Below are 56,915 nucleotides of genomic sequence, written 5' to 3'. Positions count from 1 at the left end.
CCTCCACATAGCCCGTTTGTGGGAGCTGCGCGGCCGGGTACGTGTTGCCCGCGCCGTCGAAGTCGCCGTCGTTCATCTGGAACTCGTTGGTGAGGCCGTCATTGTTGAGCACGGCCGCGAGGTCGACCGTGAGGGTCGGTTGGTTCGGGAGAGCGGGCAGTCCCCATGGCTTGGCCGGAGTGCTGATCGGCACGGGCCCAATGGCCAGGTCGGGTGTCCGGCCCTTTTCGTGGACAAGAACCTCGTGATCGAACTCGATCACCAGGGTGCCGTCCGCTTCACGATGCCACTTCCGCGCACCACGGACGTCGGGATTCTGAATGCCGGTCCTGAGCTTCAGGGGTTGCCCGGCGAGGCCGCGTATCTTGACGAACTCGGTTCTGCCATCCTTTTTGGACGCCGTAACCAAGAAGGCACCCTCGGCCAGAAAGTCCTGCAATGCCACATCACGCCAAGTGCCCGGCACTGCGGGGAAGATCCGGATCACCCCGCCCCAGCTCTGGCACAGCATGTCGTGCAACGACTGCGCGCCGGACAGCGGTGTCTCGATGACCGGACCGGCTTCGAAGTACATCGTGTTGGCTTGGGCGAACCGGGCGACGAACTCCCTGAGGTACTTCAGCGCGTCGTCACCGTGACCGAGGCCCGCGCAGATCGAGGACGCGCCGGTGAAGCTGTACCCGCGCAACGCGCCTTCGAAGCTGATCCAGTGGTTGAGCGACTTCTCAATCAACTCGCGATGTCCAGATTCCGCACTGACCAAGTACAACGGGTATACCGCGAGCATGTGCGAGTAATGCCGGTGCGACTTGGCGAACGGCACACCGGTGCCGACCATGAACCCCTTGGCGTCAACCGGATAGTCGACAAGTTCGCTCAGCACCTCACGCCATTTGGGCGCGAGCGGATCATCCGGCTTGATCGCCAGAAGCGTCTGGCAACTCCACCGAATCAACGCGAGGTCGAAGTTGCAATCCGGCGCGCTGCCGTATTCCGGCGAGAAGGTCGGCGCGAGATGCAGCCTGCCATCCATCCCCGTGGACAGGAAATGCAGGTAGTAGTTCATCGCGCGGCGCAGCGTCGGGAACAGGATGTCCAGGACCTTGGGGTCCATGCTGTGCCGGTAGTGCAGCCACACGTTGTGCAGGATCCACGGCAGGTTCCCGATTTCCGGGTCCGCGGAAAACCCTGGGGCGCCGACAAACCCGGCGTCGTCGAACTGCGCGTCGGTGCTACGCCTTACGCCCATCGAATCACCGCGGAACTGCGGCCGCAGCGCGTCGATCAGGATCCTCTGGGTGGCCTTGATGGTGCGTGGGATCGGGTCGAGTTCGAGATGGTTGGAGCCGTACGCCAGCCAGTATTCGAGCTGGACGTTGAGGTTGTTCCAGAGCGACGGCCACGGGGTCGGCTCGATCCACGGTCCGGTCGTCGCCATGATCGGACCACTGTGCCGGGAGGCCGAAGCAAGCTTGTAGAGCTGGATCCAGTAGAAGCTCTGCAGCAGTTCGTCCGGAATGGACAGAAAGCTCTTCTGGTAGAAGGCGTGCCACCAGCTCTGATGCTGCTGCCTGAGCAAGCGCTCGGGCGGGGCGTACCGGACGATGTCCCTGACTTGCTTCTCGGCTGTCGTGTTGGGATACGAATGCTTGACCGACAGCAGCAAAGTGTTGCCGCGCTTGCGGTACGCGGTGGCCGTCTGCCCACCGGCGATCATCGGCTGGACGACGACTGTGAGGTCACGTTCGGCCTTCGTCACCGGCTTCGGGTTGCGCGGGAAGTTCGCGGGCGGCGGTTCGCGGATGGTCCTCGGGCTCAGCGCTTCGGCCGGTTCGAAGACGAGCGTGTGGTCGCCGTCGACCTCCAGGCTGAGGATGTCGGTTTCGGCGTGCACGAACAGCCGGATCTTGAGGTCACCCCTGTCGGTGTTGATGGTGCCGACGAGCTCGGCATTCCACAGGTCAAGCCGCATGTCGACGCCAGTGATCGCGCCTTTGGGCGTGAGCAGAAGCTTGCCGACAGGCAGGCGCGCGACTCCCCACTCGTTGCCGAACTGCGGCCGATGGTCCTGGACCTGACTGTGGTCAACCGTGATGCGGACAGCGTTCGCCCCAGGCTCCCGATAGACCGCCGCAGCCAGAAACCCATTGCCCAGAAACGGCCCCTCGTACCAAGCACGCGGTATGCGCTGCCACACCATGTCGCAGGTGCTGAGGAAACTCAGCCAGTCGATCCCCGGCTGCTGCTGGGCGTGAGCCGCGGGCAATGCCCCAAGCATCGTCCCAGCGATCGCGCCGCCAAGAAGCCCCCGACGAGAGATATCCATCCGCACTCCACACTGAGTTGACCCAAAAGATCGGATGTATAGCCAAAGCCGACTGTATGGAAACCTTTTCAGTCAGTCAACATGCAGGGGTTCAGATGGAGGAAGCGCGAGGTAGTGGGGAAATTGGAGAGAAGAGGGATCGGAAAGAGGTCGGATGTAAGGAGGGGAGAGCGAGGAGATGGCGGGGTGGACACGAGATCCCGGAGCGGGTCGACAAGGGCTGCCGGAACGGTCGACACGGTGTGCAGGAATGGCGGACACGGTGTTCCGGAACGGTGGACACGGTGTGCCGGAACGGTCGACACGGTGTGCAGGAATGGCGGACACGGTGTTCCGGAACGGTGGACACGGTGTGCCGCAACGGTCAACTCGGTGTGCCGCAACGGTGGACGCGGGCTTGAGGGATGGCCGCGGGGGTGGGTTGGGGCGTGGGTTTGGGTTAGACGCGGCCGAGGCGGGAGAGGAGTACGGCTGAGGGCACTGGGTGGGCGCCGCGGCGACGGACTGAATCAGCCACGGCGCGGTCCGAGGTTACGACGACCACCGGGCGGCCTTCGGGCTCGGCGGCGACCAACGCGCGGATGACGTCGTCGGCCAGAACTCCGGGGTCGCTGAAGAGCACACGAACCCCGCGAGGTGCGGCCGCGGGAACGGCGACAACACCAGCGCCATCGAACACGAGCGTCACCTCGGCTGAGGTTCGTGCCGCGAGGGCTGACAGTTGGTGGGTCAGGCGCTCGCGTTGGTCAGCTAGGGGCAGGTCCGGGTAGCCCGTCTTCGTGACGTTGTAACCGTCCACCACCAGGTGCACGGAAGGCAACGCGAGCAGGCGGTCCAATGCAGCCGGGTCCTCGACGCGGCCGACGGTTCCCTGCGCGGCTGTGGCGCCGCGGACGAGGTCGGCGGGGCGGGGACCGCCGCCGCCGAGGGCGAGTTCGCGGCGGAGGCCGGTGACTGCTCCGTCCAATGTGTCCACTAGAAGGGCCAGGCGGACTTCGTCGGCTTGGCGGGCTTCGCGGGCTGATTGGCGGGCTACTTCGGCGTCAGCTTCCGCTCGGCGGGCCTTCTTTCGATCTGTTTCCGCGCGTTCGCGTTCTCTGTCCCGCTGGCTTGTCAGGTCGGCTATTTGGGCCGCTACTTCTTGGCGGAGGCGTTCCATCTCGTCCATCGCCGCCGCTGCCGCGTCTTTCGCTTCCCGCAGCTTCACGCCTTGCTCGCGCAAACGCTTGCGGAGGCGGTCGAGCTCTATTTCCGCGTCGGCTCTGATCAGGTCGGCCGCGCCTTGGACGACCTCCAGCTCTCCCCTGGTTTGCTTGAGTTCGTTCTCCAGGCGGTCGGCTCTGGTCAGGGCGGCGTCACGTTCGGCGCGCAGGACGGCGTCGCCCGCGCGACGGGAGACCAGCTCGATGTAGTGCACGGCCGTCTCGTCGCCCAACAGCACTGCGGCCGCGGCGGCTGAGACGGGTTCGGCGCCGCTTACTTCGAGCGCGCCGGGGCGGTGCTCGCGGCACCATTCGACCACCGCGGTACGGAAGCTGTTCGAGTTGCGCAGGGCCGCCATGATTGAGGCGCCGCCCAAGCGGGCACGCTTGGCCGGCGCGAACTTCGCCACCGCTCTGAGCTGCTGGGGGATGTCCACGCGGTTGAGGCCGCTGATCGCTTCGGCACCTATTTCGGCAAGACGGGACCGCACGGCATCGGGGATGCCGTCCCAGTCAAGCTCGGACGTCTCGGCGAGCTCGTCCATCGGCTCGTCGGTCTCGTCCTCTTCGCGCGGCGCCATCTCTCCAGGTTAGTTGGCTCAGGCAAAATTGACGCGATGGGTTCCGGTTTGCCCACATGGTGTCGCGCGCGGCCAAAAGCGCCGGTCAACCCGCCGCCATCCAAAACTGTCGGTGGGCGGCTCTAGTCTCCCGCGCGATGACTACGCAGCTGTCGTTCGACGAACTCGGCACGCCGTTGCGGACCACCACGTTCGTGGTCTTCGACCTGGAGACCACCGGTGGCAGCGCGGAGCAGGACTCGGTCACGGAGATCGGCGCGGTCAAGATCCGCGGCGGCGAGGTGATCGGCGAGTTCGCCACGCTTGTCGACCCTGGCCGGGGTATCCCGCAGGAGATCGTGGCGCTTACCGGCATCACCAACGCGATGGTCTACCAGGCGCCGCCGCTGATCGAGGTGCTGCCCGCCTTCCTCGAATTCGCCGCCGGGGCTGTGCTGGTCGCGCACAACTCGGGCTTCGACGTCAGCTTCCTGAAGGCCGCGTGCCGACGGTACGGCTACCACTGGCCGCGCCCCGCAGTCGTGTGCACGGCGCGTCTCGCGAGGCGTGTGCTGAGCCGGGAAGAGGCGCCGAGTTGCCGTCTGTCCGCCTTGGCCCAATTGTTCCGCGCGAGTACGACGCCTATTCACCGCGCGCTGGCTGACGCACGAGCGACCGTTGACGTGCTGCACGCATTGCTCGAACGCCTCGGGTCCGTCGGCGTGCAGTCGCTGGAAGAGCTGCTCGACTACATACCCGAGGTCACACCCGAGCAGCGCCGCAAACGCACACTCGCCGCGGACCTGCCGAGCGAGCCAGGCGTGTACATGTTCAGGGGACCGCGTGACGAGGTGTTGTATGTCGGCACCGCGTCCAACCTGCGCCGCCGCGTCCGTCAGTACTTCACGGCCAGTGAGACGCGTCGTCGCCTGCGTGAGATGGTCGGCCTCGCGGTCCGCGTCGACTCCGTGACCTGTTCGCACGCCCTCGAGGCAGAGGTCCGGGAGTTACGTCTGCTCGCTGCGCACAAGCCGACCTACAACCGGCGCTCTCGCAACAAGCACCAAGCGTGGTGGCTCACCCTGACAGACGAGGCGTTCCCGAGGCTGTCGGTTGTCCGCACACCCCGTGACGGCTCGCTAGGGCCGTTCCGGTCGCACCGCTCTGCCGAAGGCGCAGCGACCGCGTTGCAGGAGGGCACGGGCATACGGCCGTGCACCCAGCGCATCCCTGCACGGTCCCCGAAGGGCACGCCGTGTCTGTTGGCAGAGATTGGCCGCTGCGGGGCGCCGTGCGCTGGGCACCAGAGCGTCCACGAGTACCAGCCGTATGTGGAGGCAGTGCGCGGTTTGGTCGCGGGACACCGTGTGGACGCTTTGTGGCGTGCGGCCGCGCGGTTGATGCAGTTGTCGGAAGCGCAGCGTTTCGAACAGGCCGCCGAGGGGCGCGACCGGCTGGCTGTGCTCGTGCGCACGCTTGACCGCAGTCAACGCCTCGCGGCGCTCGCCTCGATCAGCGAGCTCGTCGCGGCACGACCAGACGGCACCGGAGGCTGGGACTTCGCTGTGGTCCGGCACGGCAGGCTCGCGTCGGCAGGCAACGCTCCACGCGGCGTATCGCCCATGCCGGTCGTCGAGATGCTTGTGTCGTCCGCAGAGACCGTCATCCCGTCAGACGGCCCGCTGTACGGCGCGCCGCACGAAGAGGTCGGGGCAGTCCTGCGTTGGCTTGAGAAGCCCGGCACGCGGATGGTCCAGTCCACATCTCCTTGGACGGTCCCGGCGGCTTCGGCGGCGAGCTGGCAGCAATGGCTGAAGCGCGCGGAATCAGCTTGGGGCGGACCGCAGCTGGAATGAACTCGATAGCCTGCGATCACCAACAAAATATGAGGGGGTTTCAGTGCGCATCATCGCGCGCGCTTTCGCGCTGGCCGCTGGGGGTTTGTTGACATTCGGGGCAGCTTCGGCCGCAGCACAGGACTCGGTGGGTGCCTTCACCTTCAGCACCGAACAAGGTGCGTTTCCCACGTACATCCAGCCCGACACCTGGTACAACGTGAACGTCTTCCAGTACGACGGGCTGCTCAACCTCGACGGCGAAAGCGCCGACGGCTTCGAGTGGATGCGGGTCGAGCTCAGCCCCGGCGACCAACTGACGACCGGGAGATACGAGAACGTCCGCTCGATCGGCGAGAACCCGACCGGTGTCGGTATCAGGGTGATCGCCGGAGGCCGCTCCGGGGCTCTCTCCTGCGGAGACGACTACGCCACCGTCGACATCCAGGAACTTGAGCGCACCGCGGACGGCAACGTGACCCGCTTCGCCGCCGATATCGATCACCACTGCGGCTCGCCGACCGCACCGGCGCTGCGCGTCCTGGTGAAGTACGACGAGCGCTAGACCGGGCCGAACCTGCGGCGGTACGCGGAGGGAGTCAACCCCGTGTGCCGCCGCAGTTGTATCCGCAGGTTGGCGGATGTGCCGAACCCGCTTTCCCTGGCTACCAGCTCCAACCGCAGCTCGCCGCGCTCAATCAGCCGGCAGGCCAACGAAATGCGTTCACTGGTCAGCCATGCCAACGGTGTTGTGCCGAGTTCGGTACGGAACCGGCGATGCAAGGTCGCCTGGCTGGTAGCCGCGTGGGACGCCAGGTCAGCCACGGTCAACGGCTGATCCAGCTGCGAGCGCGCCCATTCCAGGACAGGCGCCAGTGACGTGTCCGGGACCTCCGGAACCGGGCGCTCGACGAACTGCCGCTGGCCACCGTCCCGGCGGCCGGTGAACACGAGCCTGCGGCTCACCGCGTTGGCAACCTCCGCCCCATGATCGCGGTGGATCAGGTGCAAACCGAGGTCCAAAGCGGCCGCGCTGCCTGCCGCGGTCAGAACATTGCCGTCATCGATGAAAAGCACGTCGGGTTCAAGATGGACAGACGGGTACCGTGCCACGAATTCGTCCGCCCACTGCCAATGTGTGGTCGCGCGGCGTCCATCCAGGACACCCGCGGCGGCCAATGCGAAAGTCCCCGTGCAGAAGCTGACCAACCGGGCGCCACGGTCCGCCGCGCGAGAGATCGCCGACAGGACCGCGGGACCGGGCTTGTCCAACGGATCTGGGCGGTTCGGGACGATCACGGTGTCCGCCTCGTCCACCGCCTCAAGGCCCGCGATGCCGGTCATCGTGAACATTCCAAGATGCATCGGCACGCTGGGGTCCGCCGCGCAGAGCGTGAACGTGTACCAGTCCCGGTCCAGTTCTGGCCGCCTGAGGCCGAACAGTTCGGTGGCGACGCCGAGTTCGAACGGGTTCGAGCCCTCGTCGACGATCACCACGACCCGGTGCGAGGATTCTTTCGGCATATGCGATTCCTAGCACTCACGGCGGCAAAACACCAGGTAGCAGGATCGTGGGCATGAATCCGATCGACCTGACCACCGCACTGGAGAGCTTCGAGACGCCTTGGAGCCCGCGGATCATCGCGTACATCAACAACTACGACGTGCGGATCGCCAAGTTCGCTGGCGAGCACGTCTGGCACGTGCACGAAGACACCGACGAGTTCTTCCTGGTCCTGGCCGGTGAGATCGAAATCGGGCTGCGCGAGGACGCCGGAGAACGGACCGTAACGCTGCGCCAGGGGCAGGTATTCGTCGTTCCGCGCGGCACGTTCCACAAGCCGTCGGCCAAGCTTGGCGCGTCGGTCCTGCTGGTCGAGCCGACCGGGACGTTGTCCGTGGGTGATCAACACGACGACGTGCCAGGGCACATCGACGTCACCACTGGTCACGTCGCGGTCTAGTCTCTGTGCCAGGCACAGCAGATCCAGGGAGGACACCCGTGATCAAGGCGATCGTGATGATCCAGGTGAATGCGGACAGCATTCCCGAGACCGCGCAGGCAATCGCCGACGTCCCCGGCGTCACCGAGGTGTACTCGTGCGCCGGTGACGTCGACCTGATCGCGATCATGGGCGTGCCGAAGCACGAGGACCTCGCAGAGCTGATTCCCGGCCGGATCAGCAAGATCCCCGGTGTGGTCGCGACCGACACGCACATCGCGTTCCGGTCCTACTCCAGCCAGGACACCGAAGCCGCCTTCTCGATCGGCTCAGAAGACGCGGACTAGTTGTTGGGCGCCTTGATTTCCTCGGGAGGGTCCGGGGTGAGCAAGGCGCCTTTCACCGGCCGGCCCGCCGCGCCGAGTTTGTTCATTTTCTTCGGCACGGCCGCGCCTTGATACGTCAGCGGACGGTCGCTGAGCGGCTGGTGCACCTCGATGAACTCGCCGTGCGGCAACCGTTTGATGATGCCGGTCTCGATACCGTGTTCCAGGACGTCACGGTCGGAGTGCTGCAAACCAAGGCAGATCCGGTAGGTGATGAAGTACACCAAGGGCGGCAACACAAGCAGGCCGATCCGGCCCATCCACATCGTGGCGTTCAACGAGATGTGGAACTTGACCGCGATGACATCGTTCGCCCCGGCCAACAGCATCACCATGAAGTACGTGATCGCCATCATGCCAAGCGAAGTGCGGACCGGCACGTCCCGTGGACGCTGCAACAGGTTGTGGTGCGCGTCGTCTTTGGTGAACCTTCGCTCGATCCACGGCCAGAACGAAGCGACGCCGGTGAGCAGCGGCAGGCCGAGAATGAACGGCCAGAACGCCGCCGGGATCATGTAGTCACCGAGGTAGATCTCCCACGCGGGCCACAGCCGCACCAGGCCGTCCGTCCACGCCATGTACCAGTCCGGCGCGATGCCCGCGGAGATGTGCGCGGTGTTGAACGGCCCGAAGTTCCAGATCGGGTTGATCTGGAACAGGCCACCGAGCAACGCGCACACCGCGACCACGATCACGAAGAACGCCCCGGCTTTCAGCGCGAAGTACGGCATGATCCGCACACCGACCACATTGGACTCTTTGCGCCGCACGCCTGGGAACTGGGTGTGTTTCTGGTACCAGACAAGCGCCAGGTGCACGGTGATCAGCCCGAGCAGAAGCGCGGGGACGATCAGGATGTGCGCGGAGTAGATGAACGGGATGAACTCGTCGCCAGGGAATTCGCCACGGAACAGCAAGGCGTTCACCCAGGTCCCGATGACCGGAATGGACAAGATCAGCCCGGACGTGACCCTGATGCCCGCGCCGGAGAGCAGGTCGTCGGGCAGGGAGTAGCCGGTGAGGCCTTCGATCACGGCGAGCATGAGGATGACCATGCCGATCACCCAGTTCGCCTCACGCGGCCGCCGGAACCCACCGGTGAAGAAAACCCGGAACGTGTGCAGCACGGTCGATGCCACGAAAAGCAGCGCGGCCCAGTGGTGAATCTGGCGGACGAACAAGCCGCCGCGCACGTCGAAGGAGATGTTCAACGCTGACTCGTACGCCCGGGACATCCCGACGCCACGCAGGTTCGTGAACGCACCCTGGTACTCCACGTGCTGCATCGACGGATCGAAGAACAACGCCAGATAGGTTCCGGACAACAGCAGCACGATGAAGCTGTACAACGCCACTTCACCGAGCAGGAACGACCAGTGCGTCGGGAAGACCTTGTTCATCTGCAGCCGCAGCCAACTCGCGCCGTGCAACCGGTCGTCCGCCCAGTTGCCCATTTTCGCCAGTCGGCTCTGTGGCTTCGCTGGCGTCGTCACTCCACCCACAGGCCCGATTCTGTCCACGGTGGACACCGGCACCTAGGGACCTAGGTCCCACACCTGACCTGGGGAAATGCGTGGTGGTCCAGCCCTGAGGCGGGAACATCGGAAGCGATCGCGGGCCAATGGCGTGCCCAGGTTCTGTCGTGAGTGGTTATCAGTGTTAGAACACGCATAACCACTCACGAGGGTGGACCAGGGGATTGTCAGGGTTCGCGGTCGGTCGCGCGGGCCGCTTCGAGGGCCTTGGTCTCCTCAATGGGATCTGGGGCCAGCAATGTTCCCGCCACGGGCCGTCCCGCTGAGCCGAGCTTGTTCATCTTCTTCGGCACAGCCGTGCCTTGATAGGCCAAGGGGCGGTCGCTGAGCGGCTGGTGCACCTCGATGAACTCGCCGTGCGGCAACCGTTTGATGATCCCGGTCTCCACACCGTGCGCCAGCACCTCACGATCCGAATGCTGCAAGCCGAGACAGATCCGGTAGGTGATGAAATACGCCAACGGCGGCAACACAAGCAGCCCGATCCGGCCCATCCACGTGGTCGCGTTCAGGGAGATGTCGAATTTCTCCGCGAACACGTCGTTCGCCGCGGACAGCAGCATCACCATGAAGTACGTGATCGCCATGGCGCCCAACGAAGTCCGGACCGGCACGTCCCTCGGTCGCTGCAACAGGTTGTGGTGCGCGTAATCCTTGGTGAACTTCCGCTCGATCCACGGATAGACCGCGGCCAGCCCGACAAGCAACGGCAGCCCGAGGACGAACGGGAAGAACGCGGCCGGGATCGTGTAGTCCCAGAACGAGATCTCCCACGCTGGCCACAGCCGGACCAATCCGTCCGTCCACGCCATGTACCAGTCGGGCACGATCCCTGCCGAAATGTGCGCGGTGTTGAACGGCCCGAAGTTCCAGATCGGGTTGATCTGGAACAAGCCACCCAACAACGCGATCACGCCGACCACGATCGCGAAGAAACCGCCGCCCTTCAACGAGAAGTACGGCATGATCCGCACACCGACCACATTGGACTCCTTGCGCAGGTGCCCTGGGAACTGGGTGTGCTTCTGGTACCAGACCAGGCCGACGTGCACCGCGATCAACGCGAGCAGGATGCCGGGAATGATCAGGATGTGGGCCGTGTAGATGAACGGGATGAACTCCTCGCCAGGGAATTCGCCACGGAACAGCAGCCAGTTCAGCCAGGTGCCGATCACCGGGATCGACATGATCAGCCCGGACGTCACCCGGATTCCCGCGCCGGACAGCAGATCGTCCGGCAGCGAGTACCCCGTCAGGCCTTCGACCGTGCCGATCGCGAAGATCAGGATCCCGATCACCCAGTTCGCCTCACGCGGCCGCCGGAACGCGCCGGTGAAGAACGTCCGGAACATGTGCAGTACCAGGGCAGCCATGAACAGCAACGCGGCCCAGTGGTGCACCTGGCGGACGAACAAGCCGCCGCGTACCTCGAAGGAAATGTTCAACGCGGACTCGTACGCCCGGGACATCCCGACGCCACGCAGGTTCGCGAAGGCCCCTTGGTACTCCACGTGCTGCATCGACGGATCGAAGAACAGAGCCAGGTAGGTCCCGGAAAGCAGGAGCACGATGAAGCTGTACAACGCCACTTCACCGAGCAGGAACGACCAGTGCGTCGGAAACACCTTGTTCAACTGGCGTCGCAGACCACCGGCAGCGTGCAGCCGGTCGTCGGCCCAGTTGCCTGCCGCGGCCGCGCCTTTCGCGGCCCGGTTTGTTCCCTTTGTCGGTGTGGTCAGTCCGCTCACGGCGCCTCCCCTGGTCCCCGGTTTCCATTCTGTTCACCGCGAATACCTGGGCCACAGGGACGTAGGTCCCGATTAAGACAGGACTTCTCCCGGGAATCACCCCTGGTCAGACCTCGTGAGTGGTTAGCAGGGTTAGAACACGCATAACCACTCACGAGGGGTGAGCAGCAAAGAACCCCCTCCCGGCATCGGGAGGGGGTTCTTTGGGATCTCAGGTCACTCGGCGGGGCCGCCGCCACCTGGGGCGTGACCGTTGCCGTGACCGTTGCCGTGCCCGTTGTGCTGTGCGGCACGGGCCGACTCCAGCGCCCTGGTCTCTTCGACCGGGTCCGGACTGAGCAGTGTTCCCTTGACCGGACGTCCGGCGGAGCCGAGCTTGTTCATCTTCTTCGGCACCGCCGCGCCTTGGTAGGCGAGCGGGATCGGGTGGCCGTGGTCGTCGACCGGGCCGAGCGGCTGGTGCAGCTCGATGAACTCACCGTGCGGCAGCCGCTTGATGATGCCGGTCTCCACACCGTGCGCCAGGACCTCACGGTCGGCGTGCTGCAGGCCGAGGCAGATCCGGTAGGTGATGAAGTACGCCAGCGGCGGCAGGACCAGCAGGCCGATCCGGCCCATCCAGGTCGTCGCGTTCAGCGAGATGTCGAACTTCTCCGCAAGCACGTCGTTCGCGGCCGACAGCAGCGCGACCATGAAGTACGTGATGGCCATGGCACCCAGCGAGGTGCGGACCGGCACGTCACGCGGACGCTGCAACAGGTTGTGGTGCGCGTAGTCCTTTGTGAACTTCCGCTCGATCCACGGGTACACCGCCGCGATACCGGTCAGCAACGGCAGACCGAGCATGAACGGGAAGAACGCCGCCGGGATCATGTAGTCCCCGAGGTAGATCTCCCACGCGGGCCACAACCGGATCAGACCGTCCGTCCAGCCCATGTACCAGTCGGGCACGGTTCCCGCGGAGATGTGCGCCGGGTTGAACGGGCCGAAGTTCCAGATCGGGTTGATCTGGAAAAGGCCACCGAGCAGCGCGATCACACCGACGACGATGGCGAAGAAGCCGCCGCCCTTCAGCGAGAAGTACGGCATGATCCGGACACCGATGACGTTCTTCTCGGTCCGCATGACACCGGGGAACTGCGTGTGCTTCTGGTACCAGACCAGGCCGACGTGCACGGCGACAAGGCCGAGCAGGATCGCGGGCACCAGCAGGATGTGCGCGGTGTAGAGCATCGGGATGACTTCTTCACCGGGGAACTCACCCCGGAACAGCAGCCAGTTCACCCAGGTGCCGATCACCGGCAGCGAGAGAATGAGTCCCGACATGATCCGCAGGCCCGCACCGGAGAGCAGGTCGTCCGGCAGCGAGTAGCCCGCGAAGCCCTCGATGGCGCCGAGCATGAACAGCAGGATGCCGATGACCCAGTTCGTCTCACGCGGGCGACGGAACGCGCCGGTGAAGAACACGCGGAACATGTGCAGCACGATCGCGGCCATGAACAGCAGCGCCGCCCAGTGGTGCACCTGGCGGACGAACAGACCGCCCCGCACCTCGAACGACAGGTTCAGCGCCGTCTCGTAGGCCCGCGACATGCCAAGACCACGCAGGTTGGTGAACGCGCCCTGGTACTCGACGTGCTGCATCGACGGGTCGAAGAACAGCGCGAGGTACGTACCCGAGAGCAGCAGCACGATGAAGCTGTACAGCGCCACTTCACCGAGCAGGAACGACCAGTGCGTCGGGAAGACCTTGTTCAGCTGCTTGCGCAGGCCACCGGCCGCGTGCAGCCGGTCATCGGCCCAGTTGCCAGCCGCGGCGGCGATCTTGGCCGCCGGGTTGGCCTGTTTGGTTGGCGTGGTGAGACCGCTCATGACTTACGCTCCCAGAAGGCCGGTCCGACAGCCTCGTTGAAGTCGTGTCGGGCATAAAGGTAACCCGTTTCCGCGTCAACCTCGATGGGCAGCTGCGCCAGCTTGCGCGTGGCCGGCCCGAAGATCGGCTTGGCGTACTGCAACGCGTCGAACTGCGACTGGTGGCAGGGGCACAGGATCCGGTTGGTCCGCTGCTCGTACAGCGAAGTCGGGCAGCCGAGGTGGCTGCAGATCTTCGTGTACGCGTAGTAGTCGCCGAAGTTGAAGTCTTCCTGGCCCTGGTGCTTGACCACCCGCTTGGCGTCCTCGGGACGCAGGCGGATGAGCATCACCGGGTTGTCCGAGCGGCGCAGTGCCTCGACCAGCTCGTGCTCGTCGACCCGCTCGGTACCGGCCAGCATGCCTTCCAGCTTGGCGTAGTCCACACCGCCGGACGCGTTCTTCGGGGCGTGGAACGGGAACACCGTCTCCATCGCGCCCGCGTCCAGGTCCTCCGGCTTGACCAGCTCGAGTGCGTGCGCGTCACCGGTGTCGCGGCGCAGGAACACGCGCTCGCCGTCGGGCGCCAGCCAGCCGGTGTGCCACAGGCCGTTCTCGTTGGTCGAGTCCTTGTGCGGGTTGTGGATCAGGCTGCCCAGCGGCAACGCGGCCGTGGCCAGTCCGAACGCACCCGCGCCGAACAGCGCCGAACGCTTGATGATCGAGCGGCGGGCGATCGTGCTGCGGTCACCGGCGTCGGCAAGGTGCGCCACGAAGGTCTGCCGATCGAGCTCGGTCGAGCGACCCTCGTGCCGCTGCTGCACCGCGACCTCGTGGGGCAGGAACTTCTTGGCGTACATGACCACGCCGACACCCACGCCGAGGATCGACAGACCGAGGGTCAGGCCGAGCAACGGCGTGTACAGCAGGTACAGCAGGTGACCGTCGGTGTTGGCCGGTGCGTAGTGCCACGGCCACCACAGGAACACGCCGATGAACGCGAGACCGGCGATCCCGGCGAGGGTGAACCAGGCGGCGACGGCGCGCTCGGCGCGCTTCTCCGCCTTGGTGCCCTTGACCGGCCACGGGTCGGTGTACTCGACCAGTTCGACGTCGTCGAGCTTGCCGCCCAGCTTCAGCAGCTGGTCACGGTCCATATCGGCGAGCTCGGCCTCGGTCGGCAGGCCTTCTTTGTTCTGCTCGCTCACGACTTGGCTCCGATCCACAACGTGATGCCAATCAGCGCAGCCATCCCCACGATGAACGCGATCAGGCCCTCAGACTGTGGTCCGAGCCCACCCAGTGGCGCGCCACCTGGGTTGTTGTTCCCGTCGGTCACCGACTTGACGTACGCGATGATGTCCTTCTTCTCCTCCGGCGAGAGCTGGCGGTCGGAGAACTTCGGCATGTTCTGCGGACCGGACAGCATCGCCGCGTACAGCTGCTCCTCGGTCGCCGGGTCGAGTTCGGGCGCGAACTTGCCGGACGACAAGGCACCACCACGGCCGGTGAAGTTGTGGCAAGAGGCGCAGTTCATCCGGAACAGCTCGCCACCGCGCGCCGGGTTGTCCCCACGCAGCTGCTGGCCGTGCTCCTCCGGCAGCTTCGGGCCGCCAGCGCCCTTCGACTCGATGTACGCGATGACCGCGTCGATCTCCTCGGGCGACAGCTTCGGTGGCTTGCGCTCGGCCTGCGCGGTCTGCGCGGCCATCGGCATCCGGCCGGTCGAGGTCTGGAAGTACACCGCGGCCTCACCGATGCCGATCAGGCTCGGGCCGCGGTCCTTCACGCCCTGGCCGCCATCACCGTGGCAGCTGATGCAGGTGTTGTTGTAGATCTGCTCGCCCTTGCGGACCAGCGCCGGATCCTGCGCGGCGATCGCTGTCTGCGGCTCAGGGGCGAGCCCCGCGTACAGGCCGCCGACGCCGATCAACGCGAAAGCCAGGGCAAGCAGGCCGGAGATCCGCCGGCGCCGCTTGGAGGAGCGGGCTTTTTTACGCGCCGCCTTGCTCTCCCCGGCGGCTTCCGCCTTCTTACTCGTCATGGTGATGGGCAACCTTGCTGGAGAAGTCAGTTCGGGTTGGTGATGCGTCGATCAGGGAACGATGTAGATGACGGCGAAAAGCCCGATCCACACGATGTCGACGAAGTGCCAGTAGTACGAGACCACGATCGCGGCGGTGGCCTGCGCGGGCGTGAACTTGCTCATCCGGGTGCGGATCAGCAGGTAGACGAACGCGATCAGACCGCCGATCACGTGCAGACCGTGGAAGCCTGTGGTGAGGTAGAAGACCGTGCCGAACCCGCCGGACGGGATGGTCACGCCCTCCTGGATCAGCTTGAAGTACTCGATGCCCTGGCCGGCGACGAAGACCGCGCCCATCACCAGAGTCAGCGTGTACCAGCGCCGCAGGCCGAACACGTCGCCCTTCTCGGCGGCGAACACACCGAGCTGGCAGGTGACCGACGAGAGGATCAGGATCGCCGTGAACGGCGTGGCGAACGGCAGGTCCAGGTGGATCGGCTCGCCGCCGGGATGAAGTGGGGGCGGCCAGTGACCGGTGGAGTTCTGCGCCTTCACCGTGAAGAACATGGCGAACAGCCCGGCGAAGAACATCAGCTCACTGGACAGCCACACGATGGTGCCCACACTGACCATGTTCGGCCGGTTCAGCGAGTGCACGCGCTGGCTGATCGAAGGCGTAGCTGTTGTCACGCGACGCATTATGTCTTGCGGTTATCCGCCTCGCCCGGTCGGGTACCGGTTGGGTCGCGGGCCGTGTCGCTGCCCCGTGGCGATAGCATTCGACTGGTCGTGATCAGGCCTAGTGAGAGAGCCGGAGGGCGCTGAAGAGATGAGTACGCAGCCGCTGACGATTCTGGTCTTCAGCCACCGGCCGGAGGTGCGGGAGAGCATCATCACAGCCGTCGGTCGCCGCCCGGCCGCTGACCTCGGACGGGTGACGTTCGTCGAGGCCGAAACGGTCGCCGACGTCATCTACCACATGGACGCGGGCGACTCCGACCTCGCGATCCTCGACGGCGAGGCGCAGCCGACCGGCGGCATGGGACTGTGCCGCCAGTTGAAGAACGAGATCGACGACTGCCCGCCGATCGTGATCGCGGTGCGTCGCAAGGACGACCGGTGGCTGGCGACCTGGTCGCAGGCCGACGCCGTGCTCGTGCACCCGCTCGACCCGCTGACCGCCGCTGAGACGGTCGCGGACGTGCTGCGGTCGCACACCCTGCCGACCGTTCGCGGCTGAGCTCGTGCCTGTTTTCCACTGCGGTCATTCCCGTCGCACGGACGGGCGGCTTTGGTGGATGATTCGGCCATGACGCGCGACACCTGGCCTGCGCTGCTCAACCACTTGGTCGTCGGCGGCGACCTGACCGCCGACGACACCTCATGGGCCATGAACGAGATCATGTCCGGCAACGCGACGAACGCCCAGATCGCGGGGTTCGCGGTCGGCCTGCGCTCGAAGGGCGAGACGCCCGACGAGATCTCCGGTATGGCAGCCGGAATGCTTCGGCACGCGACCCGGGTCTCGGTGACCGGGCGGGCTGTGGACGTGGTCGGCACGGGTGGTGACCGGTCCGGCAGCGTGAACATCTCGACGATGAGCGCCATCGTGACCGCGGCCGCCGGGGTGCCAGTGGTCAAGCACGGCAACCGTTCGGCGTCGTCCAAGGCCGGAACCGCCGATGTGCTTGAGGTCCTCGGCGTCGCGATCGGACTTGGGCCTGCCGAGGTCGCGCAGTGCGTTGACGAACTGAGCATCGGGTTCTGCTTCGCGCCTCGGTTCCACCCGGCTTTGCGGCACGCCGGTCCGGTGCGCTCGGAGCTGGGGATTCCCACGGCTTTCAACGTGCTCGGGCCGTTGACCAACCCGGCTCAGCCCGCTTCGGGCTTGATCGGATGCGCTTTTGAACGTCTGGCTCCCGTGATGGCCGAGGTTTTCGCACTGCGCGGTGCGTCTGTGCTGGTCGTGCGCGGTGATGACGGGCTCGACGAGATCACCACGTGCGCAACGACTTCGGCCTGGGTGGTCGACGGCGGCACGGTGACGCGTGAACGTATCGATCCGGCCACATTTGGACTGGACCTCTGCACACCCGAAGATCTCCGCGGCGGGGACGCCAAGCACAACGCCGAGGTGGTCCGCCAGGTGCTGGCTGGCGAGGAGGGCCACGTCCGCAACGCCGTGCTGCTGAACGCCGCGGGCGCCGTGGCGGCTTATCGGGGCTTCACCGGGGATCTGGCGGCCGATATCGCCGCTGGGCTGTCACAGGTCGCCGAGGCGGTGGATTCGGGCGCGGCGACGAGCCTGCTTGAGCGCTGGGCCGCGGTGTCGAGCGCGCTGGCTAAGTGATTTCGACCTGCAGTGCCTTCGTCTGACCGCCGTTGACGCCTTCCGTGGCGCACGCGGTGACCGCGACAAAAAGGTCGCGCTCGGCGGTCAGGGTCATGCTTTTGCCTTGTGTCGTGAGGGGCGGCTCGATCTTGAGCTGCCCATTCTCGTCGACAACGGATCGCATGAAGAAGTTGAAGGCGATGGTCACGGTGGATTCGGGCACGCCGAATTCGGCAAGTGATCGCGTGAGGTTCGTGAAGCAGTTCGGGCGTGGTCCGGTGGCACCGTATTGGATTTCGAACATTTCCTGGCTGCATGGCGCGTAGAGGAAGTCATGCGCGGCCACCTGGTCTTCCACTTTAAAAGCCGTGAAGGCCACCCTCGCGGCGTCCAACGCGTCAAGGGAGGCCCTCACGCGTCCAACGCCGGAAGGGTGGCCTTCACGGCAAAAAGGTTCAGTCCTTGTCGGGCTGGGTGTGGTACTCGAAGACCAGGCCGCCGACCGTGATCAGGATGCAGACGATCCCGATCACCAGCAGCCAGATGTGGAAGTACGCCAGCGCGAACCCGGTCAGCGCGGCCGACGCGGCCAAACCGACCGGCCAGTAGCTGCCCGGGCTGAAGAAGCCCAGCTCACCGGCGCCATCGCTGACCTCGGCCTCCGGGTTGTCCTCCGGCCGCTCCTCGACGCGGCGCGCCACGAAGCTGAAGTAGCTGCCGACGATCAGCGACAGGCCACCGGTCAGGGTCAGCCCGACGATCCCGACCACCTCTTTGGCCCAGAAGCCGTAGAGGATGGCCGCGAAGAAGAAGAACGCCGTGCAGATGTGGAAGATTTTGGCTTCGACCTTCATGGTTCTCTCTCCCTGCCCGTCAGCCCGAAGCCGTGCGCGCGGTGCGGTCGGGGTTGAACGGCGACGTCGTCACCGCGTACGGGGTGCACAGCTGGCCGCAGTTCATCTGGGTCAGCGCCTCGGAAGCGGTGTACAGCGCGTTGGTGCGTGGGTTGATCTGGCCACGCAGCCGCAGATACTGGTCGAACAGCTCGCCAGGCAGCGCGCGGAGCTCGAAGTTCATGAACGCGTGGTACGAGCCGCAGAGCTCGGCACAGCGACCGACGAACGAACCAGGCCGGTCGATCTTGTTCTGGAACGTGTTGTCCTGGTTGTTCTTCTCCGGGTACGGGAACACGTCCCGCTTGAAGTGCATCTCCGGCACGTAGAACGAGTGGATCACGTCCCTGGACCGCAGCTGGTACTCCACCGTCCGCCCGGCAGGCACGACCAGCAGCGGGATCTGGTTGGTGCTGCCGACCGTGTGCACCTCGCCGCCGCCCTGAACCGTCGGCTTGACGCCGCCCGACTCCAGGTAGCTGAAGTCCCAGTTCCACTGGAACGCCAGCGCCTGCACCTTCAGGTCCGGCTTGTCCGTCTTGGCGAGCACGCGGTTCTCGGTGCTCGCGGTGAACACGAACAGCACGACCACGATGATCACCGGCACACCGGTGTAGATCAGCTCCAGCACGTTGTTGTACTGGGTCTGCCGGGGCAGTTTGTCGGACTTCTTGCGGTGGAAAATGACCGGCCACAGGATCAGCACCCACGTGATCACACCGACGATCAGTGAGGCGATCACCGCCCCTGTCCACAGATTGCGCATGTCGTCGGCCTGCTCGGTGACGCCGACGGGCCATCCGAACCGCAGCACCTCATCGGTCGAGCAGCCGGTCGCCGCGAACGCGACCAGGCCGACCAGCCCGATGACCTTGGCCAGCCTGCGCTTGCGCGAGCGCTCCTCTTGGCCCACCGTTCGCTCTCCTCCTTGCCGCGACTTGCAGTGATACTTACCCTGCAAGCAAGTCTTGAGCGTTTCGCTCCTGCGGGAGCGTAGCTCAGCGACATATGTGACGTGGATCAGGGCCCTGCGCGCGTCGCCCCGATTCACGCGGGGGGCATACTGGCCCTTCAAACACCACTCGACCCGGAAGGTTCCCGAGAGCGTGTGCGGTCTGCTTGGCCTGGTCTGCCCCTCTGAACTCGATGCCGACGCGGCCCGTAGCGCGGTCGACGCGGCTCTGCGCTGCCAGCGGCACCGCGGCCCCGACGAAAGCGGCACGTGGGCCGACCGCGGGGTCATCTTCGGCTTCAACCGGTTGTCGATCGTCGACATCGCGCATTCGCACCAGCCCCTGCACTGGGGCCCGGTGGACGCGCCGAACCGGTACACGATCCTGTTCAACGGCGAGGTCTACAACTACCTCGAGCTGCGGGCGGATCTGAAACGCGAGTTCAACCTCAAGTTCGCCACCGACGGCGAGGCTGAGGCGATGGTCGCGGCGTACCACTTCTACGGCCCCGAGGTCGTGAAGCGGTTCCGCGGCATGTTCGCGTTCCTGATCTGGGACTCGCACCGGCAGACGCTGTTCGGTGCGCGTGACCCGTTCGGCATCAAGCCGTTGTTCTACGCCTCCGGCCCCGGCGGGATGGCCTTCGCGAGCGAGAAGAAGAGCCTGCTCGCGCTCGGGCGCACGCTGGGCATGTCGCCGCGGTTGGACAAGACGGCGCTGCAGCACTACATGGTCCTGCAGTACGTGCCGGAGCCCGAGACGATGCACGACACGGTCCGCCGGATCGAGTCGGGCACGTCGTTCACGGTCACGCCGGACGGCACGATGACCATGAACCGGTACTTCGACCCGATCTTCCGGCCGCTCGGCGTCAGCCAGTACGAGTCCGGCCGTCTGCACTCGGACATCGCCGCGGTGATGCGTGACTCGGTCGCCAAGCACATGCGCGCGGACGTGACGGTCGGTTCGTTCCTGTCCGGCGGTATCGACTCCACCGCCATCGCCGCGTTGGCGAAGCAGCACAACCCGGACCTGATCACGTTCACGACCGGGTTCGAGCGCCAGGGTTACTCCGAAGTGGACGTCGCGGCCGAGTCCGCGGCGGCGATCGGCGTGAAGCACGTGGTCCGCACGGTCTCGCCGCAGGAAGTGATGGAGACCCTGCCGCTGATCATCTGGTACCTGGATGATCCGGTGGCCGACCCGGCGCTGGTGCCGTTGTGGTTCATCGCGCGTGAGGCCCGCCAGTACGTGAAGGTGGTGCTCTCCGGCGAAGGCGCGGACGAACTGTTCGGCGGTTACACGATCTACCGCGAGCCGCTTTCCCTGGCCGCGTTCGAAAAGGTCCCAGGCGCGCTGCGCAAGGCGATGGGCAACCTGTCGACGAAGCTGCCGGAAGGCAAGCGCGGCAAGGACTTGCTGCGTCGTGGCGCGTTGACGCTTGAAGAGCGTTACTACGGCAACGCGCGCATCTTCCGTGACGACCAGATCAAGCGGGTGCTGCGGACCTTCACCCCTGGCATCGGCCACATGGACGTCACCGCGCCGCACTACCGGGCCTCGCGAGACTGGGACCCGGTGACCCGGATGCAGCACGTCGACCTGTTCACCTGGCTGCGCGGCGACATCCTGGTCAAGGCGGACAAGGTGACCATGGCCAACTCGCTCGAGCTGCGGGTACCGTTCCTCGACACCGAGGTCTTCAAGGTCGCCTCGCGGATCCCCTTGGAAGAGAAGATCACCAAGGAGACCACGAAGTACGCGTTGCGTGCCGCGATGCGCGACATCGTGCCCGCGCACGTGCTCAACCGGCGCAAGCTCGGTTTCCCGGTGCCGGTGCGGCACTGGCTGCGGGAAGAACTCTACGAGTGGGCCGTCGGGATCATCCGTGACTCGGCCACCGACCCGTTCCTGGACAAGGCAGCCATCCTGGAGATGCTGGAGGAGCACCGCCGCAACGAGATCGACCACAGCAGGCGGCTGTGGGCGTTGCTGGTGTTCATGATCTGGTACGGCATCTTCGTCGAAGGCCGGATCCGCCCGCAGGTCCCCGAGCCGCACTACCCGGTGCGCCTCTGATGACTGAGCCGCGGACCCTGCACGGATGGGGACGTACGGCCCCGACCGTGGCCAATGTGCTGTCCACACCGGACATTGAGGTCATCGCGCGTGCGGTGACCTCGGCTGGCCCGCGCGGTGTGATCGCGCGTGGCCTTGGCCGTTCGTACGGCGACCCGGCGCAGAACGCGGGCGGTGTGGTCGTCGACATGACCGTGCTTGACCGGATCCATTCGATCGATCCGGAGACCGGTCTTGTCGACCTCGACGCGGGCGTGAGCCTCGACAAGCTGATGCGGGAAGCACTTCCGCACGGTTTGTGGGTTCCGGTGCTGCCTGGGACGCGTCAGGTGACCGTCGGTGGCGCCATCGCGAACGACATCCACGGCAAGAACCACCACTCGGCGGGCAGTTTCGGCAACCACGTGGTGTCGATGGACCTGCTCACCGCGGACGGCCAGGTGCGCACGCTTGAGCCGGACTCGGAGCTGTTCTGGGCGACGGTCGCCGGAATAGGGCTGACCGGCATCATCACCAGGGCCACGATCCGGATGAAGAAGACCGAGACGGCCTATTTCCTCGTCGACGCGGACCGGACGAACAGCCTCGACGAGACGCTGGCGCTGTTCCTGGACGGTTCGGACCTGGCGTACGACTACTCGATGGCCGTGCCGGACCTGATCTCGTCGGACGGCCGGATGGGCCGGGCGACGTTCTCCCGCGGCTCACTGGCCAAAGTGGACGATCTGCCCGCGAAGCTGCGCAGCCAGCCGTTGAAGTTCGACGCCCCGCAACTGGCGACCTTGCCCGACCTGTTTCCCAACGGGCTGGCAAACAAGCTGACGTTCGGCCTGGTGAACGAGCTGTGGCAGCGCACTGTCCCGCGCAAGGGAGTGCGTGGCGCGATCCAGAACCTGACCCGCTTCTACCACCCGCTGGACATGCTCGGCGAGTGGAACAGGGCGTACGGCTCAAAGGGATTCCTGCAGTACCAGTTCTCCGTCCCCTTTGGACGCGAGACCGAGTTCGCCGCGATCTGCCGCCAGATCGCCACTTCCGGGCACTACTCGTTCCTAAACGTGGTCAAGCGGATGGGCGAGGCCAACCAGGCGCCGCTGTCGTGGCCGACCCCTGGCTGGATGCTCAGCGTCGACTTCCCGATCAAGGACGGCGTCGGCCGCGTCTGTGACGAGCTGGACGAGGCCGTGCTCGCCGCGGGCGGACGGCTGTACACCGCGAAGGATTCGCGGACTGCCGCGGAGACGTTCGCGAAGATGTACCCGCGGCTCGACGAGTGGCGCAAGATCCGGGATTCCGTTGACCCGGAGGGCGTCTTCGTCTCGGACATGAGCCGTCGCCTGGCACTCTGAGGGTTTGTCGTGAGTGGTTATTCGCGTTCTAACACGGATAACCACTCACGAGCTTTTACCAGGCAAAACCGCCGGGACGGCCGTTGCGGTCGGCGACAAGGCCCGCGATGGTCGCGATGGCGATCTCCGGAGGCGTACGCGACCCGATGTTCAACCCAACCGGCCGGTGCACGCGCGCGATCTGCTCGTCCGGAACACCAAGGTCCTTGAGCGCCTTGACATGCGGGCCTTCGTGCCGCGGATTTCCCATCACACCAACCCAGCGCACCGGGAAGGCCAGCACGTCCCGCAGGACCGTGCCGAGCTCTTCCCGGTGGTGGTTGGTCACGACGACGTCGTACGAGCCGTCCAGCTCAGGCAAAGGCGAAGACGGCTCGTAGACGAAAGCTGTGTATCCCAAGTCCTTCGCGTAGCGCACGAGATGCTGGGCGACCGGCGTGTCGAACACCGCGACCAAGCCACGGTGCTCGACCTCCGGGGTCGCTTTGCCGTGCGCCACATCGCACGAAGGGTCGGTACTCACGACGGCAGGATGGCCGCGATGTCCTGCGCGGCTTCCGGCCCGTACGCGCCGGTGATCCGGGTGACCGCCTCGCCCGCGTCGAACGTCCACTCCTGCGGGCCCATGGTCTCCAGGACCAGCACGGCGATGTACGAACCAAGCTGCGCGGCGCGCTCGATGTCCAGGCCGTGCGACAGACCCGCGAGGAAACCCGCGCGGAACGCGTCGCCGACGCCGGTCGGGTCGGCCTTCGCCAGCTCGGGCACCGCGGTCACGTGCACGACCGGGCCCTTGCGGTCGACGATCTCCGCGCCCTTCTCACCGAGCGTGGTGATCCGCATGTCGACCTTGTCGAGGACCTCTGCCTCGGTCCAGCCGGTCTTCTTGAGCAGCAACTCCCACTCGTAGTCGTTGCTGAACAGGTACTTCGCGCCGACGATGAACTCACGGATCTGCTCACCGGACATCCTGGCCAGCTGCTGCGAGGGGTCGACCGCGAAGACGTAGCCGCGCTGGCGGCACTCCTGCGCGTGCCGGACCATCGCGTCGGGGTCGTCCGGGCTGATCATCACCAGCTCGAACTCGCCGACCTGGTCGACGATCGGCTTGAGCTCGATGTTGCGCGACTCGGCCATCGCACCGGCGTAGAACGACGCGATCTGGCACATGTCGTCGTCGGTCGTGCAGACGAACCGGGCGGTCTGCGCGGTCTCGGAGATGTGCACACCGCGGCAGTCGACGCCGTGACGCTCCAGCCATGACTGGTAGTCACCGAAGTCCTTGCCTGCCGCGCCGACGAGCACTGGGCTCGCGCCGAGCACACCCATACCGAAGGCTATGTTGGCGCCGATCCCACCGCGACGGACCTGCAGGTCGTCGACGAGGAAGCTGAGGGAAAGGCGGTGGATCTGCTCGGGAACGACCTGTTCGCCGAAGCGGCCCGGGAAGTGCATCAGATGGTCGCTGGCGATACTTCCGGAAACGGCTACGGGCACTGCCGGCCCTCCTTGCTGTCTTGTGCGCTTGTGTTGCCACTACGTCCGACAGCCTGTGTCCCGAGCCGACACCCGCCACCCGTGCGGGTGGTTCCTTGGCTGCCTATGCACACTACCGGTTGGTAAGCCTGTGCAGCTCCAGTCCCGCTCAATAACGTGGGATTCGTGCACATCACCGAGGCCGATTCGATCGACGAGCTGATCGCCGACTGCGCCGACATCCCACCTTCAGTCCGCCAGTCCCCGTCGCACGCGCCGCTGCCGCGGCTCGCGCCGGCGTGGGAGGTCACCGACGGGTGTCACGCCCAGGTCAAGGACCTCGACGAGTACGTCTGACCGGGACATGCTGCCAAAAATGTAAAAAGGGCCGTTGTCCGCACGAGACAACGGCCCTCCACACGTCTTGACTCAGTGGAACGAGTCGCCGCAGGCGCAGGAACCCGTGGCATTCGGGTTCTCGATGGTGAAGCCCTGCTTCTCGATGGTGTCCACGAAGTCGATCACGGCGCCCTCGACGTACGGCGCGCTCATCCGGTCGACGGCCACCTTCAGGCCGCCGAAGTCACGGTAGAGGTCGCCGTCGAGCGAGCGCTCGTCGAAGAACAGCTGGTAACGCAGACCGGCGCAGCCCCCGGGCTGGACGGCGATCCGCAGGTGCATGTCGTCGCGACCTTCCTGCTCGAGCAGCGCCTTGGCCTTGCTCGCGGCAGTATCGGTCAACGTCACGCCGTGCGTGGTCGCCGCTTCGGTCGTGTTCTCCTGCGCGGTCGTCATGACACTCCCTTGAAGATCCGACTACAGCGGTGCGAACACATCGCCGTGGTGTCTTATTCCATGGTGACACACATGCCCGGATGACCAACTGTCATGCCGACCACTGGGACGCCACGTGTTCGGCGAGGGCGGCCAGGGTGCCTGCTGGATCGGCGAAAGCGGCGTCCACCGAGCCCGCGTGGTCCACGACAGCGAATGCCGCCTCGATTCCCGCCGCGGCCGCTTCCCGGCGTCCCACGCTCACCTGACCGGCGAGTACGAGGCACGGCAGGCCGCGCTCGGCGGCCGCGGATGCGACGGAGGTCACAAGTTTGCCCCGCAGTGACTGCCAGTCGAAGCTGCCTTCGCCGGTTAGGACGAGCTGGGCGGTGGCCATCGCCTCGTCCAACCCGGTCAAGTCACGCACGAGGCCCGCGCCGGACACCCTCGTCGCGCCGAGCACGAACAGTCCGTAGCCAAGGCCGCCAGCGGCACCAGCGCCCGGCTGGTCACGCAGGTGAGCACCCTTTTCCGCAGAGAAGGCCGCCAGCCGGGCCTCCAGTTCTTCGACGTCCTGCGGGGACGCGCCTTTCTGCGGGCCGAACGTGTGGGCGGCACCGTGCGGTCCGAGCAGGGGATTCTCCACGTCGGTCGCGGCGATGATCTTGGGCCACTCGCCGCTGACGACTTCAAGCATTCCTTGTCCGCCGTCGGTTGTTGCCGAACCGCCAAGACCGACGACGATCGTGTGTACGCCTGCATCGCGCGCGGCGACCATCAGCTCGCCGACGCCACGCGTGGTGGCATCGAGCGGGCGGCGGTCGGCTTTGGGGACCAAGTGCAGGCCGTTCGCCTGTGCCGATTCGACATAGGCCGTTCCATCGTGCTCGAGCCAGTTGGCCGTCACCGGCTCACCGAGCGGACCGGTGACATCGAGGGTGTGCACCGTGCCGCCAAGCACGGTGTGCAGCACATCCACGAAGCCAGGACCACCGTCGGTGAGCGGGCGGAGCACCAGCTCGTCGTTCGGAGCGGACGCGCGCCACCCGTCGGCCATCGCTTGCGCGGCCTCAGGAGCGGACAGCGTGCCGCCGAAACAGTCGGGAGCGATCAATACGCGCACAGATAGCAGCGTATCCGGCGAACCATACGATCTGGGCTTGTCATAACCTATGAGACGTGAGGTTCCTGCGCCGTAATTCAGCTGACAAGGCCGACGCCCCCGCCGTCGACGAGACAGACGTCGCTGTCGAGGCCGGGCCCACCAACAAGGCGTACACGGCAGGCAAAGGCGCACCGACGCCCAAACGCCGTGACGCGGAGGCCCGCAAGCGCGGTCCGGTAGCGCCCGCGCCAACCACAACCCGCGAGGCGATGCGTCGCGCGCGGCAGAACAAGCCGTCGAAAGACGAGCGTCGTGCTGCCGCCGCTGAGCGCCGCGAGCGAATGATGGCAGGCGAGGACAAGTACCTGATGCCGCGTGACCGCGGTCCGGTCAAGGCGTACGTGCGTGACGTGGTGGACTCGCGACGTAACCTGCTCGGCCTGTTCATGCCGCTGGCGATCGTGGTGTTCGTCGCGCTGCTCGTGCCGAACCCCGCAGTGCAGAACTACGCGACGCTCGTGTGCCTCGCGATGCTGCTGATGATGATTCTCGAAGGGATCATCAACGGCCGCCGGGTGACCAAGATGGCCAGGGAGAAGTTCCCGAAGGAGATCATCAAGGGCGGCTCGATCGGCTGGTACACGTTCGTGCGGGCGAGCCAGATCCGCAAGCTGCGGGTGCCCAAGCCGCGCGTGCGCCCTGGTGACCCGCTCCCCCGCTGAAACACTTTGGAGAAACCTCCAGGAGCTTGCTCCTGGAGGTTTCTGCTTTCTCACGGAACGTTCGTGAGCCTGGGGTCGTCGGTCACGACACCGTCGAGCACGGCGTCGATCTTGTCGAGCAGGTCCCGTTCGAGGACCTTGCCAGCGGCCTTGACGTTCTGCGTGACCTGCTCAGGCCGGGAAGCGCCGATGATCGCGGACGCGACGTTCTTGTTCTGCAGCACCCACGCGACCGCGAGCTGCCCAAGCGTGAGACCGGCCTCGTCGGCCAGCGGCCGCAGCTGCTGCACGCGCTCGAGGACGTCGTCACGCAGCCAGCGTGACACGAAGTTCTTGCCGCGCGCGTCGGTCGCCCGTGACCCGTCGGGAACCGGCTGGCCAGGCAGGTATTTGCCGGTCAGGACACCCTGAGCGACCGGTGAGAACACGATCTGGCTCAGCCCCTCCCGCTCGGCGGCGGGGATGACCTGCGGCTCGATCACCCGCCACAGCATGTTGTACTGCGGCTGGTTGGACACGAACGGAACCTTCAGCTCGCGGGCGAGCGCGGCACCACGGCTGATCTGCTCACCGGTCCACTCGGAAACCCCGACATAGAGCGCCTTCCCCTGCCGGACAAGGTCGGCGAAGGCGAGCATCGTCTCTTCGAGCGGGACCGTCCGGTCGAACCGGTGCGCCTGGTAGACGTCGACGTAGTCGGTCTGCAGGCGTTTGAGTGAGGCGTTGGCGGACTCGATGATGTGCTTGCGGCCGAGGCCGCTGTCATTGGGGCCGCCAGGGCCCGTCGGCCAGTAGACCTTGGTCAGGATCTCCAAGCTCTCCCGCCGCTGACCGGCTAGCGCCCGCCCGAGCACGGACTCGGCGGCGGTATTGGCGTAGGTGTCAGCGGTGTCGAACGTGGTGATCCCGGCATCAAGGGCCGCGCGGACGCAGGCAGCCGCCTGCTCCTCCTCGATCTGCGAGCCGTGCGTCAGCCAGTTGCCGTACGAGATCTCACTGACCGTCAGGCCGCTGCGGCCTAGTCTCCGAAACTCCATGCGACCAACCTAGTCGCCAAATGCTTCGCAAAGCTAATCAACTCACAATGGCTGGACGCTGCCCTCCGTCGTGCCCGTGATTTTCAGCGGACACGCAGCTCCTTCGATCGCTAGAGTTGACGCCGGTGCGGAATCCCGTCCGCCTGGGGAATTGAGGGGCACTGATGTCTACAGCGATGACCGGAGCTTCCGTTCGCCCCTTGGTGACCGCAGGCTTCTGACGCCACGCTTGTAGCGAGCAGCACATATCCCGGTCGCCGGGGCGAGGTGACACGTGTCACCGGCCCTTGGCGCTGTTTGGCGCCTCCGTTCGCCTTTCTGGGAGTTCTGCTGTGTCCGCTCGTCGTTCTTCACTGCTGCGTATAGCTGCCCTGTTCGACAGGAAATCCCCACGGTCGGGGTCCGCTGATCAGACTGTCCGCCTGCTGAGCTGGTTCAACTTCTTCGGCGATTTCCGTATGTACGGACCGCTGATGGTCATCTACTTCGCGCAAGTCACCGGCTCGTACGCCGCTGCCGCCAGCCTCTTCGCGGTGAAGAAGCTGTCTTCGGCCGCGTTCGAAGTCCCAACGGGGGTGCTGTCCGACCGCCTCGGCCGACGCAGCACGATGATCGCTGGTGCCGTCGTCATGGTGGCCGCCCACCTCGGGTACGCAGGCGCTCCGGGCTACGGCCTCCTCCTGGCAGCCGTTGTGCTGGAGGGATTTGCAACTGCACTGTGGAGCGGCAACAACGAGGCGCTGCTCTACGACACGTTGCTCGAAGCCGGTCGGGAGCAGGAGTTCCCGAGGCACGCGGGCCGGGTGAACTCGATGTTCCAAATCGCGCTCGCATTGGCGGCAGCCATTGGTGGCGTGGTCGCAGGCGCGTGGTCGCTGCATGCAGTTGTCGTGCTGTCGGTCGTGCCGCAGGTGCTGTGCGTGCTCGTCGCCTTGCGGGTCCAAGAGCCGCGGGTGCACGGCCCTCTGGAATCGAACGTGCTGGAGCATCTCGGATCGGCCCTGCGCGGGATCCGCCGCAATCCGGTGCTTCGCCGGATGACGCTGGTGTCGGCGCTTCGTTACAGCGGCGAAAGCGCGGCTCAGTTGTCGCCTGTTTTCGTGGCGGGGCTGTGGCCGCTCTGGGCGCTGGGCCTGTGGCGCACCTTTACCCATGTCGTGTCCTTCATCGGCTTCCGCGTCAGCGGTTGGGTGATCGGCCGGTTGGGCGCGGCCCGCACTCTGCTGTTCGGTGAGCTGTTCGACAACGTCGCGAACTTCGTGGCGCTGATCAAGCCGACGGTGTTTTCGCCTGTGCTGCTTGGTTCATCGGCGTACGGCATGTCGACGATCGCCCAGCAGACGTTGCTGCAGCGCGAATTCACCGACCGGGAACGCGCGACGATGGGTTCGCTTGCGTCGCTGCTCGGTAGCGTGCTCTACGCGCTCGTCGCACTGGGCGCCGGGCTGGTGGTAGACCGTTGGGGCATCGTCGCGGCGTTGCTGGCGATCCAGGCGGTGGTGCTGATCGCACTTCCGCTCGCGGCATTCTCGGCGCGGCACGGAAAACCCCGCTGACTATGCTGCCGTGCCATGGGGACATCCGCGTTCATGGTCATGGCTGGGCGGACGCGCCATGGTTCAGTGACCCGGCGTTCCTCAACGGGGTGAGTCCAGCGGCGTTCGCGGAAGCGACGCTGCGGACCATGGATGCGCCTGTGGACGAACGGATGCCGCGTTCGCCCTCTGTGACCGCGCGGTTGTACGGCGAGAAAGAAGACCTGCGAAACCTGATCGAGTCGGAGTTCGTGAACAGGCACTACCTCGGGCAGCTGATCGACCTCGCAGTCCAGCACCCCGGTCTGCCCGAAGACCTGGTGAACCAGGCACTCACCTTGCAGCCAAAGCGCACACGACCAGCACAACCGTGACGGTGAGCTCGCACGCGGCGCCAAGGACGTCACCGGTAATACCGCCCAAGCGCTTGCTCACGTGCGCCGTGAACACCACAAGCACAGCGAAGGCAAGCAAAACGGCCAGCGGACCGGCCCAAAGGTGAGACGGGACAACAGGAACCGCCACTCCCGCGAGAAAGGCGAACCACCCGACCGGAACGAACACCGACTGGGACCCAGCCACCAGGGAACCGAGCCCGTCGGGACGAGCGGCAGGCACGCCGTGACGGCAGCACCACGAGAAAGCCGCTCGTCCCGAAGCGAAAGCCACCACAACGGCTCCCCAGTGGACAGTCCCAAGCGAAACCGCCTGCAGCCCAAGGACAACAATCAAGGCCACGACGGCAAAAGCGCCGACGCCGCCTTCCTTCATCACAGCCAAGGCACGCTCGGGCGGCCCGTAACATCCGAGCCCGTCGGCCGTGTCCGCCAACCCGTCGAGGTGCATTCCCCGGGTCGCCAAAGCCACCAGGCCCACACACAAAAACCCGCCGAGAAGCCCAGGCACCCCCAGCATCACGGCCGCCACCAGCAACCCGAGCACGGCCCCGACCACCGGAGCCGAGGCAATCGCGCGCCGTCCCGCCCTGGCATCCACCCGCCCAGGATCAATGGGCAGGACCGTAAGCCAGGAGAAAGCGAGCAGCACTAGTCGGCAGGCCCGGAGATGTTTGCGTCCTGGAACGTCGCCATCTCCGCCAGGATCCGGGTCGCCATCGCGACCAACGGCAACGCGGCCACCGCGCCCGAGCCTTCGCCGAGACGCATCTCCATGTCCAGCAACGGTTCCAGGCCCAACTGCTCCAACGCCAGATTGTGCGACGGCTCCGTCGACTGGTGCCCAGCCACCCACCACAGCCGCGCGCCCGGCGCCATCTCCTCGGCCACAAGCGCCGCGGCCGTCGACACCACGCCGTCCAGGATCACCGGGGTTTTCCGGACCGACGCCTGGGCGAGGAATCCGGCCATCGCCGCGATGTCCGCGCCCGCGGTCGTACGCAACAACGCCACAGGTTCCGCGCTGACCTGGCGGGCGCGGCGCAGAGCGTCACGGATCGCCGCCGTCTTGCGCATCCACGTCGTGTCGTCGATCCCGGTGCCACGGCCGACCACCGCGACCGGTTCGGCGCCGGTCAACGCCGCGACCAGCACCGCGGCCGGGGTGGTGTTGCCGATGCCCATATCGCCTGCGATCAGCAGGTCCGCTCCGCCGTCGACTTCCTGGTCGGCGATGGTTTTGCCCGCTTCGACGGCGGCTTTGGCCTCTTGTTCGGTCAGCGCGTCCTCGTGGTCGATCGAGCCGGAGCTCTGCCGCACCTTGAACTCCGCCACAGACTCAGCCACGTCGGAAGCCACGGACATGTCCACCACGCGGACCGTCGCGCCAGCTGTGGTGGCGAGGACGTTCACGGCAGCACCGCCGTTGAGGAAGTTCGTCACCATTTGCGCGGTGACGTCGGTCGGGTACGCCGAGACGCCCTTGGCCGCGATGCCGTGATCACCCGCGAACACGACCACGCGGGGGCGGGTGAACGGCTTCGGCGGGCAGACGCCCTGACACGACGCCACCCACACCCCGAGCTGTTCGAGCTTGCCCAGCGCGCCCGCCGGCTTTGTCAGCCGGTCCTGCCTGGCCAGCGCGTCGCGCTTAGCCGTCTCGTCGGGTGGGGAAACGTACTGGAACACCCGAAACCTCCGTTAACGCAACCGCATCGGAATACCGGCCACGAGCAGGAGGACCTCGTCACAGCGTTGCGCCAACGCGGAGTTGAGGGCACCGAGCTCGTCGCGGAAGAGCCTGCCAGAGCGCGTGTGCGGGACGACGCCCAGGCCGACCTCCGACGACACAAGCACCACTCGTGCCTCCGTCGCGGCGACCGCCTCGACCAACATGGCGCCTTCCCTGCGGACCAAATCAAGGCCCGCGCCCTCCCACGCGCCTGCGGCGTCCATCACGCCGGTGAGCCACGTGGCGATGTCGTCGACCAGCGTCCAGCCCTTCGCGGCACGCACGACGTCGGCAAGCTCACGCGACGCCTCAACTGTGCGCCAGGTGTGCGGGCGGCGGGAGATGTGGGCGTCGATTCTCGCCGTCCACTCCGGATCGTTCGGGTCCCTGCGGCCGGTGGCCACGTAAAGAACCTCTTCGTCGGCCGGGAGCAGGCCCTCCGCGTGTGCCGACTTGCCGGAGCGGGCCCCGCCCAACACCAGTGTCCTGCGCGTCACATGTCCCTCACGTCGCTCGTGACATAGCCTCGGCCCAAAGTTACCGCTTGAGCGGGAGTCGATGTGGTTTATCGATGGCGCTGTCAGGACGAGCGTGGCCGGGACATCCCCGGCGATGAGACCTTGTTCAGCGGACAGACCGAGGCCGAGGACTGGTTGCGGGACTCATGGCAGGACCTGCTCGCCGCCGGGGTCGATCGGGTGACCCTGCTGAACGGCGAGGCCGAGGTCTACGGGCCGATGAGCCTGCACGCGCCTTAGATGACGCGAGCGCGCTGCGCACGATTGAGCTGGGGGTGGCTGGTGCGAGCGCGGGGTGGAGTGGTGCGGCGCAGGTCCAGCGTGGACAGGTCGCAGCCGCGCAGGTCGGCCTTGTCCAACCGGCATTCACGAAACGACGTGCGGTTGAGCTGGGCGTTGGTGAACACCGCTCCGGTGAGTTCGGCGCCGTACATCAGGCGGTTGCCGAGCGGGGACAGCGCGAGGTCCGCGTTCACCAGCTCAGGTGGCCCGAAGACGGCACCACGCAGGTCCGCGCCGACGAACTTGGCTTTGGTCAGGTCCGCGCCGGAAAACACCGCGTGCACGAGTGAGGCGCCCGAGAAGTCCGCTCCGGCGAGGTTCGCTCCGGACAGGAACACGTAGTCAAGCTGCCAGCCAACGAACGACACACCGGCCAGGTCGATCTTGGCCGTCTGGTTCGCCATCCGCCAGTTGTTGAACCCGCCCCGCGCCAGCAACGACTTCAGCTCGTCAGTCATTCGCCAACCTCCTGCTACGACAATAAGGTCGGCGCCAACGTACTGATGATCATTGCGGAACCATTGCAGAAAGCTGCGATGCCCCTGACGCAGCGTCAGGGGCATCGAAAAACCTCGTTATGCCAGCCGATGCAGCCAGTTGTGCGGGTCGGGGGCGGCGCCGCGCTGCAGGTCGTTGAGGGCCTGCCGCAGCTTCATCGTCACCTCGCCCGGCTGCCCGCCCGCGATGCTGAACTCACCAGCTGAGCTCTTCACCGAGCCGACGGGAGTGATCACCGCGGCCGTGCCGCAGCCGAAGACCTCGGTCAGCTCACCTGACTCGGCCTTCTTCTCCCATTCCTCTGTGGACACCCTGCGTTCCTCCACTGTGTACCCGAGGTCACGGGCCAGCGTCAGCAGGCTGTCACGGGTGATGCCGGGCAGCAGCGCGCCGGACAGCTCCGGGGTCACCAGCCGGTTGCCGAACACGAAGAACAGGTTCATCGCGCCGACTTCCTCGACCCAGCGGCGTTCCACCGCGTCCAGCCAGACCACCTGGTCGCAGCCCTCGGCGACGGCCTGAGCCTGCGCTACGAAGGAAGCCGCGTAGTTGCCAGCGCACTTGGCCGCGCCGGTGCCGCCGGGCGCCGCGCGCACGTAGTCGTGGCTCAGCCACACCTTCACCGGCTTCACGCCACTGGCGAAGTACGGGCCGGCAGGCGAGGCGATCAGCGCGTACAGGTAGTGGTTCGCCGGCCGGTTCACGCCCAAAGTGGACTCATCGGAGATCATGAACGGCCGCAGGTAAAGGGAAGCCTCGGCGTGCTCGGGCACCCAGCGGCCGTCGACGGCAAGCAACTGGTGCAGTGACTCGATGAACAGCGATGTCGGCAGCTCCGGCATGGCCATCCGGACCGCGGAGCGCTGGAACCGCTCGGCGTTCGCCTCGGGACGGAACGCCACGATGGCGCCGTCGGCGTGCCGGTATGCCTTCAGGCCTTCGAAGATCGCTTGGCCGTAGTGCAAAACGGTGGCTGCGGGGTCGAGCGTGAGTGGGTGGTACGGCTCGAGTGCGGCGGAATGCCAGCCCTGGTCGTTGCTCCAGCGAATGGTCACCATGTGGTCGGTGAAGTGCTGTCCAAAGCCAGGATTGGCCAATACCTCGGCAAGCCGATCCGGGGTCGCCGGGTTCGGGCTCGAGGTCTGGGTGAACGACAGCGTGGACGTCATGCGCATACGTTAGTCGTCGTTAGCTTCGAAGAAAATCCGTATCCCGAGGATCGGACGTCCTACTTTCGGGTACGTCCTGGCCACGGCCACTACGATGGCGGCGTGGCGAACTCTCAACCCAACGCGGTGAGCGCGGGCACGGGCTCGGACTTCCGGGTCGCCGTCGTCGGCGCGCTGATGCCGTTCGGGCTCGGCCTGCTTGTCCTGGTCGGCTATGCGTGGATCGGCGTCTTCGGCGTCATCCTCGGACTGCTCGGCGCCCTGTGGTGGGCGGTGTGGTGGCGCCGCAAGCACAACAAGAAGTTCTTCCCGCGTGACGTCGAGGGCGGGCCGTTCGTGTTCACCCTCGTGCTCAGCGTCATCTTGTTCGTCGCGGCGCTCGCCAGCATCTAGTTCTCGTTCTTGACAGCCATCAGTTCTTGACGTTGGTCTGCACGAACGGCGCCTTCACGAGCTCGCAGCGCAGCTTGCGGCCGCGCACGTCCAGCGTGACCTCGCTGCCGAGCTCGACGTCCGCCGCGGTGTCGATGAGCGCCAGCGCGATCCCGGTCTTGAGCGTCGGGGAGAACGTGCCCGACGTCGTCACGCCGATCTGCTGGCCGTCGGCGTCCAGCACAGGCATGTCCGGACGGGGAACGCCACGGTCCAGCGCGCGCAGGCAGCGCAGCCGCCGCGCTGGGTCCTTGCGCTCCTCGATGAGGGCCTCGCGGCCCCAGAACTCGTCCTTCTTCCAGCCGACTGCCCACGTCGACCCGGCCTGCACCGGGCTGATTTCCAGTGACAGCTCGTGGCCGTGCAGCGGGTAGCCCATTTCGGTACGCAGCGTGTCGCGGGCGCCCAGGCCGCACGGCACGCCGCCCGTCTCACGCAGCGCCTCCCATACGACCGGCGCGTCGTCCCACGGGGGGATGAGCTCGTAGCCGTGCTCGCCGGTGTAACCCGTGCGGCACACACGCACCTTGATGCCACGCCACTCTGCGTCGCGGTACGCCATGTACTCCAGCTCGGTCGGCAAGCCCAGGCCGTCGAGCAGCTCAGCCGACCGTGGGCCTTGCACGGCCAGCACGGCGTGCTGCCGGTGCTCGTCGGTGACTGAGATGTCCCCGGGCGCCGCCTCGATCAGCCTGCGCGCCACCTCGGCGGTGTTGGCCGCGTTCGGCACCAGGAAGACGTCCTCCTGGCTGACCAGGTAGACGATGATGTCGTCGACCGTGCCACCGGTCTCGGTGCAGCACAGCGTGTACTGGGCCTTGCCGGGTGCGATCCGGTTCAGGTCGTTGGTCAGGCACCGGTTGACGAATCCCATCGCGTCCGGGCCGGTGACCCTGACCTTGCCGAGGTGGGACACGTCGAAGATGCCGACGTTCTCGCGGACCGCCGTGTGCTCGGCGACCACACCGGTCTTGTACTGGATCGGCATCTCCCAGCCCCCGAACGGGGCGAAGGTGGCCTCAAGGCTCGCGTGCAGGTCGTGCAAGGGCCCTCGTAGCAGCTGCTCAGTCACGTCAGCGAACTTACAAGACGGGCTTGGCGATCATGTCGAGGACAATCAGGAGCATCACCGCGGCCTGCGCGATGGCCACCCGCCGGACGGTCTTGATCTTGGCAACGACATCGGGCGCGTCGGCGCCGTACTGCTCGGCGGCGGCGAGGATCCGCTGGGACTGCGGCGTGAGGTAGCCGATTCCCATCACCAGCAAGATCACGAAACCCAGCAAGCCAAGGAGAATCCACAGGTCGCCGAACGAGAAGCCGACCACGACGACCAGCGCGATACCGAACAGCAGCGCGAGGATCGCCGAGACGGCCTGCAGACGGTTGCCCAGCCAGTCCGAGTCCTTGATGAACCGCACGGTGCGCTCCGGGCCCTCGCGTAAGGCACGGGAACCGATGGCCAGCATGCCGATATGGCTGCCGATCCAGATCGCGGCGAAGGTGATGTGTCCGAGCAGCAGAAACTCACGCATGACGCCCCCTGAAACGTTGGCTACTTTCTGGCGTACCTCGACGTGATGGCGCCGGCGACGCAGCCGACGACCATCACGAGCACCACGACGACCAGGTACTTCACCGACATGTTCATCCCGATGAGCACGGAGAACCCGAGCCCGAAGCACGCCGCGCGACGCGGCCACGTGCGTTCGCGGTCCATGAGCAGCCGGGCGGCGGCGTTGGTGAACGCGTAGTAGAAGAGCAGCAGGCACGTGGCAACGCCGACGGCCTGTGGCGGGTTGAGCAACGCCGCGGCGACAGCCACCGCAGCACCGCTGAGCACAGCAGCGGGCGCGGAAACGCCACGCGAGCCGACGATCGCCAACGCGGGAGGGACGTCGGAGAACTCAGCCATCGCGCCGAGCGTGCGCCTGATCGAACCGATCGCCGTCAGCAGACCGAACAGCGTCGCGATACCGGCGACACCGGCGATCAGCGGCTGTATGGACTGGGCGTCCGCGGCCGCGAGGGCGTCCATGAGCGGTGCGGGCGACAGCGCCAGCCTGGGGCCACCGAGCTGGTGCAATGCGGCTCCGGCGACCGCGACGGTGGCCACCAGCGTGCCGACCATCATCACCGGGATGGCCACGTGCAACTGACGGACCGAGTACTCCGCCTCGGAGGAGGACGTGACCTGCTCGAACCCAAGGAAACCGAAGAACATCAGCCCGGCCGCGGCGAGCAGCCCGCCCGGGTTGTCCGTGCCTTCGACGTCTGCGGGCAGCGGTAACGCCTCCGGTGGCGCGATGGCAAACGCCACGGCCACGAACAACGCCAACCCGACCAGCGTGATGAGCAGCACGGCGAGCGTGACGCCACGAGACGGCCGTACGCCGAGCGCGTCGGCTGCGGCGGCGATGAGGCTGACCACGATCGCGGCCATCACCGGATGCTGCGGAACCACATACACACCGAACGTGCCCGCGATCGCAGCGCCCGCCACGATCCGGCCCACCAATGCCGTGCTGCCCGCCATCCGGCCAGGCAGAACGCCCAGCTGATGGCGGCTGTAGAGGTAGCCACCGCCGATCCCGATGAACCGGCGCGACTGGTCCGAAGTGGAGAACGCGCCGCACAGCGCTGCGATGAACGCGATGACGATGCCGAGCAGCAGCCAGCTCCCGGCCGCGGCCGCCGCGGGCGAGATGGCGACCAGTAGCCCAGCCCCCAGCATCGCGGAGAGTCCAGGCACCACTCCGGCAGTCACCTTCAGCCGGTCGGGGACGGCGTGTTGCACCCGGACACAGTGTCAGACCGGCCCGGTGAACAGGAACAGGCCGCCACTTGGTTCACTCGTTTAATGCATCACCCTGGCGAGTCACAACTCCGGGTGAGGTCGTTAGCATGCGTCAACAACCGTCCCGACGAGGAGTAGCCAGTGACCGCCCCCAAACTCGCCCTGTCCGACAACGCAGCCACCGACATCACCGCCGACGTCGTAGTGGTCGGGACAGTGCAGCAGGACGGCGGAGGCTTCACCCTCGCTCCGGGTGGCGAGGCCGTTGACGCCGTGTTCGACGGATCGCTTGTCGAAATCCTGACCAGCCTCGGGGCGACCGGCAAAGCCGAAGAAACGGTGAAAGTCCCCACTCTCGGCAAGCTCAAAGCCGGTGTGGTGCTCGCGGTTGGTCTCGGCAAGGCCGACCCCACGCCCGAGCAGGTCCGCCGCGCAGCCGGTGCCGCGGCTCGCGCGTTGACCGGCGTGAAGCGTGCGCACAACTTCCTGTCCCTGGTGGACTTGCAGGCCGCGATCGAAGGAACCGTGCTGGGCGCGTACGCCTTCACCCAGTACAAATCGGACTCCGGTGACGGTCCGGTCGGCCGCGTGGACTTTTCCGCGGCGAACAACAAGGACAACAAGGCAACGCTGAAGGCAGCGACCGCGATCGCCGAGGCTGTGGCGACCGCGCGTGACCTGATCAACACCCCGCCCAACGACCTCTACCCGGCATCATTCGCCGCCCGGGCAGTCGAGCTCGGTGAGGCAGCGGGCCTGACGGTCGAGGTGCTCGACGAGAAGGCGCTGCGTAAGGGCGGCTACGGCGGCATCCTGAGCGTGGGCACCGGATCGTCGCGGCTGCCGCGGCTGGTTCGCCTGTCCTACAAGGGACCCAAGGCCTCGAAGAAGGTCGCGCTGGTCGGCAAGGGCATCACGTTCGACACCGGCGGCATCTCGATCAAGCCAGCGGCCGGAATGGACGAGATGACCTCGGACATGTCAGGCGCGGCGGCTGTGGTCGCGGCGGTCGTGTTGGCGGCCAAGCTGAAGTTCCCGCTTGAAGTGATCGCGACCGTGCCGATCGCGGAGAACATGCCGTCGGGTACCTCGTACCGCCCGGGTGACGTGCTGACGATGTACGGCGGCAAGACGGTTGAGGTCCTGAACACCGACGCCGAGGGCCGGTTGATCCTGGCCGACGCGATCGTGCGCGCGGGCGAGGACAACCCGGACTACCTGATCGAGACCGCGACCCTGACCGGCGCGCAGGTTGTCGCGCTGGGCAAGCGCACGTCCGGCGTGATGGGCTCGGACGCCTTCCGTGACCGGGTGGCCACCATTGGCCAGGCCGTCGGCGAGAACGCGTGGGCGATGCCGCTGCCGGACGAGCTCCGGTCCGATTTGGACTCCCGGGTTGCCGACCTTGCCAACGTCACCGGCCACCGGTGGGGCGGAATGCTCGCGGCAGGCCTGTTCCTGAAGGAGTTCGTGGCGGACGGCCTCGAGTGGGCGCACATCGACGTGGCGGGCCCGGCGTACAACAGCGGCGGCGCGTTCGGCTACACAACCCGTGGTGGCACAGGCGTTCCGGTCAGGACGATCGCGGCCGTGCTCGCGGACATCGCCGAGAACGGCTGAATCACCGCAAGAGCCGGGCGCGGCAGGCCAAGTGAAGGGCTAGGCGTTGCTCGGGGTCGTCGAGATCGACCTCGAGCAGGCCGCTGGTCTGCCGCATCCGGTAGGCAACCGCGTTGCGGTGCACGTGCAACCGTTCTGCCGCACGGATGTGCGATCCTTGTTCATCCAGATAGACCTGCAGTGTGGCGATCGCCCCGGTCACCGCCGATCACGAACTGGCCGCGGCGCAAGTCGTGCAGAGCGAGCTCGGACCTGATGTGCATGCCTCGCTGAGCCACGAGATCGGCACGTTGGGCCTGCTGGAACGAGAGAACGCGACGGTCCTCAACGAAGCTCTCGTCGGAGCGGCCCATGGCGTGACGCAGGCACTGACCGCCGCACTGGACGCCAACGGACTCGGCGGCGCGATCGTCTACTTCGCACAGAACGACGGCACCTGATGGCGCTCGACCACGCCAAGCACTTGCCAGTACTGACAATCGGCAGCGGTCCGGCCAACAGCATCCGTGGCGGAGCGTTCCTGACCGGTGTCAAGGACGCGCTCGTCGTCGATGTCGGCGGGACGTCAACGGATATCGGCGTACTGACCAACGGTTTCCCACGGGAATCCGCGCTTGGCGTCCGGATTGGCGGGATCGCCACCAACTTCCGCATGCCTGACCTGGTCAGCATCGCCATCGGCGGCGGAAGCACCGTCCGGCTAGGCGATGACGGCCGGGTGCACGTCGGTCCGGACAGCGTCGGTTACCGGCTGCCGCAAGAGGCACTGATCTTCGGCGGGCAGCAAGCCACGCTGTCCGATGCGGCCGTGGCCCGAGGACGTGCCCGCTTCGGCTCACATCCGGTGAACGCCACCGACGCACTCGCCCAGGCACTGGCCCACGCCGATCACGTCATCGCCGAGGTCCTGCTGACCCGGTGGACCGGGTTCGGCCGCTACGGTTCGACGCTCATCGGACTGGTCATCACGGTGAGCCTGTTCGGCTGGTTCGGCATCCAGACGGCGGTCTTCGCCGAAGGCTTGCATTCGATGGTCCCGGCAATCCCGTTGTGGGCATGGTGCCTGATCACCGGATTGGGCGTGACAATGCTGGTGCTGCGCGAGTTCCCGGCGATGGGCTGGACCGCATTCATCACCGTGCCAGCCTTCCTTGGCCTCGCTGGCTGGGCCATGACCGTGCAAATCTCCCAGCACAGCTTCGCCGACCTCACCGCCTCCCCGCCTTTCGGCACCGAAATGTCCATCGCCACCGGGGCGACGATCGTCGCGGGCTCGTACATCATCGGCGCTGTCGTCACCCCGGACATGACCCGCTTCAACCGCAGCACAGGCGATGTCGTGAAACAGACGCTGATCGGGGTCTCGCTCGGCGAATACGTGCTCGGACTGGCCGGGGTCCTGCTCGCCTACGCGGTGAAGACGTCCGACGTGATCGCCATCATCACCGCGTCCTCCGGTGTCGCCGGGGTGATCATCCTGGTCCCAGCGACCGTGAAGATCAACAACTGGAATCTGTACTCCTGCGCCCTCGGCACGCTCAGCGCCGTCGAATCCCTGTTCCGAGTCCGGCTCAACCGAGTCCGGGTGACCATTGTGACCGGTGTGCTCGGCAGCATCGCGGCGGCGGCGGGGATTCTGGGCGCGTTCACCGATTTCCTGACCCTGCTCGGCGTGCTGACCCCGCCCATCGCCGGGATCATGGTCGCCGAGTACTTCATCGTGAAACGTTGGCGTCCGCAGCTCGACGCGTCCCGTGCGCTCGGGCGGCTACCGGACACCGAACCCACCTGGGTGCCCGCGACGATCCTGATCTGGCTGGCGGCATCGACCATCGGCTGGCTGTCCGAACACTTCCGCTGGTGGGGCATTCCCGCCGTCAACTCGTTGCTGCTTGGCGGAATCGGTTACGTGATCGCAGGCGCGCTCGGCTTGATCCGCGGCCGTGGGGAGACCACCTTCGAGCAACCAGAGCACCCAGCCGCCGCCCTCGAACCCTCGTGAGTGGTTATCCGTGTTCTAACGCGGATAACCACTCACGAGGACTTTCAGCAGCAGCTGCTGGGGCTGCAGGAGCCGCTGTCGCGGCCCGCGATCATCGGGCAGGCGTAGCCGTAGTCTGGGTGGGGCATGAGGGGCAGGCGCCGTGGGGTGTCTGCCGTCAGCTTCACCTTTACTGGGCCGCTTGTCACGAGCTGCACGTTCGTTCCGCTTTCCTGGGCTTCATAGGCGCCCTTGGTCAGCGACACGATCTCCACACCGCGCACGATGTCGGCGACGAAGACGTTTCCTTTGTGCCAGTAGGGTGCCCATGAGGTTGCTGCGTCTGGGCGCCAGTATCCGATCTGGATCGGCTTGGCTGGGTTCGAGATGTCGATGAATCGTGTTCCCTGCTCGTACCAGGAATAGGCGACGACTCGGTTCTGCACGTCGAAGTAGTGCGCGGAACATGTGACGTTGCCAGGCAATGTGCCTTCCTGGTCGTCTGGGCTCCAGACTCCGACCGTCTTCATCTCCTTCGGCGTGCTGCCCCAGCCTTCGCCATTCTCCGTTCCTTGCAGGGAGGAGATGACGAAGCGGCCCTGGTCTTTGCATGTTGAGGAGCCGAAGGCTTCCTCGGTGTGCAGTAACAGGCTTCCTGCTGGGTTTTCGCGTGTCGGCCGTGGGCCGTCGAGCAGGGTCCGGCCGACTGGGCGGAATGAGTTGTGCGTGAACCGAGTTGGCATGTCGATCTTCGGGACGTTGCCGCCCGCGTACGGCACCGGGTCGGCCGCTGTTGCTTCGCGGACCTTGCCCGTCAACGGATCTCTGTGCCAGCCGTCGGTCCAGTAGCCGCGGGTTCCGTCGTCGCCTGCCACCCAGGCGATTCCCATCGCGTCTACTTGGACGTCGTGCGTGATCTTGCCCGCGCCGCGGACATCCACCGAGACCGGCAATTCCTTGGGGTTACGGGGATCGCGCAGGTCCGTGACGAAGATCCGGCCGATGTTGTCGGCCGAACGGTCACGCCCCGCTGTCCAGAGGTATTGGCAGTCGTTGATGCATGTTGAGGTGTGGCCGGTGTTCTGCCGGTGGAACGACAGGATCTTCAGGTCGGCCGGGTTCACCGCGGAGACGATGTAGTTGCCCGTCGGGCGGTCTCCCGGCAGCGCACGGCCGAAGGAATTCACTTCGCGGGCAAGGAAAGCGAGTTTGCGCTTCGGGTCGACGTTGATGTCCTCGTTCTCCCAGAAGCGTTGCGACGGGTCGTCGCCGGGCAACGCCATTTCCTGCTTTGTCAGGTGGTCGAGGAACTTCGGGTTGTCGACATCGGTCACGTCGAACGTCTGCAGGCCGGATTCGCTGCTGACGAACGCCACATCCTGGCGGCCGTACTGGGCGAACGCGATCGAGATCGCGCGCTCGGTGCCGGGGAGGGTTTTCCGCAGCCGCACGTTCTTCGCCGCGGGCGCAAGTCGTACTTCCTCCGCCCCTTGCTGCTGCGCGGTTTCCACCGCCGCCGAGGCGTCCTGCACAGTCAGGGCCATCAACAGGCTTGCTGTCAACGCTGTGAGAACTTTCATGCACCGAGCGTGGCAAAGGGCAGACAACGCCAGCTAGGTCCGAACGTCAGGACAAAAACCCCTCGTGAGTGGTTATGCGTGTTCTAACACGCATAACCACTCACGAGGGGTGACCTGCGGGTTTAGAGGCCGAGCTCGGCCTCGAAGTTGCCTTCCTGCAAGCGACGCTTGATCGTCGTCAGGAAACGACCGGCGTCCGCACCGTCCACCAGGCGGTGGTCGTAGGTCAGCGACAGGTAGACCATCGAACGGATCGCGATGGAGTCCGCGCCGTTCTCGTCGGTGATCACGACCGGACGCTTGACGACCGCGCCGACACCCAGAATGCCCACCTGCGGCTGCAGGATGATCGGGGTGTCCGACAGCGCGCCCGCGGTGCCGAGGTTGGTCAGCGAGAACGTCCCGCCTGCCAGCTCGTCCGGCTTGATCTTGTTCGACCGGGCACGGGCGGCAAGGTCGGCGATCTTGTGCGCGAGACCGGTCAGGTTCAGGTCACCCGCGTTGTGGATGACCGCGTTCAGCAGGCCCTTCTCGGTGTCGATCGCGATGCCCAAGTGCTCGGCACCGTGGTAGGTGACCTCCTTGGCCTCCTCGTTGATCGACGCGTTGAGCTTCGGGTGCTGCTTGAGCGCCTCGACCGTCGCCTTGGCGAAGAACGGCAGGAACGTCAGCTTGACGCCCTCACGGGCAAGGAACGAATCCTTGGCCTGGCCGCGCAGCCGCGCGATCTTGGTGACGTCGACCTCGAACAGCTGGGTGAGCTGAGCCGAGACCGCGAGCGACTCGCGGGTGCGCTGCGCGACGATCTGACGAAGCCGCGGCAGCTTCTCGGTCTTGCCACGCAGAGCCGCGGCATCGGCCGAAGGGGCCGCCGACGGCGCCGGCGCTGCCGGGGCGGCAGCGGGAGCCGGGGCAGGCGCGGGCTTCTTGGCGGCCTCGACCGCCGCGAGCACGTCCTGCTTGCGGATCCGGCCGCCGACACCAGTACCGGTCACCTTGGACAGGTCGATGCCGTTCTCCGACGCCAGCTTGCGCACCAGCGGCGTCACGTACGGCGCCTCGTTGCTGCCGTTGACCGCAGCGGGCTGCGGGGCGGGCGCAGGAGCCGGAGCGGGCTTGGGCGCGGGTGCCGGAGCAGGAGCGGGTGCCTGAGCGACCGGCTCGGGCTTGGGTTCCGGCTTCGGCTCTGGCTTGGGCTCAGGAGCCTTGGGCGCGGGAGCCGGGGCAGGGGCCGCGTCAGCCGAACCGACGACCGCGAGCTGAGCACCGACCTCGACGGTCTCGTCCTCGGCCGCGGTGATCTCCAGCAGCGTGCCTGCCACCGGGGACGGGATCTCGGTGTCCACCTTGTCCGTGGAAACCTCGAGCAGCGGCTCGTCGACCGCGACCGAGTCGCCGACCTGCTTGAGCCAGCGGGTCACGGTGCCCTCGGTGACGCTCTCACCGAGCTCCGGCATCGTCACCGGCGTACCGGACGCCGAACCACCACCGGACGACGGCGCCGCGGCCTGCGGGGCAGGCTCGGGCTCTGGTTCCGGCTCGGGCTCAGGCTCCGGAGCCGGAGCTTCCTCCTGCTGCTGCGCCGATTCCTGGGGCGCGGGCGCGGAGTTCCCGCCGCCACTGCCGTCGCCGATCACGGCGAGTTCCGCGCCGATCTCGACGGTCTCGTCCTCCTGGGCGACGATGCGCTCGAGCACACCGGCCGCGGGCGACGGGATCTCGGTGTCGACCTTGTCGGTCGAGACTTCCAGCAAGGGCTCGTCGACCTCGACGGTGTCGCCCACCTGCTTCAGCCATCGGGTGACCGTGCCTTCGGTGACGCTCTCACCGAGGGCCGGCATCTGGACGGAGAAGGCCATTGTTTCGCTTACTCCTCGTGCGTTTGAGCTTGGCTGACCTCGAGCCCGTGCGTCAGCCGTGCACGTGCAGGGGCTTGCCGGCAAGGGCGAGGAAGGCCTCGCCAATGGCTTCGGTCTGCGTTGGGTGTGCGTGGATCAGCGGGGCGACGTCTTCGGGGTACGCCTCCCAGCCGTAGATCAGCTGCGCCTCACCGATGAGCTCCCCGACTCGCTCACCGACAAGGGTCATGCCGACCACGGGGCCGTCAGGTGCCTTGATCACCTTCACGCCCCCGGACGTCTTGAGGATCTTGCTCTTGCCGTTGCCGGCCAAGTCGTAGACCAGGGTCTGCACGTCGCCGTACTTCTCCTTGGCGGCAGCCTCGGTCAGGCCGACCGACGCCACCTCGGGCTTGCAGTACGTCACGCGCGGGATACCGGCCTCGTCGATCAGCTTCGGGTTCTGCCCGACGATCTGCTCGGCGACGAAGATGCCCTGCTGGAAGCCGCGGTGCGCGAGCTGCAGGCCAGGGACGATGTCGCCGACGGCGTACACGTTCGGCAGGTTGGTACGCAGCCGCTCGTCGGTGAGCACGAAACCGCGGTCCATGGTGACCCCGGCCTCCTCGTAGCCCATCGCGGCGGTGTTCGGGCCACGGCCGACGGCCACCAGCAGCAGGTCCGCCTCGAACTGGTCGCCGGACTCCAGCGACACGGTGACCACGTCGTCGGTCTGGGTCGCGCCGGTGAACCTGACGCCGGTCTTGAACTTGATGCCACGCTTGCGGAAGGCACGCTCGAGCTGCTTGGACGCGTACTCGTCCTCCAGCGGAACCAGTCGGGGCAGGGCCTCGACGATGGTCACGTCGGCGCCGAAGGAGCGCCACACGCTGGCGAACTCGACGCCGATCACGCCGCCACCGAGCACCACGACCCGCTCGGGCACGTAGTCAAGGTTCAGCGCCTGGTCGGACGTGATGATCCGGCCGCCGATGTCAAGGCCGGGCAGCGTCTTGGCGTACGAGCCGCTGGCAAGGACGACGTTCTTGCCGATGTAGCGGTCCGAGCCGACCTCGACGATGTTCGGGGCCACGAACTTGCCGGTGCCCTCGACCATCTGGACCTTGTTCAGCTTCGCCAGGCCCTGCAGGCCCTTGTACAGCTGGCTGATCACGCCGTCCTTGTACGAGTTCACGCCATTGATATCGATGCCTTCGAGCGAGCTCTTGACCCCGAACTGGTCACCTTCACGCACGTTGTCGGCGATCTCGGCGGCGTGCAGCAGCGCCTTCGTGGGAATGCAGCCACGGTGCAGGCACGTCCCGCCGAGTTTGTCCTTCTCCACCACGATCACGGAAAGGCCGAGCTCAGCGGCGCGAAAAGCGCAGGCATAACCGCCCGACCCGCCACCCAGGATCACCAGGTCTGCGGAGGTGTCACTCACAAGGTCTCCTCGACAGCTTCGTCTCTTTCGGACCAAGCCCGCATACGCCCCGGTCCGACCACACGCCATCTTGTCACTTCATCGGGCAGGCTTGCGAACTGGCCAGGTGTGTTCAGCCGTTGCACAGGTGTGTCTCAGGTCGTCGGAGCAGAATGTCCGCTATAGGGCAGCAAGGGAGGTCGTCCAGGTGGGGATATTCGACAAACTGCGCCGCAAGCCCAAGCCGGGCGTGACGCGGACCGCCACCTCGAAAGACACTGATCACCTGGCCGAATGGGCCCGGTCAAGAAGAGGTGTCGAGGCCTACGTCGAGCCGCGGACCAATGTGACACACACGACTGTGGTTCTCGTCGCCTTCGACGGTGAGTGGACCCGCAGGCGCGTGGACAACGACGAGGCCGCGTACCACTTCGGCAAGAAGCTGGGCATCCCGGTGTACGACACGAACCGGGTCGGCTACCCGCAGCGCATGCGGGAGTACACCCGGCGAAAGGCCGAAGAGGAGAAGCGCCGCAACGCCTGAGCACGGATTGTGGACAACCAGATTCGCGGATGGGACCGTCCGCGAATCCTCTGTCCACAACCGGCCGGTAACCCCTGTCACGGCCGCCCACCACCGATAGACTGGCCTCGGGGTCGCCCCCCGGGAGTGGCGGGGGCTGCCTTGTTGAGGTTGGCGGCGTGAATGCCCGCTACGTCAGGACTTCAGCGCGAACGTGACGCCGGGAGCCTCGGCCGTGCTCGTGATCCAGTGATCAGCGACCGGCAAGGTGCCTTCGAGGGCCTCAAGCACCAGGTCGCGGGCAAGAGGCAGCACCTCGGCAACCGTGACGTCCCGGCCGAGCTCCCAGCTCAGCGAGGTCACCCCGGCGTCGCGGATGCCGCAGGGCACGATCCGGTCGAAGGCCGACAGGTCGGCGTTGCAGTTGATCTCGAACCCGTGCATGGTCACGCCACGCTGCACACGGATGCCGATGGCGGCGATCTTGCGCTCCGGGCCTCGGGCGTCCGCGGCCAGCCAGACGCCGCTGCGGCCTTCGACACGTCCGGTTTCCAGGCCGAAGCGTGCGCAGACAGCGATCAGCGCCTCTTCGATCCGCCGGACGTACTGGACCACGTCGATCGGGTCGGCGAGTTGCACGATCGGATAGCCGACCAGCTGGCCGGGACCGTGCCAGGTGATCTTGCCGCCGCGGTCGACGTCGATCACCGGCGTGCCGTCGGACGGCCGCTCGTCGGGCTGGGTGCGCTTACCCGCCGTGTAGACCGAGGGGTGTTCGAGCAGCAGCAGGGTGTCGGGCCCGGTGCCAGCGGCACGTGCCTCGGCGAGCTCGCGCTGCAGATCCCACGCGGCGAGGTATTCGATAGTGCCGATCTCACGCGTGTCCACGGGTTGCGTGGCGGCACGACAGGACTTCTCGATCACCCTGAAACCTTACGCTCCCCCACCGGGATCAAGTGCATCGCCGTGGCGACGATCAGTCCGATTCCGGTCACGCCCAGGGTGCCGCCGAGCACGTCGGTGACCCAGTGCACATCGAGCAACACGCGACACGCGGCGGCGATCACGACAAGTGTCGTGGCCAGAACGATTGCGCGGCGCAGCAAATGCCGCGCGAGCCATCCGCAGATCACGATCCCGGTGAACGCGACACTCGCGACGGACACCACGTGCCCGCTGGGGTAGCTGAAGTCCACATAGGCCCGTGGCCTGTCGCGTTCGAACACTCCTTTGAACAGCGACATGATCCGGCACGCGGCCAGCAACACCATTGACCGCAACAGAACATTCAGCACGTACGCGTCGCGCCGCGACCGGACGGCGGCGACCACCAGCACGACGAACATGACTATCGGCAGGACCGGCCCGAGGATGTCGGTGATCACCCAGACCACGTCGCCGCCGGAGGTCTGCCAGAACCCGACCATCGCGTCGGAGACGACCAGGTCGAGCGGCCATGCCGAGTCCCGGACCCAGACACCGAGCAGGATGAACAGTGTGAGTAGCGCGATTCCCCAGGCGTAGGCCCGGTTCAACGTTTGGCCACCGACCCGAGCGCTTCGTCCACAGTGTTGTAGCGGAACGTAAAGCCATTGTCCTGCAAGGCTTTCGGAATGACGTGCTGGCTGGCCAGCGCGCCTTCGTCGGCGAGTTCACCCAAAGCGAGGCGCAGCGCGAACTTCGGTGCGACGAACGGCGCGGGCCTGCCGAGCGCACGGCTCAGCGCTCGCGTGAACTCCGCGTTCGTCACCGGGTTCGGGCCAGTCATGTTCACCGGTCCGGCGAGCTTCTCGGTGTTGAGGATGTGCAGCACCGCGTTGATGTGGTCCTGGTGGTGGATCCATGGCATGTATTGGCGTCCGTCGCCGAGCCGTCCGCCGAGCATGAACGAGAACAGCAACCGAAGTGGCCCAAGCAATCCGCCTTCTTCGCTGAGCACGAGCCCGGTCCGCAGGATCGCCACGCGGGCGCCCGCGTCGGCGGCCGGTTGGGTCGCGGCTTCCCATTCCTTGCACATCTGCGACAGGAAACCCTCGCCAGGCGGGGTCGTCTCGTCGACGACACGGCCGCCGGTGTCGCCGTAGTAACCAACCGCGGATGCGTTGATGAGCAAGGGGATGTCGCGTTCGGCGACTGCGGCGGCGAGCACCTCGGTCGGCTCGACACGGCTGTCGAGCAACACCTGCTTGCGGGCGTTGCTCAGCCTGGTCAGGGTGATCGGCGCACCACAGAGGTTGATCACGGCGTCGGCGCCGTCCAGCGCGCCGTCCTTGATCTTGGCGGCTGGCGGGTCCCACGTCCGCTCGTCCGGCGCTGACGACGCGCGGCGGACCAGCCGCAGCACATCGTGCCCTTCGCGTCGCAGCGCTGAAACGAGTTCAGTTCCGATCATGCCGGACGACCCGGCGACGACGACGCGCATAGACCGATCCTAGTGAGGATCGCCCAAACCCGCCGATCCACCCATCCGTGTCCACCGTTGCTGAACGGTGTGTCCACCGTTCCAGCACACCGTGTCCACCACTCCGGCACACTGAAATGCCCGGCAGGCGCCGCAATGGACATCTCGGTGTGCCGGAACGCGCATTTCATGGTGATGGAACGGTGGACACACTGTGTCGGAATGGTGGACACGGCGGTTAGAGCTGGGACGCGACCTCCGCCGCCATCAGTTCCAGGTGGTCTAGGTCGTTGAGGTCCAGTACCTGCAGGTAGACCCGGCTGACGCCGGTCTGCTCGCGCCACGTGCCGATCTTGTCCACAACCTCGGCCGGGGTGCCGGTCAGCCCGTTGCGCTTCAACTCGTCGACTTCACGGCCGATCGCCGCGGCCCGCCGCTCGACCTGCGCGTCGTCCCAGCCGACGCAGACGATCTGCGCGATGGACCGAACCATGCTGGCGGGGTCGCGGCCGATTGCCCGGCAGGCGTCGTCGACACGTTCGAACTGTTCACTGGCCACGGAAGCGTCCGCGAAGGCAACGTTGAACTCGTCAGCGAAGCGGGCGGCCAGTGCCGGAGTGCGCTTGGCACCGCGGCCGCCGATGATCACCGGTGGACGCGGGCGCTGAGCGGGTTTCGGCAGCGCTGGCGAGTCGGTGAGCTGGAAGTGTTTGCCCGCGTAGGAGAACTTCTCGTGCAGCGGGGTCGTCCACAGGCCGGTGATCACTTCGAGCTGTTCGGTGTAGATGTCGAACCGGTCGCCAAGCGCGGGAAAAGGGATGCCGTACGCGGCGTGCTCGGCTTCGAACCAGCCGCTGCCGATGCCGAACTCGACGCGCCCGCCGGACATCTGGTCCACCTGCGCGACCGTGATCGCCAGCGGCCCTGGCAGCCGGAAGGTCGCGGCGGTCATCAGGGTGCCGAGCCGGACCCGGCTGGTCTGCACGGCCAGCCCGGCCAGCGTTGTCCACGCGTCGGTCGGCCCCGGCAGACCGTTCGCCGAGCCCATTCTCAGATAGTGGTCGGACCGGAAGAACCCGTCGTAGCCGGCGTCCTCGGTCGCTCTGGCCACTTTGAGCAGGTCCCGGTAGGTGGCACCTTGCTGCGGTTCGGTGAAGATCCTGAATTCCACAAGACCAACGTAACTCAGCGGTCCCGCCTTATCCCTTCGATCATGTGGATCAAAGCGGTGAACACTTCGGCACTGGCCTTTTTCGGGTCGCTGGCCTCGGCGATGATCTGCGCGCCAGCGGCAAGCGATGCGAACATCATCCGCGCGGTCACCTCGATCGGGACGTCACCGAGCTCGCCTGCCTCGATCAGGCTTTCGAGCACGCTGCGCACGATGCCGAAGCTGTAGCGCTCCTCGCATTCGCGCCAGCGTTCGTAGCCCATCACGACCGGCGCCTCACGGATGACCAGCCGCTGGTAGGTCGGGTCGAGGCAGACCCGGATGTACTCCTGCACGCCGTCCAGTGCGCGTTCCCACGGCGTGCCGTCGCCGTCGATCGCCTTGGTCAGCTTGGCGATCGCACGCTTCTCGACCTGGTGGAAAGCGGCTTCGAACAACGCCTGTTTGCCGCTGAAGTGGTGGTAGAGCGCGCCTTTCGTGACCCTGGCGCGTTTGACGATCGCGTCGAGGGACGTGGCCGCGTAGCCGTTCTTGGTGAACAGGTCGGATGCGGAGTCGACCAACGCCTGTTTGGTGGACTCCGAGTAGTCCGCGCGTCGCGACCGCATCATTGCCATCCTGGCAACTCTACGACATACCGCCGGTACGTACTCGTGGTATGTTGGCCGTGTCGAAACATACCGACGGTATGCCGCAGACCAGCGGTATGACCCAGGTCACGGCACGGGAGGAAGCACATGTCCGAGCTTGCGAGGACACCATCGACACAGTGCTCAGCTCATGCGACGGGCGTGGCCAGGCTGGGAGGCTGACATGAGCTGGACGGACTACTACGAGCGTCGTAACGCGATCGACTCGATCCTGGTCCGCGCCGAGCGGGATCCCGCTGGGCCACTGCCCACGTCCGCCGCTTTTGCCGACCCGGTTGAACTGCTGCTGGCGTTGCACTACCGATGGACGCTGAAGCTGACCGGACGCCTGGGCATGGTTCTTGCCGAGGCCGACGGTGACCCGTCGATCGACTTGGTCGACGCCATCTCCGACGCGTGGCGCAAGACTGTCGCCGAGAACGCGACTTTGTACGCCGTCCTAGACGCACACGCCGATCGCTACGAAGCGCTGTGGCCGCAGTTGCAGGCCGAGCAGCGGACCCTGGCATTGGCTGCGGGGCTGGCCGAGACGCACGAGGCGACCGAGGAAATCACCCGTGTCGGCGCGGCATTCCAAACGTTGCTCCGAACGGCAGAGAAGCAATCACCCCGTCGCCGTAGCCCGGTGGAACAACTTATTCGGAGGCTCGTGGCAAGCGCCTGAGGCGGCATATATTCGCCGAATGGCTAACTGGTCCGAGGCTGATATCCCCGATCAGACCGGGCGCACCGCGCTCATTACCGGCGCGAACTCCGGATTGGGTTTGCGTAGCGCGAAAGTCCTCGCTGGGATGGGGGCGCGGGTGCTTGTCGCGGCCCGTGACACCGAACGCGGCAACAGCGCGGTAGCCGAGATCGGCGGCAAAGCCGAACTCGTCGAGTTGGATCTGGCCGATCTCGCCTCGGTCCGCAAGGCAGCGACCGAGATCCGCGAACGCACCGGCGACAAGCTCGACATCCTGATGAACAACGCTGGCGTGATGGGCACGCCGTTCACCAGGACCACGGACGGCTTCGAGATGCAGTTCGGCGTGAACCACTTGGGGCACGCGGCATTGACGTGGTTGTTGATGCCAGCCATCAAGGACGCCAGGGTGGTCACGGTGTCCAGCCACGCGGCCAAAGGCCCTGGCTTGAACCTCGACGATCCGAACTTCGAACGCCGCCGGTACTCGATCGCAGCGAGCTACGCGCAGTCCAAACTGGCCAACGTGATCTTCATGATCGAGCTGGGCCGCCGGGCGAAAGCCGCCGGTCTCGGCCTGGTCAGCACCGGCGGGCATCCCGGGATGGCGGCGACCAACCTGGTCGGCAACTCGGTGCGGCAGCGCGACCTCGGCGCTGTCGGCAAGGTGCTGGACTGGGGAATGATGCGGTTCTGCCAGCCGGTGACGCTCGGCGCCCTGCCGCAGCTGCGTGCCGCGACCGAGCCCGGCCTGCGCAGCGGGGACTATTTCGGCCCGAAGTGGGCGATGGAACTGTGGGGACCGCCGGAGAAGACGCGGCCAAGAGCCGCCGCCTTCAACGAAGAGCTGGGGCGGCGGCTCTGGGACCTGTCAGCCGAACTGACCGGCGTCACACCGGATTTTTAGTCGCACTCCAATAAATCCCATTGGCAACCTGGGCATACAGGCCCTTGGGGTGCGCCCGGAACAACGGCTCGGTACCGAACATGACGACCCGGGCGCCACGCTCGTCGGCGCCCGACACCACAACGGCCTGCCCGCTGGCAGCATCCGGCCCGCCGGTGCCGTCATCGTTGGCACGCCAATGGCCCGCCGCCAAAGGGTTGCCAGTGGCGTAGCGCTGCTCCACAGTCACTCCCGCGCCGAGGTTCGTGAACCACTGCGGGGAGTACACAAAGGACTGTGGCAGAGCGTCCGCGCCAAGCGGGGTCGAGCTGTTGGTGACGTTGACGATCCCGTTCGCGTCATCACGCCCGGCAACGGCCGTAACGTCCAGCAGCTTCGCGTCGGCGTTGAACTTCGAGCCAGTCGCGCCACGCGTGACCACGCCACCGCGCGCGGCGAAGGCGTCAACAGCTGCCTTCCCGGACGCGTTGAGCTGGTCGTAGCGAAGGCCCGACGAGACCAGCAGAACGTCCACCCTGGACAGATCGAAGCCCGCGTTCAACGTGGCCGTGGACACCGGACGGACCTCGAAGCCCATGTCCCGCAACGCGAACAGTTCATCCGGGCCGACAGCTGCCGCGATCGTCTGTCGGTTCAATGGCGATCCGGCTTCGCCAGCGGGGGCCAGGCTGAAGCGCACGCCGTACCGGTCGGCGACCTGGATGGCCGCGACCCTCGCCGAAGCCGGGACGATCACCGAACCGTTGGCCCGGCGCTTGAGCTCGATGCCACGGCCAAGCAGGTCGTTGACGGCCTGCGCGTCCTTGCCGTCGCGCACAGTGATCGCCAGATCCTGGCCTGGGCCAGCGTCCACGCCGCCGGTCGGCGAAGCCGCGACCACGGGCTTGCTGGAGACCCGCAGGTCACCGCCCTGGATGATGTTGACCGACGCGCCCCACAGCAGGCGGTGGCTCCAGCCGGAGATGTCGTACATCACCTCGGCGCTCGCCGAAACATCGCGACCCTGCTCCAGCATCACGTTGGCCAGCGCGCGTTTCGGCTGGTGCATGTCCACAATGTACGAACCAGCCGGATAGGTCCGGCCCGCGAGCGAGAACGGCCGGTCGGCCTGACGCACGCGGACATCGTGTGCGACAAGCAGATCGACCAGGCGCGCCGCGGCCGCACCGGACCGCTGGGTCGCGCCCGCCGGGATCACGTACGCACGCGGGAACTTCGTGGTGAAACGGTCCTCAGGACCGAACCCGGGCACGAAGCCGTCCGGGATGTAGCGCTGCGCCTCGCCCGCTGCACCGCGCCGGAACATCTCGATCTGGTTGGCGACCAGAGCGGACCGGTTGTCCTGCACGTACGACAAGCTGGCCTTCATGCTCGCCTCGGACACATCGGTGTTGATGGCCGAGCGGCGACGCAGTTCGGTCTCGGGCAGGGTGTCGTAGTCGGCACGGTTGACGCGCATCGGGATCTCGATCGTGTACGAGATCGCGCCGTGGAACATCGAGTACTGGGCTGTGTAGATGGGCGCCCAGCCGTCCCACTCGCCGGACGGGTAGTCCCGGAACGGGATCTGCGTGTTCTGCGCCTCCGGGTAGCCCAGCGCTTTGACGGCCTTCTCGATGTTCAACCCGTTGGCGTAACCGTGTTTGATGTACAGGTCGAAGTCGTAGTTCTGGCCGTGCGGCGGGCCGGTCGGCTCGATCAACGTGCCGCTGACGTAGCCGTGCTCGTCAAGCATCATCACCGGCTGAACGGTTTTGACGATGTCCCGCATCGCCACGCCCTCAGGCTGGGAAGAAGTCACGAAGTCGCGGTTGAGGTCGAACTCGTTGGCGTTGGCCCGTGTACCGAGGTTGCGGCCGTCCGGGTTGGCGGTGACGTTGAAGTAGACCCTGTTGCGGGACAACAGGTCCAGCGCCTTGCGATCCTTGGTGGTGGCCAGGTACTCGATCTGCCGCAGCGCGGCGTCGGTGCCTTCCCACTCGTCACCATGGATGTTGTTGTTGATCCAGACGGGCGCCTTGTACTCGCGCGCAAGCTGCCGGTCACGGGCCGCGTCGGCCGGATCGTTCTCGATCTTGTCGCGCCAACGTTCCTGCTGCCGGGTCTCCGACGGCCGTTCCGGCGCGGTCAGCGTGACCAGGTAAAGGTCACGCCCAAGGCCAGACTGCCCAACGACCTCAACCGAAATCCGGTTGCTGATGCCCTGCAACTGGTTGAGCTTGGGAGCGATGGCGTGATACGGCGTCAACCCAAGTTTGATGGCCTTGTCAGCGGGGTCCTCGGGGTAGACCCGCAGCTGTGTGGTGCGTGGATAGCCCTCCCGCGAGCCGCGTTTGTTCTCGGCCAACGCGGACAGACCAGCGATCCTCGGCGGGTCGACGGCAGCGACCTCATTGCGCTCCGGACCATTGCCCGGCTCCTCGCCCTTCGGTGACTGTACTGGCGCACCGAGTGCGGACGGAGCCAAAGTGATGACCGTGAGCAGGGATAACGCCGATGCGGCGACCACTCTGCCAACCGGACGTAAATGCACGAAGAAGCACCTCCCAGTGAACTGGCAGTAGTCAGTCAACTAGGAGGTGCGGCTGTCAACCCTCGTCGGGAGGGGAATAGGTGATGAACTCAAGCAATGAGCCATCCGGATCACGGAAGTAAACACTCGTGCCTGCGCCATACGCCCCAGTCCTCGATGTCGGACCAAGCTCAACAGGAACATCGTGATCAGCGAGGTGAGCGGCAGCATCGGCAGCCGTCCCAGTCCACCGAAAGCACAGATCAGATCCGCCCGGGACCACAGGAACCTTGGCGACAGGCGCGGGATCCAGGCCCGGACCGTGCACGTTGAGCCGCTGAGCACCGAACCGGTAAGCGAACCCCTGGCCCTGAGGCACGACCGTGGCGCCAAGGACATCACGGTAGAAGGCGTTGGACCGGGCCCAGTCACTCACGCTGATGACGCAGTGATCGAGCACCACAGCTCGCTCAGGCGCGCGATCGGACGCGAAAGCCAGATCAAGCGCGGCCATGCAGTGCAACGTCGTGGTCGGGAAAACCGGAACATCAAGATGCCCCTGGTTGACAGCAAGCTCAAGCTCGGTACAGCCGAGAATGATGCCCTCGGCCCCAGGCAGTTTCCCGGCGATGCCCAGCAACTGCTGGACAGACTCCGGTTCGACCCGCCCAACACACAGCTCGTCGTAGATGATCCGTTGAACGGTGTTCCGGTCCTCCTCATCCGGAATCACCGTCTCGATGCCGTGAGTGGCAAGCCGGTCCCGGTAGAACTCCTGCTCCATCGTGTACTTCGTCGCCAACAGACCCACGCGCCTCAATCCGGCCGCGTTGACAGCATCGGCCGTGACATCGCCAAGGTGCAGGACCGGGATCGTCACAGCGCCCGCGACCTGGTCGTACACCTTGTGCATGGTGTTCGTCGCGATCAGGACGAAGGCCGCACCCGCTGCCTCGAGCGACCTCGCTTCCTGCGCCAGAACCTCCCCTGCCCGCTGCCACTCACGGTCCTGCTGCATCTGCGCGATGGGCGCGAAGTCCACCGTGGCAACGCGAAGGCGAGCCGAGTGCAATCCACCAAGCCTCGCGCGTACCCCTTCGTTCAGCAGCCGCAGGTACTCCGCGGTCGACTCCCAACTCATGCCACCGATGACCCCGATCAATTCCATGGCACCAGCCTGTCAGCACCATCAGGATGAAAGGGAGCGAGTTTCCCAACCAATGCTCGGTTGAGCTTGGGCGCGAGCCCAGAGGGGTGCCTCGCGGGTGTTCGGGGATTAGTGACTAGATCGCATCTGTCCTGAGATAGAGATCTACGCCGGTCCACAGTGGACGTCCTGCGCCGGGAACTTGCCGTGCACAAGGAAGTCGGTACCAGCCGTGTCGAGACAGGTGTTGCCGTTGGTCAGGTACGCGCCATGCCCACCGTCATCGCCGGTCACGAGCCTGGACCGGTTGCCGAGAAGGGAACGCATCGCCTGCGCCCCAACCAAAGGAGTCGCCGGGTCACGCAGATTCTGGGTCAGCACGATGTTGCTGGGGCCGCGATCGGTGATCCGCACAGCGGGCTCGTAGGGTTCGACCGGCCAGAAAGCACACGGCCGGATGTTGGCTGGCATCCCGTTGGAAATCGGGTTCTTCTTCCGGTCGGCGAGCACATCCAACTGGTACTCAGCGACATTGCGGGACGCGGCGACGTCATTGCACGAGATACCCCACAAGGTCGCCACGACGTCCTGGTCCATCGGGGCCTCAGGTACCTGGACCGGCTCGCCGTTCTTGATCGACTGCCAGATCTTGGCCAGCCCAGGGAACTCCGCGTCGCTGAACCACAATCCCATCCTGGTCTGCACACGCAACTGGTTGCCCGTCAACCCACCCACTGGTCGCGCGTCCAACTGGGCCGTCAACGCGAAGTACGTGTCCCGGACCGCGCTTGGCGTCGAGCCGAGCCCATAGGTCGAATTCCAAGCAGCCGCCCACACGGCGAAATCATCGAAGCGCTGCTCGATCCCTGGCCCCCAGTTGCGCCACGTCCCTGCCCACAAATCCCGCGGGTCGAGCACGCTGTCCAGCAAGAACCGGTCCGTCTGAGCCGGGAAAAGCGACGCGTAGACAGCCCCGAGATACGAACC

57 protein-coding genes (2 of these 57 running past the window's edge) are annotated in these 56,915 nt (G+C 66.1%); 20 read left to right on the top strand and 37 right to left on the bottom strand.

Annotation, left to right across the window (positions count from 1 at the left end; genetic code table 11):
* Both LWC34_RS55530 and LWC34_RS55525 read right to left on the bottom strand, forming a co-directional pair.
* Positions 1-2,326, bottom strand: partial view of a beta-sandwich domain-containing protein gene (locus tag LWC34_RS55530; protein WP_233734839.1) — the 5' portion only. It extends 407 nt beyond the left edge of the window; the window shows 2,326 of its 2,733 coding nt (coding positions 1-2,326); the start codon lies at positions 2,324-2,326; the stop codon falls past the left edge of the window.
* 439 nt (positions 2,327-2,765) lie between these two features.
* On the bottom strand, positions 2,766-4,109 hold the full coding sequence (locus LWC34_RS55525; protein WP_372496868.1) for an NYN domain-containing protein: 1,344 nt from the start codon (positions 4,107-4,109) through the stop codon (positions 2,766-2,768).
* Between the two features lie 137 nt (positions 4,110-4,246).
* On the opposite strand from LWC34_RS55525, the gene LWC34_RS55520 reads away from it, so the two are divergent.
* Positions 4,247-5,944 (top strand): DEDD exonuclease domain-containing protein, encoded by a 1,698-nt coding sequence (locus tag LWC34_RS55520; protein WP_233734837.1) that lies wholly within the window; start codon positions 4,247-4,249, stop codon positions 5,942-5,944.
* Positions 5,945-5,987: 43 nt separating this feature from the next.
* The gene (locus LWC34_RS55515) at positions 5,988-6,488 is read left to right on the top strand and encodes a hypothetical protein (RefSeq protein WP_233734835.1); all 501 of its coding nucleotides are present in this window, start codon (positions 5,988-5,990) and stop codon (positions 6,486-6,488) included.
* Here LWC34_RS55515 and LWC34_RS55510 read toward each other — a convergent pair.
* Positions 6,485-7,447, bottom strand: coding sequence for a helix-turn-helix domain-containing protein (locus LWC34_RS55510; RefSeq protein ID WP_233734833.1), 963 nt, complete (start codon positions 7,445-7,447; stop codon positions 6,485-6,487). The two genes, LWC34_RS55515 and LWC34_RS55510, sit on opposite strands and share 4 nt — an antisense overlap.
* 53 nt (positions 7,448-7,500) lie before the next feature.
* Here LWC34_RS55510 and LWC34_RS55505 point away from each other — a divergent pair, with 53 nt between their 5' ends.
* Both LWC34_RS55505 and LWC34_RS55500 read left to right on the top strand, forming a co-directional pair.
* A complete protein-coding gene (locus LWC34_RS55505; RefSeq protein WP_233734831.1) occupies positions 7,501-7,887 on the top strand; it encodes a cupin domain-containing protein in 387 nt (128 codons plus the stop codon).
* A gap of 38 nt (positions 7,888-7,925) precedes the next feature.
* Positions 7,926-8,213: an Lrp/AsnC family transcriptional regulator gene (locus tag LWC34_RS55500; protein WP_233734829.1), complete on the top strand. Its 288-nt coding sequence runs from the start codon at positions 7,926-7,928 to the stop codon at positions 8,211-8,213.
* On the opposite strand, the gene qcrB (LWC34_RS55495) is transcribed toward LWC34_RS55500, so the two are convergent.
* From qcrB (LWC34_RS55495) to ctaE, 6 genes are all read right to left on the bottom strand, one after another.
* Positions 8,210-9,754, bottom strand: coding sequence for a cytochrome bc1 complex cytochrome b subunit (qcrB, locus tag LWC34_RS55495; RefSeq protein WP_372496867.1), 1,545 nt, complete (start codon positions 9,752-9,754; stop codon positions 8,210-8,212). The genes LWC34_RS55500 and qcrB (LWC34_RS55495) overlap by 4 nt on opposite strands.
* 200 nt (positions 9,755-9,954) lie before the next feature.
* Entirely contained in the window at positions 9,955-11,535 is a 1,581-nt protein-coding gene (gene qcrB, locus LWC34_RS55490; RefSeq protein ID WP_308200321.1) for a cytochrome bc1 complex cytochrome b subunit, read from the bottom strand.
* Positions 11,536-11,751: 216 nt separating this feature from the next.
* Complete coding sequence (gene qcrB / locus LWC34_RS55485; RefSeq protein ID WP_233734827.1) at positions 11,752-13,407, bottom strand: cytochrome bc1 complex cytochrome b subunit; 1,656 nt, start codon at positions 13,405-13,407, stop codon at positions 11,752-11,754.
* Positions 13,404-14,543 (bottom strand): cytochrome bc1 complex Rieske iron-sulfur subunit, encoded by a 1,140-nt coding sequence (gene qcrA, locus LWC34_RS55480; protein WP_233735032.1) that lies wholly within the window; start codon positions 14,541-14,543, stop codon positions 13,404-13,406. Before qcrA ends, qcrB (LWC34_RS55485) begins: the two co-directional genes overlap by 4 nt.
* A 47-nt stretch (positions 14,544-14,590) precedes the next feature.
* Entirely contained in the window at positions 14,591-15,430 is an 840-nt protein-coding gene (qcrC, locus tag LWC34_RS55475) for a cytochrome bc1 complex diheme cytochrome c subunit (RefSeq protein ID WP_233734825.1), read from the bottom strand.
* Positions 15,431-15,481: 51 nt separating this feature from the next.
* Positions 15,482-16,111: an aa3-type cytochrome oxidase subunit III gene (ctaE, locus tag LWC34_RS55470; RefSeq protein WP_233734823.1), complete on the bottom strand. Its 630-nt coding sequence runs from the start codon at positions 16,109-16,111 to the stop codon at positions 15,482-15,484.
* A gap of 130 nt (positions 16,112-16,241) precedes the next feature.
* On the opposite strand from ctaE, the gene LWC34_RS55465 reads away from it, so the two are divergent.
* Together LWC34_RS55465 and trpD are read left to right on the top strand one after the other, a co-directional pair.
* Complete coding sequence (locus tag LWC34_RS55465) at positions 16,242-16,652, top strand: hypothetical protein (RefSeq protein ID WP_233734821.1); 411 nt, start codon at positions 16,242-16,244, stop codon at positions 16,650-16,652.
* A 69-nt stretch (positions 16,653-16,721) separates the two neighbouring features.
* Positions 16,722-17,762 carry an anthranilate phosphoribosyltransferase gene (gene trpD, locus LWC34_RS55460; RefSeq protein ID WP_233734819.1) on the top strand — a complete coding sequence of 347 codons (1,041 nt, stop codon included), beginning with the start codon at positions 16,722-16,724 and terminating at the stop codon, positions 17,760-17,762.
* Here the strand turns inward: trpD and LWC34_RS55455 are convergent.
* From LWC34_RS55455 to ctaC, 3 genes are all read right to left on the bottom strand, one after another.
* Entirely contained in the window at positions 17,755-18,123 is a 369-nt protein-coding gene (locus LWC34_RS55455) for a DUF1989 domain-containing protein (RefSeq protein WP_233734818.1), read from the bottom strand. The genes trpD and LWC34_RS55455 overlap by 8 nt on opposite strands.
* A 76-nt stretch (positions 18,124-18,199) precedes the next feature.
* Positions 18,200-18,598, bottom strand: coding sequence for a cytochrome c oxidase subunit 4 (locus tag LWC34_RS55450; protein WP_233734816.1), 399 nt, complete (start codon positions 18,596-18,598; stop codon positions 18,200-18,202).
* Positions 18,599-18,617: 19 nt separating this feature from the next.
* A complete protein-coding gene (ctaC, locus tag LWC34_RS55445) occupies positions 18,618-19,550 on the bottom strand; it encodes an aa3-type cytochrome oxidase subunit II (protein WP_233734814.1) in 933 nt (310 codons plus the stop codon).
* A 193-nt stretch (positions 19,551-19,743) separates the two neighbouring features.
* On the opposite strand from ctaC, the gene asnB reads away from it, so the two are divergent.
* Both asnB and dprE1 read left to right on the top strand, forming a co-directional pair.
* Entirely contained in the window at positions 19,744-21,669 is a 1,926-nt protein-coding gene (gene asnB, locus LWC34_RS55440; RefSeq protein WP_233734812.1) for an asparagine synthase (glutamine-hydrolyzing), read from the top strand.
* A complete protein-coding gene (gene dprE1 / locus LWC34_RS55435; protein ID WP_284052009.1) occupies positions 21,666-23,018 on the top strand; it encodes a decaprenylphosphoryl-beta-D-ribose oxidase in 1,353 nt (450 codons plus the stop codon). Before asnB ends, dprE1 begins: the two co-directional genes overlap by 4 nt.
* A 55-nt stretch (positions 23,019-23,073) precedes the next feature.
* Here the strand turns inward: dprE1 and LWC34_RS55430 are convergent, their stop codons facing one another.
* Together LWC34_RS55430 and LWC34_RS55425 are read right to left on the bottom strand one after the other, a co-directional pair.
* A complete protein-coding gene (locus LWC34_RS55430) occupies positions 23,074-23,541 on the bottom strand; it encodes an XdhC family protein (RefSeq protein WP_233734808.1) in 468 nt (155 codons plus the stop codon).
* The gene (locus tag LWC34_RS55425; RefSeq protein WP_233735030.1) at positions 23,538-24,473 is read right to left on the bottom strand and encodes a carbohydrate kinase family protein; all 936 of its coding nucleotides are present in this window, start codon (positions 24,471-24,473) and stop codon (positions 23,538-23,540) included. Before LWC34_RS55425 ends, LWC34_RS55430 begins: the two co-directional genes overlap by 4 nt.
* Positions 24,474-24,680: 207 nt before the next feature.
* Here LWC34_RS55425 and LWC34_RS55420 point away from each other — a divergent pair, with 207 nt between their 5' ends.
* Positions 24,681-24,851 carry a hypothetical protein gene (locus LWC34_RS55420; protein WP_233734806.1) on the top strand — a complete coding sequence of 57 codons (171 nt, stop codon included), beginning with the start codon at positions 24,681-24,683 and terminating at the stop codon, positions 24,849-24,851.
* Between the two features lie 72 nt (positions 24,852-24,923).
* Here the strand turns inward: LWC34_RS55420 and LWC34_RS55415 are convergent, their stop codons facing one another.
* Positions 24,924-25,289 carry a HesB/IscA family protein gene (locus LWC34_RS55415; protein ID WP_233734804.1) on the bottom strand — a complete coding sequence of 122 codons (366 nt, stop codon included), beginning with the start codon at positions 25,287-25,289 and terminating at the stop codon, positions 24,924-24,926.
* Between the two features lie 91 nt (positions 25,290-25,380).
* Positions 25,381-26,391: a glycerate kinase family protein gene (locus tag LWC34_RS55410; RefSeq protein ID WP_233734802.1), complete on the bottom strand. Its 1,011-nt coding sequence runs from the start codon at positions 26,389-26,391 to the stop codon at positions 25,381-25,383.
* A gap of 56 nt (positions 26,392-26,447) precedes the next feature.
* On the opposite strand from LWC34_RS55410, the gene LWC34_RS55405 reads away from it, so the two are divergent.
* Positions 26,448-27,095 (top strand): DUF3043 domain-containing protein, encoded by a 648-nt coding sequence (locus LWC34_RS55405; RefSeq protein ID WP_233734800.1) that lies wholly within the window; start codon positions 26,448-26,450, stop codon positions 27,093-27,095.
* A 50-nt stretch (positions 27,096-27,145) separates the two neighbouring features.
* Here LWC34_RS55405 and LWC34_RS55400 read toward each other — a convergent pair whose 3' ends face one another.
* Positions 27,146-28,132 (bottom strand): aldo/keto reductase family protein, encoded by a 987-nt coding sequence (locus tag LWC34_RS55400; RefSeq protein ID WP_233734798.1) that lies wholly within the window; start codon positions 28,130-28,132, stop codon positions 27,146-27,148.
* Between the two features lie 332 nt (positions 28,133-28,464).
* On the opposite strand from LWC34_RS55400, the gene LWC34_RS55395 reads away from it, so the two are divergent.
* Together LWC34_RS55395 and LWC34_RS55390 are read left to right on the top strand one after the other, a co-directional pair.
* Entirely contained in the window at positions 28,465-29,688 is a 1,224-nt protein-coding gene (locus LWC34_RS55395; RefSeq protein WP_233734796.1) for an MFS transporter, read from the top strand.
* 2 nt (positions 29,689-29,690) lie between these two features.
* A complete protein-coding gene (locus LWC34_RS55390) occupies positions 29,691-30,041 on the top strand; it encodes a hypothetical protein (protein ID WP_233734794.1) in 351 nt (116 codons plus the stop codon).
* Here LWC34_RS55390 and LWC34_RS55385 read toward each other — a convergent pair.
* Genes LWC34_RS55385 through cobU form a run of 3 tightly spaced genes read right to left on the bottom strand, consistent with a single transcriptional unit; the run spans position 30,001 to position 32,291 of the window.
* Positions 30,001-30,663, bottom strand: a complete 663-nt coding sequence (locus LWC34_RS55385; RefSeq protein ID WP_233734792.1) for an adenosylcobinamide-GDP ribazoletransferase — start codon at positions 30,661-30,663, stop codon at positions 30,001-30,003. The two genes, LWC34_RS55390 and LWC34_RS55385, sit on opposite strands and share 41 nt — an antisense overlap.
* A gap of 50 nt (positions 30,664-30,713) precedes the next feature.
* On the bottom strand, positions 30,714-31,751 hold the full coding sequence (gene cobT, locus LWC34_RS55380) for a nicotinate-nucleotide--dimethylbenzimidazole phosphoribosyltransferase (RefSeq protein ID WP_233734790.1): 1,038 nt from the start codon (positions 31,749-31,751) through the stop codon (positions 30,714-30,716).
* A gap of 12 nt (positions 31,752-31,763) precedes the next feature.
* Entirely contained in the window at positions 31,764-32,291 is a 528-nt protein-coding gene (gene cobU, locus LWC34_RS55375) for a bifunctional adenosylcobinamide kinase/adenosylcobinamide-phosphate guanylyltransferase (protein ID WP_233734788.1), read from the bottom strand.
* A 63-nt stretch (positions 32,292-32,354) separates the two neighbouring features.
* Between cobU and LWC34_RS55370 the strand changes: the two genes are divergently transcribed.
* Positions 32,355-32,552 (top strand): hypothetical protein, encoded by a 198-nt coding sequence (locus LWC34_RS55370; RefSeq protein WP_233734786.1) that lies wholly within the window; start codon positions 32,355-32,357, stop codon positions 32,550-32,552.
* Here the strand turns inward: LWC34_RS55370 and LWC34_RS55365 are convergent.
* Complete coding sequence (locus tag LWC34_RS55365; RefSeq protein ID WP_233734785.1) at positions 32,549-33,052, bottom strand: pentapeptide repeat-containing protein; 504 nt, start codon at positions 33,050-33,052, stop codon at positions 32,549-32,551. The genes LWC34_RS55370 and LWC34_RS55365 overlap by 4 nt on opposite strands.
* A 117-nt stretch (positions 33,053-33,169) precedes the next feature.
* A complete protein-coding gene (locus LWC34_RS55360) occupies positions 33,170-34,261 on the bottom strand; it encodes a branched-chain amino acid aminotransferase (protein ID WP_233734783.1) in 1,092 nt (363 codons plus the stop codon).
* Positions 34,262-34,363: 102 nt separating this feature from the next.
* Between LWC34_RS55360 and LWC34_RS55355 the strand changes: the two genes are divergently transcribed.
* Positions 34,364-34,654 carry a hypothetical protein gene (locus tag LWC34_RS55355; RefSeq protein ID WP_233734781.1) on the top strand — a complete coding sequence of 97 codons (291 nt, stop codon included), beginning with the start codon at positions 34,364-34,366 and terminating at the stop codon, positions 34,652-34,654.
* Positions 34,655-34,673: 19 nt separating this feature from the next.
* Here LWC34_RS55355 and gcvT read toward each other — a convergent pair whose 3' ends face one another.
* From gcvT to LWC34_RS55340, 3 genes are read right to left on the bottom strand one after another with little or no spacing between them, the layout of a single operon-like run.
* Positions 34,674-35,765: a glycine cleavage system aminomethyltransferase GcvT gene (gene gcvT / locus LWC34_RS55350; protein WP_233734780.1), complete on the bottom strand. Its 1,092-nt coding sequence runs from the start codon at positions 35,763-35,765 to the stop codon at positions 34,674-34,676.
* Between the two features lie 10 nt (positions 35,766-35,775).
* On the bottom strand, positions 35,776-36,228 hold the full coding sequence (locus tag LWC34_RS55345) for a DUF2269 family protein (protein ID WP_233734778.1): 453 nt from the start codon (positions 36,226-36,228) through the stop codon (positions 35,776-35,778).
* A 20-nt stretch (positions 36,229-36,248) separates the two neighbouring features.
* Positions 36,249-37,490 carry an APC family permease gene (locus LWC34_RS55340; RefSeq protein ID WP_233734776.1) on the bottom strand — a complete coding sequence of 414 codons (1,242 nt, stop codon included), beginning with the start codon at positions 37,488-37,490 and terminating at the stop codon, positions 36,249-36,251.
* A gap of 141 nt (positions 37,491-37,631) precedes the next feature.
* On the opposite strand from LWC34_RS55340, the gene LWC34_RS55335 reads away from it, so the two are divergent.
* The gene (locus LWC34_RS55335) at positions 37,632-39,110 is read left to right on the top strand and encodes a leucyl aminopeptidase (RefSeq protein ID WP_233734774.1); all 1,479 of its coding nucleotides are present in this window, start codon (positions 37,632-37,634) and stop codon (positions 39,108-39,110) included.
* Between the two features lies 1 nt (position 39,111).
* Here LWC34_RS55335 and LWC34_RS58600 read toward each other — a convergent pair whose 3' ends face one another.
* The gene (locus LWC34_RS58600; RefSeq protein WP_233734772.1) at positions 39,112-39,312 is read right to left on the bottom strand and encodes a helix-turn-helix domain-containing protein; all 201 of its coding nucleotides are present in this window, start codon (positions 39,310-39,312) and stop codon (positions 39,112-39,114) included.
* On the opposite strand from LWC34_RS58600, the gene LWC34_RS55325 reads away from it, so the two are divergent.
* Both LWC34_RS55325 and LWC34_RS55320 read left to right on the top strand, forming a co-directional pair.
* Complete coding sequence (locus LWC34_RS55325; RefSeq protein WP_233734770.1) at positions 39,293-39,550, top strand: hypothetical protein; 258 nt, start codon at positions 39,293-39,295, stop codon at positions 39,548-39,550. The two genes, LWC34_RS58600 and LWC34_RS55325, sit on opposite strands and share 20 nt — an antisense overlap.
* Positions 39,550-41,112 (top strand): hydantoinase/oxoprolinase family protein, encoded by a 1,563-nt coding sequence (locus LWC34_RS55320; protein WP_233734769.1) that lies wholly within the window; start codon positions 39,550-39,552, stop codon positions 41,110-41,112. Before LWC34_RS55325 ends, LWC34_RS55320 begins: the two co-directional genes overlap by 1 nt.
* Positions 41,113-41,156: 44 nt before the next feature.
* On the opposite strand, the gene LWC34_RS55315 is transcribed toward LWC34_RS55320, so the two are convergent.
* The 3 genes from LWC34_RS55315 to lpdA all read right to left on the bottom strand — a co-directional run bounded on the left by LWC34_RS55315 (position 41,157) and on the right by lpdA (position 45,953).
* Complete coding sequence (locus tag LWC34_RS55315; RefSeq protein WP_233734767.1) at positions 41,157-42,671, bottom strand: LVIVD repeat-containing protein; 1,515 nt, start codon at positions 42,669-42,671, stop codon at positions 41,157-41,159.
* A gap of 122 nt (positions 42,672-42,793) precedes the next feature.
* On the bottom strand, positions 42,794-44,530 hold the full coding sequence (gene sucB / locus LWC34_RS55310; RefSeq protein ID WP_233734765.1) for a 2-oxoglutarate dehydrogenase, E2 component, dihydrolipoamide succinyltransferase: 1,737 nt from the start codon (positions 44,528-44,530) through the stop codon (positions 42,794-42,796).
* Positions 44,531-44,582: 52 nt separating this feature from the next.
* Entirely contained in the window at positions 44,583-45,953 is a 1,371-nt protein-coding gene (gene lpdA / locus LWC34_RS55305; protein WP_233734763.1) for a dihydrolipoyl dehydrogenase, read from the bottom strand.
* Positions 45,954-46,140: 187 nt separating this feature from the next.
* Between lpdA and LWC34_RS55300 the strand changes: the two genes are divergently transcribed.
* Positions 46,141-46,476 carry an oxidoreductase gene (locus tag LWC34_RS55300; RefSeq protein ID WP_233734762.1) on the top strand — a complete coding sequence of 112 codons (336 nt, stop codon included), beginning with the start codon at positions 46,141-46,143 and terminating at the stop codon, positions 46,474-46,476.
* 174 nt (positions 46,477-46,650) lie between these two features.
* Here LWC34_RS55300 and lipB read toward each other — a convergent pair whose 3' ends face one another.
* The 5 genes from lipB to LWC34_RS55275 all read right to left on the bottom strand — a co-directional run bounded on the left by lipB (position 46,651) and on the right by LWC34_RS55275 (position 50,635).
* Positions 46,651-47,379: a lipoyl(octanoyl) transferase LipB gene (lipB, locus tag LWC34_RS55295; RefSeq protein ID WP_233734761.1), complete on the bottom strand. Its 729-nt coding sequence runs from the start codon at positions 47,377-47,379 to the stop codon at positions 46,651-46,653.
* Positions 47,376-47,990: a phosphatase PAP2 family protein gene (locus LWC34_RS55290; RefSeq protein ID WP_233734760.1), complete on the bottom strand. Its 615-nt coding sequence runs from the start codon at positions 47,988-47,990 to the stop codon at positions 47,376-47,378. Before LWC34_RS55290 ends, lipB begins: the two co-directional genes overlap by 4 nt.
* Positions 47,987-48,877, bottom strand: coding sequence for a TIGR01777 family oxidoreductase (locus LWC34_RS55285; RefSeq protein ID WP_233734759.1), 891 nt, complete (start codon positions 48,875-48,877; stop codon positions 47,987-47,989). Before LWC34_RS55285 ends, LWC34_RS55290 begins: the two co-directional genes overlap by 4 nt.
* Positions 48,878-49,094: 217 nt before the next feature.
* The gene (locus LWC34_RS55280; RefSeq protein ID WP_233734758.1) at positions 49,095-50,027 is read right to left on the bottom strand and encodes an LLM class F420-dependent oxidoreductase; all 933 of its coding nucleotides are present in this window, start codon (positions 50,025-50,027) and stop codon (positions 49,095-49,097) included.
* Positions 50,028-50,041: 14 nt separating this feature from the next.
* A complete protein-coding gene (locus LWC34_RS55275; RefSeq protein ID WP_233734756.1) occupies positions 50,042-50,635 on the bottom strand; it encodes a TetR/AcrR family transcriptional regulator in 594 nt (197 codons plus the stop codon).
* Between the two features lie 205 nt (positions 50,636-50,840).
* On the opposite strand from LWC34_RS55275, the gene LWC34_RS55270 reads away from it, so the two are divergent.
* Together LWC34_RS55270 and LWC34_RS55265 are read left to right on the top strand one after the other, a co-directional pair.
* Positions 50,841-51,341 carry a hypothetical protein gene (locus tag LWC34_RS55270; protein WP_233734754.1) on the top strand — a complete coding sequence of 167 codons (501 nt, stop codon included), beginning with the start codon at positions 50,841-50,843 and terminating at the stop codon, positions 51,339-51,341.
* A 19-nt stretch (positions 51,342-51,360) separates the two neighbouring features.
* The gene (locus LWC34_RS55265; RefSeq protein WP_233734753.1) at positions 51,361-52,269 is read left to right on the top strand and encodes an oxidoreductase; all 909 of its coding nucleotides are present in this window, start codon (positions 51,361-51,363) and stop codon (positions 52,267-52,269) included.
* On the opposite strand, the gene LWC34_RS55260 is transcribed toward LWC34_RS55265, so the two are convergent.
* The 3 genes from LWC34_RS55260 to LWC34_RS55245 form a co-directional block, all read right to left on the bottom strand.
* Positions 52,253-54,802: a M14 family zinc carboxypeptidase gene (locus tag LWC34_RS55260; RefSeq protein WP_233734751.1), complete on the bottom strand. Its 2,550-nt coding sequence runs from the start codon at positions 54,800-54,802 to the stop codon at positions 52,253-52,255. The two genes, LWC34_RS55265 and LWC34_RS55260, sit on opposite strands and share 17 nt — an antisense overlap.
* A 55-nt stretch (positions 54,803-54,857) precedes the next feature.
* Positions 54,858-55,949 carry an amino acid racemase gene (locus tag LWC34_RS58595; RefSeq protein WP_308200317.1) on the bottom strand — a complete coding sequence of 364 codons (1,092 nt, stop codon included), beginning with the start codon at positions 55,947-55,949 and terminating at the stop codon, positions 54,858-54,860.
* Between the two features lie 144 nt (positions 55,950-56,093).
* Positions 56,094-56,915, bottom strand: the 3' portion of a protein-coding gene (locus tag LWC34_RS55245) for an alpha/beta hydrolase (RefSeq protein ID WP_233734749.1). 573 nt of this gene lie beyond the right edge of the window; only the last 822 of its 1,395 coding nucleotides appear in the window; the start codon falls outside the window, past its right edge — the gene reads right to left on this strand; the stop codon is at positions 56,094-56,096.

This window comes from Kibdelosporangium philippinense, from assembly GCF_021390435.2.
Taxonomy (GTDB): domain Bacteria; phylum Actinomycetota; class Actinomycetes; order Mycobacteriales; family Pseudonocardiaceae; genus Kibdelosporangium; species Kibdelosporangium philippinense.
Note: the sequence above shows the minus strand (reverse complement) of the source record. Positions and strands in the feature narration are given on the sequence as shown.

Bases quoted from the DNA above. Each gene is read 5' to 3' on its own strand.
- LWC34_RS58595 (WP_308200317.1), bottom strand. From the start codon at position 55,949: ATGGAATTGATCGGGGTCATCGGTGGCATGAGTTGGGAGTCGACCGCG.
- qcrC (WP_233734825.1), bottom strand. From the start codon at position 15,430: ATGACGAGTAAGAAGGCGGAAGCCGCCGGGGAGAGCAAGGCGGCGCGT.
- LWC34_RS55345 (WP_233734778.1), bottom strand. From the start codon at position 36,228: ATGCGTGAGTTTCTGCTGCTCGGACACATCACCTTCGCCGCGATCTGG.
- trpD (WP_233734819.1), top strand. From the start codon at position 16,722: ATGACGCGCGACACCTGGCCTGCGCTGCTCAACCACTTGGTCGTCGGC.
- LWC34_RS55275 (WP_233734756.1), bottom strand. From the start codon at position 50,635: ATGCGGTCGCGACGCGCGGACTACTCGGAGTCCACCAAACAGGCGTTG.
- LWC34_RS55450 (WP_233734816.1), bottom strand. From the start codon at position 18,598: ATGAAGGTCGAAGCCAAAATCTTCCACATCTGCACGGCGTTCTTCTTC.
- sucB (WP_233734765.1), bottom strand. From the start codon at position 44,530: ATGGCCTTCTCCGTCCAGATGCCGGCCCTCGGTGAGAGCGTCACCGAA.
- LWC34_RS55525 (WP_372496868.1), bottom strand. From the start codon at position 4,109: ATGGCGCCGCGCGAAGAGGACGAGACCGACGAGCCGATGGACGAGCTC.
- LWC34_RS55465 (WP_233734821.1), top strand. From the start codon at position 16,242: ATGAGTACGCAGCCGCTGACGATTCTGGTCTTCAGCCACCGGCCGGAG.
- LWC34_RS55415 (WP_233734804.1), bottom strand. From the start codon at position 25,289: ATGACGACCGCGCAGGAGAACACGACCGAAGCGGCGACCACGCACGGC.
- LWC34_RS55400 (WP_233734798.1), bottom strand. From the start codon at position 28,132: ATGGAGTTTCGGAGACTAGGCCGCAGCGGCCTGACGGTCAGTGAGATC.
- LWC34_RS55265 (WP_233734753.1), top strand. From the start codon at position 51,361: ATGGCTAACTGGTCCGAGGCTGATATCCCCGATCAGACCGGGCGCACC.
- LWC34_RS55285 (WP_233734759.1), bottom strand. From the start codon at position 48,877: ATGCGCGTCGTCGTCGCCGGGTCGTCCGGCATGATCGGAACTGAACTC.
- qcrA (WP_233735032.1), bottom strand. From the start codon at position 14,543: ATGGACCGTGACCAGCTGCTGAAGCTGGGCGGCAAGCTCGACGACGTC.
- LWC34_RS55520 (WP_233734837.1), top strand. From the start codon at position 4,247: ATGACTACGCAGCTGTCGTTCGACGAACTCGGCACGCCGTTGCGGACC.
- ctaE (WP_233734823.1), bottom strand. From the start codon at position 16,111: ATGCGTCGCGTGACAACAGCTACGCCTTCGATCAGCCAGCGCGTGCAC.
- LWC34_RS55365 (WP_233734785.1), bottom strand. From the start codon at position 33,052: ATGACTGACGAGCTGAAGTCGTTGCTGGCGCGGGGCGGGTTCAACAAC.
- LWC34_RS55425 (WP_233735030.1), bottom strand. From the start codon at position 24,473: ATGCACTTCCCGGGCCGCTTCGGCGAACAGGTCGTTCCCGAGCAGATC.
- qcrB (WP_233734827.1), bottom strand. From the start codon at position 13,407: ATGAGCGGTCTCACCACGCCAACCAAACAGGCCAACCCGGCGGCCAAG.
- LWC34_RS55270 (WP_233734754.1), top strand. From the start codon at position 50,841: ATGAGCTGGACGGACTACTACGAGCGTCGTAACGCGATCGACTCGATC.
- LWC34_RS55510 (WP_233734833.1), bottom strand. From the start codon at position 7,447: ATGCCGAAAGAATCCTCGCACCGGGTCGTGGTGATCGTCGACGAGGGC.
- LWC34_RS55360 (WP_233734783.1), bottom strand. From the start codon at position 34,261: ATGACGTCCACGCTGTCGTTCACCCAGACCTCGAGCCCGAACCCGGCG.
- LWC34_RS55315 (WP_233734767.1), bottom strand. From the start codon at position 42,671: ATGAAAGTTCTCACAGCGTTGACAGCAAGCCTGTTGATGGCCCTGACT.
- LWC34_RS55390 (WP_233734794.1), top strand. From the start codon at position 29,691: ATGCTGCCGTGCCATGGGGACATCCGCGTTCATGGTCATGGCTGGGCG.
- LWC34_RS55320 (WP_233734769.1), top strand. From the start codon at position 39,550: ATGGCGCTCGACCACGCCAAGCACTTGCCAGTACTGACAATCGGCAGC.
- LWC34_RS55505 (WP_233734831.1), top strand. From the start codon at position 7,501: ATGAATCCGATCGACCTGACCACCGCACTGGAGAGCTTCGAGACGCCT.